The 54843-nt window shown below is 62.7% G+C and carries 64 protein-coding genes and 1 tRNA gene (1 of these 65 only partly in view); 38 read left to right on the top strand and 27 right to left on the bottom strand.

The genetic code is table 11. The features are described from left to right. From DEM26_RS18120 to DEM26_RS18090, 7 genes are all read right to left on the bottom strand, one after another. Positions 1 to 44 carry the start of a hypothetical protein gene (locus DEM26_RS18120; protein WP_109173025.1) on the bottom strand. The gene continues 667 nt to the left of window position 1, outside the view, so 44 of the gene's 711 nt are visible here — the first part of the coding sequence; its start codon is at positions 42 to 44; its stop codon lies beyond the left edge, outside the window. Further along, entirely contained in the window at positions 41 to 289 is a 249-nt protein-coding gene (locus tag DEM26_RS18115; protein ID WP_109173024.1) for a hypothetical protein, read from the bottom strand. Before DEM26_RS18115 ends, DEM26_RS18120 begins: the two co-directional genes overlap by 4 nt. Beyond that, on the bottom strand, positions 286 to 732 hold the full coding sequence (locus DEM26_RS18110) for a hypothetical protein (RefSeq protein WP_109173023.1): 447 nt from the start codon (positions 730 to 732) through the stop codon (positions 286 to 288). The genes DEM26_RS18115 and DEM26_RS18110 overlap by 4 nt, the downstream gene beginning before the upstream one ends. Continuing rightward, positions 729 to 1004: a hypothetical protein gene (locus DEM26_RS18105; RefSeq protein WP_109173022.1), complete on the bottom strand. Its 276-nt coding sequence runs from the start codon at positions 1002 to 1004 to the stop codon at positions 729 to 731. The genes DEM26_RS18110 and DEM26_RS18105 overlap by 4 nt, the downstream gene beginning before the upstream one ends. Before the next feature lie 88 nt (positions 1005 to 1092). Continuing rightward, positions 1093 to 1464, bottom strand: coding sequence for a hypothetical protein (locus DEM26_RS18100; RefSeq protein WP_109173021.1), 372 nt, complete (start codon positions 1462 to 1464; stop codon positions 1093 to 1095). Further along, positions 1461 to 1937, bottom strand: a complete 477-nt coding sequence (locus DEM26_RS18095; RefSeq protein WP_109173020.1) for a hypothetical protein — start codon at positions 1935 to 1937, stop codon at positions 1461 to 1463. The genes DEM26_RS18100 and DEM26_RS18095 overlap by 4 nt, the downstream gene beginning before the upstream one ends. 105 nt (positions 1938 to 2042) lie before the next feature. After that, on the bottom strand, positions 2043 to 2252 hold the full coding sequence (locus DEM26_RS18090) for a helix-turn-helix transcriptional regulator (protein WP_109173019.1): 210 nt from the start codon (positions 2250 to 2252) through the stop codon (positions 2043 to 2045). Positions 2253 to 2292: 40 nt separating this feature from the next. Here DEM26_RS18090 and DEM26_RS18085 point away from each other — a divergent pair, with 40 nt between their 5' ends. From DEM26_RS18085 to DEM26_RS18000, 21 genes are all read left to right on the top strand, one after another. Continuing rightward, a complete protein-coding gene (locus tag DEM26_RS18085; protein WP_109173018.1) occupies positions 2293 to 2952 on the top strand; it encodes an XRE family transcriptional regulator in 660 nt (219 codons plus the stop codon). Between the two features lie 26 nt (positions 2953 to 2978). Continuing rightward, on the top strand, positions 2979 to 3671 hold the full coding sequence (locus tag DEM26_RS18080) for a type VI secretion system-associated protein TagO (protein WP_158275158.1): 693 nt from the start codon (positions 2979 to 2981) through the stop codon (positions 3669 to 3671). Between the two features lie 27 nt (positions 3672 to 3698). After that, the gene (locus DEM26_RS18075) at positions 3699 to 3881 is read left to right on the top strand and encodes a hypothetical protein (RefSeq protein ID WP_109173016.1); all 183 of its coding nucleotides are present in this window, start codon (positions 3699 to 3701) and stop codon (positions 3879 to 3881) included. Continuing rightward, positions 3874 to 4113 carry a hypothetical protein gene (locus DEM26_RS18070; protein ID WP_146194484.1) on the top strand — a complete coding sequence of 80 codons (240 nt, stop codon included), beginning with the start codon at positions 3874 to 3876 and terminating at the stop codon, positions 4111 to 4113. Before DEM26_RS18075 ends, DEM26_RS18070 begins: the two co-directional genes overlap by 8 nt. A 226-nt stretch (positions 4114 to 4339) precedes the next feature. After that, entirely contained in the window at positions 4340 to 4606 is a 267-nt protein-coding gene (locus tag DEM26_RS18065) for a hypothetical protein (RefSeq protein ID WP_109173014.1), read from the top strand. Between the two features lie 14 nt (positions 4607 to 4620). After that, positions 4621 to 4992, top strand: a complete 372-nt coding sequence (locus DEM26_RS18060) for a hypothetical protein (protein ID WP_109173013.1) — start codon at positions 4621 to 4623, stop codon at positions 4990 to 4992. 121 nt (positions 4993 to 5113) lie between these two features. Continuing rightward, entirely contained in the window at positions 5114 to 5392 is a 279-nt protein-coding gene (locus DEM26_RS18055; protein ID WP_109173012.1) for a hypothetical protein, read from the top strand. Further along, positions 5389 to 5628 carry a hypothetical protein gene (locus DEM26_RS18050; protein WP_109173011.1) on the top strand — a complete coding sequence of 80 codons (240 nt, stop codon included), beginning with the start codon at positions 5389 to 5391 and terminating at the stop codon, positions 5626 to 5628. The genes DEM26_RS18055 and DEM26_RS18050 overlap by 4 nt, the downstream gene beginning before the upstream one ends. Continuing rightward, positions 5625 to 5783, top strand: a complete 159-nt coding sequence (locus DEM26_RS20445; RefSeq protein WP_158275157.1) for a hypothetical protein — start codon at positions 5625 to 5627, stop codon at positions 5781 to 5783. The genes DEM26_RS18050 and DEM26_RS20445 overlap by 4 nt, the downstream gene beginning before the upstream one ends. Next, positions 5780 to 6349 carry an HNH endonuclease gene (locus DEM26_RS18045; protein WP_109173010.1) on the top strand — a complete coding sequence of 190 codons (570 nt, stop codon included), beginning with the start codon at positions 5780 to 5782 and terminating at the stop codon, positions 6347 to 6349. The genes DEM26_RS20445 and DEM26_RS18045 overlap by 4 nt, the downstream gene beginning before the upstream one ends. Next, the gene (locus tag DEM26_RS18040; protein WP_109173009.1) at positions 6346 to 7050 is read left to right on the top strand and encodes a YqaJ viral recombinase family protein; all 705 of its coding nucleotides are present in this window, start codon (positions 6346 to 6348) and stop codon (positions 7048 to 7050) included. The genes DEM26_RS18045 and DEM26_RS18040 overlap by 4 nt, the downstream gene beginning before the upstream one ends. Continuing rightward, positions 7047 to 7742 (top strand): hypothetical protein, encoded by a 696-nt coding sequence (locus tag DEM26_RS18035; protein WP_109173008.1) that lies wholly within the window; start codon positions 7047 to 7049, stop codon positions 7740 to 7742. The genes DEM26_RS18040 and DEM26_RS18035 overlap by 4 nt, the downstream gene beginning before the upstream one ends. Next, a complete protein-coding gene (locus DEM26_RS18030; RefSeq protein WP_109173007.1) occupies positions 7742 to 8158 on the top strand; it encodes a hypothetical protein in 417 nt (138 codons plus the stop codon). The genes DEM26_RS18035 and DEM26_RS18030 overlap by 1 nt, the downstream gene beginning before the upstream one ends. After that, positions 8158 to 8409, top strand: coding sequence for a DUF2312 domain-containing protein (locus DEM26_RS18025; protein ID WP_109173006.1), 252 nt, complete (start codon positions 8158 to 8160; stop codon positions 8407 to 8409). Before DEM26_RS18030 ends, DEM26_RS18025 begins: the two co-directional genes overlap by 1 nt. Further along, a complete protein-coding gene (locus DEM26_RS18020; protein WP_109173005.1) occupies positions 8409 to 8945 on the top strand; it encodes a hypothetical protein in 537 nt (178 codons plus the stop codon). Before DEM26_RS18025 ends, DEM26_RS18020 begins: the two co-directional genes overlap by 1 nt. A 148-nt stretch (positions 8946 to 9093) precedes the next feature. Further along, a complete protein-coding gene (locus tag DEM26_RS18015; protein ID WP_109173004.1) occupies positions 9094 to 9786 on the top strand; it encodes a hypothetical protein in 693 nt (230 codons plus the stop codon). Further along, the gene (locus DEM26_RS18010) at positions 9771 to 10013 is read left to right on the top strand and encodes a hypothetical protein (protein WP_146194483.1); all 243 of its coding nucleotides are present in this window, start codon (positions 9771 to 9773) and stop codon (positions 10011 to 10013) included. The genes DEM26_RS18015 and DEM26_RS18010 overlap by 16 nt, the downstream gene beginning before the upstream one ends. Continuing rightward, positions 10010 to 10207: a hypothetical protein gene (locus tag DEM26_RS20255; protein WP_146194482.1), complete on the top strand. Its 198-nt coding sequence runs from the start codon at positions 10010 to 10012 to the stop codon at positions 10205 to 10207. The genes DEM26_RS18010 and DEM26_RS20255 overlap by 4 nt, the downstream gene beginning before the upstream one ends. Then, positions 10207 to 10686, top strand: coding sequence for a hypothetical protein (locus DEM26_RS18005; protein WP_109173002.1), 480 nt, complete (start codon positions 10207 to 10209; stop codon positions 10684 to 10686). The genes DEM26_RS20255 and DEM26_RS18005 overlap by 1 nt, the downstream gene beginning before the upstream one ends. Then, a complete protein-coding gene (locus tag DEM26_RS20735; RefSeq protein WP_233243192.1) occupies positions 10679 to 11020 on the top strand; it encodes a helix-turn-helix domain-containing protein in 342 nt (113 codons plus the stop codon). Before DEM26_RS18005 ends, DEM26_RS20735 begins: the two co-directional genes overlap by 8 nt. Before the next feature lie 47 nt (positions 11021 to 11067). Continuing rightward, positions 11068 to 11922 (top strand): tyrosine-type recombinase/integrase, encoded by an 855-nt coding sequence (locus DEM26_RS18000; protein WP_233243190.1) that lies wholly within the window; start codon positions 11068 to 11070, stop codon positions 11920 to 11922. Positions 11923 to 11976: 54 nt separating this feature from the next. Here DEM26_RS18000 and DEM26_RS17995 read toward each other — a convergent pair. The 3 genes from DEM26_RS17995 to DEM26_RS20730 form a co-directional block, all read right to left on the bottom strand. Continuing rightward, a tRNA-Arg gene (locus DEM26_RS17995) sits at positions 11977 to 12053 on the bottom strand. Between the two features lie 51 nt (positions 12054 to 12104). Next, positions 12105 to 13211, bottom strand: a complete 1107-nt coding sequence (aroB, locus tag DEM26_RS17990; RefSeq protein ID WP_088726569.1) for a 3-dehydroquinate synthase — start codon at positions 13209 to 13211, stop codon at positions 12105 to 12107. Further along, positions 13204 to 13719, bottom strand: coding sequence for a shikimate kinase (locus DEM26_RS20730; RefSeq protein WP_233243200.1), 516 nt, complete (start codon positions 13717 to 13719; stop codon positions 13204 to 13206). The genes aroB and DEM26_RS20730 overlap by 8 nt, the downstream gene beginning before the upstream one ends. A 289-nt stretch (positions 13720 to 14008) precedes the next feature. On the opposite strand from DEM26_RS20730, the gene DEM26_RS20250 reads away from it, so the two are divergent. From DEM26_RS20250 to DEM26_RS17960, 6 genes are all read left to right on the top strand, one after another. Then, positions 14009 to 14233, top strand: a complete 225-nt coding sequence (locus DEM26_RS20250) for a hypothetical protein (RefSeq protein ID WP_075776469.1) — start codon at positions 14009 to 14011, stop codon at positions 14231 to 14233. Continuing rightward, positions 14223 to 15827 carry a hypothetical protein gene (locus DEM26_RS17980; RefSeq protein WP_109173000.1) on the top strand — a complete coding sequence of 535 codons (1605 nt, stop codon included), beginning with the start codon at positions 14223 to 14225 and terminating at the stop codon, positions 15825 to 15827. Before DEM26_RS20250 ends, DEM26_RS17980 begins: the two co-directional genes overlap by 11 nt. After that, positions 15824 to 16801, top strand: a complete 978-nt coding sequence (locus DEM26_RS17975; protein ID WP_088718642.1) for a site-specific tyrosine recombinase XerD — start codon at positions 15824 to 15826, stop codon at positions 16799 to 16801. Before DEM26_RS17980 ends, DEM26_RS17975 begins: the two co-directional genes overlap by 4 nt. 33 nt (positions 16802 to 16834) lie before the next feature. After that, positions 16835 to 18157: an HlyC/CorC family transporter gene (locus DEM26_RS17970; protein WP_075776471.1), complete on the top strand. Its 1323-nt coding sequence runs from the start codon at positions 16835 to 16837 to the stop codon at positions 18155 to 18157. Positions 18158 to 18250: 93 nt separating this feature from the next. Beyond that, on the top strand, positions 18251 to 19813 hold the full coding sequence (guaA, locus tag DEM26_RS17965) for a glutamine-hydrolyzing GMP synthase (protein ID WP_109172999.1): 1563 nt from the start codon (positions 18251 to 18253) through the stop codon (positions 19811 to 19813). A gap of 134 nt (positions 19814 to 19947) precedes the next feature. Beyond that, positions 19948 to 20223: a putative quinol monooxygenase gene (locus DEM26_RS17960; protein ID WP_109172998.1), complete on the top strand. Its 276-nt coding sequence runs from the start codon at positions 19948 to 19950 to the stop codon at positions 20221 to 20223. A gap of 4 nt (positions 20224 to 20227) precedes the next feature. On the opposite strand, the gene DEM26_RS17955 is transcribed toward DEM26_RS17960, so the two are convergent. From DEM26_RS17955 to DEM26_RS17930, 6 genes are all read right to left on the bottom strand, one after another. Beyond that, positions 20228 to 21784, bottom strand: a complete 1557-nt coding sequence (locus DEM26_RS17955; protein ID WP_075776474.1) for a trimethylamine methyltransferase family protein — start codon at positions 21782 to 21784, stop codon at positions 20228 to 20230. Positions 21785 to 21855: 71 nt separating this feature from the next. Beyond that, positions 21856 to 22941: an ABC transporter ATP-binding protein gene (locus DEM26_RS17950; protein ID WP_088722750.1), complete on the bottom strand. Its 1086-nt coding sequence runs from the start codon at positions 22939 to 22941 to the stop codon at positions 21856 to 21858. A 10-nt stretch (positions 22942 to 22951) separates the two neighbouring features. Continuing rightward, positions 22952 to 24592, bottom strand: coding sequence for an alpha-glucosidase (locus tag DEM26_RS17945; protein ID WP_075776476.1), 1641 nt, complete (start codon positions 24590 to 24592; stop codon positions 22952 to 22954). After that, a complete protein-coding gene (locus DEM26_RS17940) occupies positions 24592 to 25749 on the bottom strand; it encodes a carbohydrate ABC transporter permease (RefSeq protein WP_075776477.1) in 1158 nt (385 codons plus the stop codon). Before DEM26_RS17940 ends, DEM26_RS17945 begins: the two co-directional genes overlap by 1 nt. Continuing rightward, positions 25749 to 26726: a carbohydrate ABC transporter permease gene (locus DEM26_RS17935; RefSeq protein ID WP_075776478.1), complete on the bottom strand. Its 978-nt coding sequence runs from the start codon at positions 26724 to 26726 to the stop codon at positions 25749 to 25751. The genes DEM26_RS17940 and DEM26_RS17935 overlap by 1 nt, the downstream gene beginning before the upstream one ends. A 73-nt stretch (positions 26727 to 26799) precedes the next feature. Further along, positions 26800 to 28164 carry an ABC transporter substrate-binding protein gene (locus tag DEM26_RS17930; RefSeq protein WP_088718646.1) on the bottom strand — a complete coding sequence of 455 codons (1365 nt, stop codon included), beginning with the start codon at positions 28162 to 28164 and terminating at the stop codon, positions 26800 to 26802. A 268-nt stretch (positions 28165 to 28432) separates the two neighbouring features. On the opposite strand from DEM26_RS17930, the gene DEM26_RS17925 reads away from it, so the two are divergent. From DEM26_RS17925 to DEM26_RS17880, 10 genes are all read left to right on the top strand, one after another. Next, positions 28433 to 29464, top strand: a complete 1032-nt coding sequence (locus DEM26_RS17925; protein ID WP_075776480.1) for a LacI family DNA-binding transcriptional regulator — start codon at positions 28433 to 28435, stop codon at positions 29462 to 29464. A 46-nt stretch (positions 29465 to 29510) separates the two neighbouring features. Then, positions 29511 to 30839, top strand: a complete 1329-nt coding sequence (locus tag DEM26_RS17920) for a GH1 family beta-glucosidase (RefSeq protein ID WP_109173078.1) — start codon at positions 29511 to 29513, stop codon at positions 30837 to 30839. After that, complete coding sequence (locus tag DEM26_RS17915) at positions 30836 to 31792, top strand: glucokinase (RefSeq protein WP_075776482.1); 957 nt, start codon at positions 30836 to 30838, stop codon at positions 31790 to 31792. The genes DEM26_RS17920 and DEM26_RS17915 overlap by 4 nt, the downstream gene beginning before the upstream one ends. 113 nt (positions 31793 to 31905) lie before the next feature. Then, on the top strand, positions 31906 to 32190 hold the full coding sequence (locus DEM26_RS17910) for an STAS domain-containing protein (protein WP_109172997.1): 285 nt from the start codon (positions 31906 to 31908) through the stop codon (positions 32188 to 32190). Continuing rightward, positions 32187 to 32552 (top strand): response regulator, encoded by a 366-nt coding sequence (locus tag DEM26_RS17905; RefSeq protein ID WP_075776484.1) that lies wholly within the window; start codon positions 32187 to 32189, stop codon positions 32550 to 32552. The genes DEM26_RS17910 and DEM26_RS17905 overlap by 4 nt, the downstream gene beginning before the upstream one ends. A gap of 10 nt (positions 32553 to 32562) precedes the next feature. After that, a complete protein-coding gene (locus tag DEM26_RS17900; RefSeq protein WP_109172996.1) occupies positions 32563 to 34800 on the top strand; it encodes a chemotaxis protein CheA in 2238 nt (745 codons plus the stop codon). A gap of 3 nt (positions 34801 to 34803) precedes the next feature. Next, entirely contained in the window at positions 34804 to 35274 is a 471-nt protein-coding gene (locus DEM26_RS17895; RefSeq protein WP_075776486.1) for a chemotaxis protein CheW, read from the top strand. Continuing rightward, positions 35271 to 36128: a CheR family methyltransferase gene (locus DEM26_RS17890; protein ID WP_109172995.1), complete on the top strand. Its 858-nt coding sequence runs from the start codon at positions 35271 to 35273 to the stop codon at positions 36126 to 36128. The genes DEM26_RS17895 and DEM26_RS17890 overlap by 4 nt, the downstream gene beginning before the upstream one ends. A gap of 4 nt (positions 36129 to 36132) precedes the next feature. Further along, entirely contained in the window at positions 36133 to 36519 is a 387-nt protein-coding gene (locus DEM26_RS17885) for a response regulator (protein ID WP_075776487.1), read from the top strand. Further along, positions 36519 to 36881 (top strand): hypothetical protein, encoded by a 363-nt coding sequence (locus DEM26_RS17880; RefSeq protein ID WP_088734488.1) that lies wholly within the window; start codon positions 36519 to 36521, stop codon positions 36879 to 36881. The genes DEM26_RS17885 and DEM26_RS17880 overlap by 1 nt, the downstream gene beginning before the upstream one ends. Positions 36882 to 36968: 87 nt before the next feature. Here DEM26_RS17880 and DEM26_RS17875 read toward each other — a convergent pair whose 3' ends face one another. The 9 genes from DEM26_RS17875 to recA all read right to left on the bottom strand — a co-directional run bounded on the left by DEM26_RS17875 (position 36969) and on the right by recA (position 50103). Continuing rightward, the gene (locus DEM26_RS17875; protein WP_109172994.1) at positions 36969 to 37490 is read right to left on the bottom strand and encodes a chemotaxis protein CheD; all 522 of its coding nucleotides are present in this window, start codon (positions 37488 to 37490) and stop codon (positions 36969 to 36971) included. After that, positions 37487 to 38575 carry a protein-glutamate methylesterase/protein-glutamine glutaminase gene (locus tag DEM26_RS17870; protein ID WP_233243188.1) on the bottom strand — a complete coding sequence of 363 codons (1089 nt, stop codon included), beginning with the start codon at positions 38573 to 38575 and terminating at the stop codon, positions 37487 to 37489. The genes DEM26_RS17875 and DEM26_RS17870 overlap by 4 nt, the downstream gene beginning before the upstream one ends. Next, entirely contained in the window at positions 38572 to 41622 is a 3051-nt protein-coding gene (locus tag DEM26_RS17865; protein ID WP_158275156.1) for a methyl-accepting chemotaxis protein, read from the bottom strand. Before DEM26_RS17865 ends, DEM26_RS17870 begins: the two co-directional genes overlap by 4 nt. A 125-nt stretch (positions 41623 to 41747) precedes the next feature. Further along, positions 41748 to 42512 carry a squalene/phytoene synthase family protein gene (locus tag DEM26_RS17860; protein ID WP_088722741.1) on the bottom strand — a complete coding sequence of 255 codons (765 nt, stop codon included), beginning with the start codon at positions 42510 to 42512 and terminating at the stop codon, positions 41748 to 41750. Further along, positions 42509 to 44131, bottom strand: coding sequence for a citramalate synthase (gene cimA, locus DEM26_RS17855; protein WP_109172992.1), 1623 nt, complete (start codon positions 44129 to 44131; stop codon positions 42509 to 42511). Before cimA ends, DEM26_RS17860 begins: the two co-directional genes overlap by 4 nt. 130 nt (positions 44132 to 44261) lie before the next feature. Next, the gene (gene cysS, locus DEM26_RS17850) at positions 44262 to 45695 is read right to left on the bottom strand and encodes a cysteine--tRNA ligase (RefSeq protein WP_109172991.1); all 1434 of its coding nucleotides are present in this window, start codon (positions 45693 to 45695) and stop codon (positions 44262 to 44264) included. Between the two features lie 256 nt (positions 45696 to 45951). Next, complete coding sequence (locus tag DEM26_RS17845) at positions 45952 to 46257, bottom strand: DUF1330 domain-containing protein (protein ID WP_075776494.1); 306 nt, start codon at positions 46255 to 46257, stop codon at positions 45952 to 45954. Continuing rightward, positions 46257 to 48911 (bottom strand): alanine--tRNA ligase, encoded by a 2655-nt coding sequence (gene alaS / locus DEM26_RS17840; RefSeq protein WP_088734502.1) that lies wholly within the window; start codon positions 48909 to 48911, stop codon positions 46257 to 46259. The genes DEM26_RS17845 and alaS overlap by 1 nt, the downstream gene beginning before the upstream one ends. Before the next feature lie 124 nt (positions 48912 to 49035). Then, on the bottom strand, positions 49036 to 50103 hold the full coding sequence (recA, locus tag DEM26_RS17835; RefSeq protein ID WP_075776496.1) for a recombinase RecA: 1068 nt from the start codon (positions 50101 to 50103) through the stop codon (positions 49036 to 49038). A gap of 216 nt (positions 50104 to 50319) precedes the next feature. On the opposite strand from recA, the gene DEM26_RS17830 reads away from it, so the two are divergent. Continuing rightward, positions 50320 to 50922 (top strand): hypothetical protein, encoded by a 603-nt coding sequence (locus DEM26_RS17830; protein ID WP_088718658.1) that lies wholly within the window; start codon positions 50320 to 50322, stop codon positions 50920 to 50922. Here the strand turns inward: DEM26_RS17830 and DEM26_RS17825 are convergent. Beyond that, the gene (locus DEM26_RS17825) at positions 50914 to 53295 is read right to left on the bottom strand and encodes an ATP-binding protein (protein WP_109172990.1); all 2382 of its coding nucleotides are present in this window, start codon (positions 53293 to 53295) and stop codon (positions 50914 to 50916) included. The two genes, DEM26_RS17830 and DEM26_RS17825, sit on opposite strands and share 9 nt — an antisense overlap. 152 nt (positions 53296 to 53447) lie before the next feature. Further along, a complete protein-coding gene (locus DEM26_RS17820) occupies positions 53448 to 54608 on the bottom strand; it encodes an RsmB/NOP family class I SAM-dependent RNA methyltransferase (protein WP_109172989.1) in 1161 nt (386 codons plus the stop codon). Positions 54609 to 54843: the final 235 nt, after the last annotated feature.

Below are 54843 nucleotides of genomic sequence, written 5' to 3'. Positions count from 1 at the left end.
GTCCTCGTGGCACGAAACAGTGATTTCGCAGATGCCGCGCTCATCCTCGATACCCCACCAGTTCCGCGTCACTCAGCAGCCCGCCCCGATGCGCCAACCGCGCCAGATCGCGCTGGGTCATCCCCAGATCGCGGGCGCGCACGGCGACGGTGGACCGCGCGACCCGGTCGTCGCTCTGCCGGTGGATGTGGGCGAACCACGCCCCGGCCAGTTCTTCGCGCGACATCCGCAGGATCGCCTCGCGGCGGTCAGTGGCGTTGCGTTGGATCGTGGCGGCTTGAATGGTCATTCCGCGGCCTCCCGGTGCTTGGCTTCCCACTCAGCCCGGTTCTTTGCCGCGATCTCATGCATCGCGCGGACAGCATCGATCTCCCGGAACTTCGCCATACTGATCTGGCGCGGCCATGACTTGCGCGACGGCAACCCGAGGCGCTTCGCGGTCTTGCGGATTGCGGCCCGAGAGCAGCGGTAGTGCTCGGCCAAGACGGACGAGCTCACATTCGCGAGCCACATGCGCTCGAACTCCGCCTCGTCTTGGACAGCTGCGATGTGACGCTTGCATTTCCCGCGGAACGGAAGGCCGCGTGCCATAGCGCGATTGCGCACGGCTTCGCCGGAGATGCCCCCGAGACGCTGACCGATCTGATCGCGCGTGAGGCTGCGATCCGCCCAGAGGCGACGGAATTCTGCTTCCGAAACGGTAATTCCGCGATTTGCGCTGGCCCCGCTCATTGGGCGGCCTCAGAGCGCCGAAGATAGATCGGATTGATACGGCCGCTCAGGTAGGCGTCGCGGATGAAGCCCGCGTCGAGCCCAGCCATGTCGCAGACGCGGACGAAGTTGCGCGACGGTGCTGCGATCCAGTCATGCGCATCGCGCTGAACGCGCTTCAGCAGGTCCATGCGTGCCGGTGTCATCGTTCGGGTCATGACGCGCGGGTCGAGCGAGAGAGCATCGAGGACGCCCCGATAGACCACGGCTTGCCAGAGGGTGCGCTCTGTCATCACGGCACCTCCACGAAAAGCGAAGTGACGCCGACGAGCATGGCGAACGCGGTGACGTTTAGCGTGAAGCCGATGACTGCGAAGCCGATCATTCCGAGGCCTCCAGCGTTGATTTAATGCTATCGGCGTAAGTCGTCGCCGCCTCGGAAAGACCGTCGATATCAGGGTAGTTGAAAGCGAGAGACCGGAAGCGCCACATGGCTTTTTCAAGCGCCTTCTTGAGTAGCGCATTCTGTTCCATCAATCGCTGGTTCTCGCAGCTGTCCGACACTGCCTGCATGTTCAGCTTGCGGTTCTCAGCTTTGGTGACCGACAGTTCTGTGGATGCTTTCGCAAGCTCCGACGAGAGAACGTATTCCTTGGTGATTCCGGGAGCACCTGTCGTGTCCCACCAGCCATAGACCTCTGCGCCATTCGTTCCGGCCATATGCGCGTGGATGGTTTCCGGGTTGGACTTCATGACACCACCCCGCGCAGCGGAACTGTCTTTTCCAAGCGCGCGAGGATCTCGGCCCGGGCCCGGGTCTGAGCCTCGATGCTCTCGTCGATCTCACGCAGCGCCTTCCGATAGTCCTGCTGAGACGCCGAGTGGGCGGCACGGATGGCTGCTGCCTGAGCCTCTCCGCCCTCCTTCGCGATGACCGCGCAAAGCGAGCTGAGGTCTTCGCCGCCCTCTGCGATCGGGTGAAACACGCCCCCTGCGATTGCCGAGAAGTGTCTGGCAACGTGCTGGGCCGATGCGGGCGACATGCGGGCGAGCCGGTCGAGGTAGTTGACGCCGAGCCCGCCGGGGCGATCCTCGCGGACCTCAGTACCGTAGCTCAGCGTCGAAGGCAGGATGCCGAGGGCATCACTGACCTTCTTGACGCCGCCAGCCGCTTCATAGGCGCGCTGCACTGCGTCTTGGATCGATCCTGCCTCACAAAATCGCATGTGAATTCTCCGATGTCGTGTTCGCTTGGTTGTTGCCACTTCCCGTGCGACCGTCTGAGCATGGAAAGGTGTTGTTCAGTGTCAGTTCAGATCGGGCCGCGAGGCTTAGGACGCGGCCCGGTCGGTTTGCTTGACCCAAGAGGAAGCTTTTATCTCCATCTCGGTCTGGGTCTGGATGGCGAATGCGATCTCAAGCGTCGGCGTTTTCCGCCCGCCTACGATCTCGTTCAGATACGTCCGGGAAATCCCGAGCCTGTCTGCGAACTCACCTTGGGTGATGCCATTTTTGGCGAGATACTCTCGAAGCTGTGTCATGCCGCTTTGTCGCACATAGCGACAATTGAGGCAAGATGAAATGTCGCTATTAACGACACCACATCCCCGAGAAACCGTGCTTTATGGCCTCATGAAGCTGAGGATCAGAGAAATACGGAAGTCCAAGGGGCTTACGCTCGATTTGCTTGCCGAAAAGGCTGGCATTTCGCGTTCCTATCTGAACGAGCTGGAGCTTGGCGCGAAGACTATCAACGTGAACCGCTTGTCGCAGGTAGCAAAGGCCCTCGAAGTGAGCGCCGAAGACCTGATCGTCGTCGAGCGCCCGCCCATAGCCGTGCCAGGTTTCGCTGGAGCTGGCGACGAGGTCGAGCTTGTGGACGCATACGCCAAGGGCGATGGCATGTATCACGTTCCCTGCCCGCCGCAGATCAGCCCCCACGGCGTAGTGGCGCTTGAGGTGCGCGGCGACAGTATGGAGCCCTACTACCAGAACGGATCGATCATCTTCTATTCCCGTGACGTTATGGGTGTGCCGAGCGAGGCAGTTGGCCGCATATGCGTAGCTGAAGACACGGACGGGCGCGTCTGGATCAAGCATGTGAAGCCTGGCGGGGAGCCGGGACTTTACCACCTGATCTCGCTCAATCAGAACGTGGCGCCGATGTATGATCGCAGTCTGAAATGGGCAGCTCCGGTGCGCTTTCACTTGCCGCCGGACATGGTGCAGAGGGCGGCTTGATTTAAGGATTTTCTCTGGAGGTTATTTTGAAGCAGCTCATTTTCGCCCCGATCGCATTTCTATGCCTTTCCGCGTCATCGCCAGCATCTGAGCCCCTGCCTGCTCAGATTAGCAAATGCGCAGGGATCGTGGTCGACGATGAGCGGCTGAAGTGCTTCGACGAGATTGCCACCTCGCAGACGGCCGCAGCGCCCGAAGCCGACGAAGCGCCAACCAGCGAAGCCAACGGTGATCCATCGTCAGTTTTCTACACGCCGGTGAAGCCGGAACCTCGTGACAACTGGTCAGTGTACCAGAAGAAAAACCCTCTGGATGACTCGAAGGTCGTCCAGCTGACGACCCTATCATCTGAGCCGATGCACGATCGCTTCCGGGCGCGCGATCGCGCCTCGCTCGTCTTTAGATGCGAGAGCAACACGACGAACGCTTACATCGTCTTTGGCGGCCTCTTCATGTCTTCGAACTCGGGGCACGGTCGAGTGAACTATCGCGTGGATGACCGCAAGCCGGCTCGCACCAACATGGGCGAGTCGAACGACAACACCGCGCTCGGGCTGTGGAGTGGCGGTCGAGCGATACCGTTCATCAAAGGCCTCATGGGCGCGTCTAAGCTCTACGTGGAAGCGACGCCATTCAGCGAGTCTCGCGTAAGCATGACCTTCGACATCTCGGGGCTCGACGAGGCAATCAAGCCGCTGCGCGAGGCGTGCCACTGGTAAGGGGCTTAGGACCAGATAGAGGGCTCAATGGACGACACTAAGAGTGAAAAATTGCCGGATTTGATTGCATGGCGCATTGTCTCCGTCACGGCGAAGCTGACTCAGGCAATTCAGGCGCTGAACACCGGAGACCATGACGGAGCTTCGAAAGCGATCGAGGAGGCGGTCGATCTGCAGATGGCAATGGTGAAGGAGTGGAATGGTGAGTAACGTTCACGACATATCTGACCAGCTCAACGAGATCAGGCGCTCCTTGCAAAATGGTGGCGGCGGTGGCACCTTTGACCCTATGGAAGAGCGCGTCAGACAGCTGGAATCGGATATGTCCTTCATCAAGGGCAAGCTCGATGACATGCCCACCAAAGACTGGATGAATACCCGCCTCCTGGCCTACGCTGGCGTTTCCGTCGCAGTGATCGGCATCATGATCAAATTCCTCTAAGGAAGCCCCAAGACGCCTACAGTAGCCCCGCCATCGAGCGGGGCTTTTTCATGTCCGCCAGCCAAGCGCTGGCAATGGCAGGATAGCAGGGTAGCGACTCTCCAGCGACAAATTTTGTCGCTATCCGCGACATTTCCTCTTGATCTTTGTGTCGCTATTTGCGACAACATCCTCACACCGCCGCCGAAGCCACCCCAGCAGATCGCGGCAAGATGGAGGATCACAGATGGACGACTTTCGCACCCGCCTCGCTCTAAAGGCTGTCGCAGTTCCGGACTTCATTTCTGACAAGGACGCCTACCAGCCGCACCCTGAGCTTGTGGCTATCTCGAATGCCATTCTGCGCGGTTTCGACCTGGAGCAGATCGCGGACCACGCGTGGCGCTTTCAGGAGCAGCACAAGGCAGAGCTCCCGGTTCACGTCGCGGCCCGGTTCCGCACGATCTACCGCAGGATCGGTCGCCATCTGCACTTCAACAGCTTCGCGGCCTGAGGAGGGTCACAGCAATGAGCATTCACCAGCTCCCGCCAAGCTACGACACATGGCGCCTGACCCCGCCTGACGACCTGCGCCGCAAGCCGCGCTTCGCCCCGAGCGATGTCACCAACCCGCTCTTCATCGACGCCGAGGACATCCAGCTCGACTGGAAAGGCACCTACGACGCCGACACCGGCGCTCTGCTGTCGATCGAGAGTAACGGGCGCCAGATCAGCCCCGAAAATGCGATCAAAGCGCTCGCCTTGATGGGCGAAGACAGCGGCACCTGGTTCGATGACCTCCGCGAAGACCTTCTCGCTGACCTCGTGCAGCAGGCCGCTCAGGACGCCGCCGACGACTACGGCGACTACCGATACGAGCAGCGCCGCGACGACGAATAACTGCCAGCTGCGCGCCTCTGTCCCTACCAGCGCGCGGCCACCTGCCCGGGCCTCAGCCAGCGAGGCTCCTCCCCCAGACCACTGGCGAGGCTCGGGCGCTTTCTTTCGGAGATATGAACCAATGGCAAAGACCGAAGACGAGATCGCCCGCGAAAAAGAGCAGGTGCAGAAGATGATCGGCGCGAAGGGCGCAATGGAGGCCGCTATCAAGCGCATTGAGCGCCTTGAGGCAGCTATCAGCCACGCCGAATGCATCCTCTCTGATATGCGCGGCAAGGTCGGTGAAGGCCTCTATGTGAAGACCTTCTATCACCCTCGAACCCGTGGGGATGGTGAGCAGACGATCAGCCTGCGCGAGCAGATTTCGTATGCGCAAGGCGTTCTGGAGGCCGTGAAATGAGCATCCACCCCACCGATCTGCGCGAAGACCGCTCCGGCCTCGGCCGCATGGCGCCGGCCTATGAGATCCGCAACGAGCCTCTGATGCAGCAGGACATTCGCGCCGAGCAGCGCCGCCAGCGTCGGCTTCTCTTCTGCCTCGCCGTTCTCGCAGTCGTTTCTTTCTCCGCCCTCGCGTGGGCTGACCCTATAGGGCGGCTCGCAGAGTGGCAGCACCAGCAGGAGCAAAGCCAGTGACCCACCAACCCACCCGCATCATCGACGCCAACGGACGCGACATCACGGCCCGCCTCGCTGCGGATGTGTGGGGCTTCCCGGTTGGCGGTCACATCGAACTGTCGCCCGAGGCTGCTCAGCGGCTGGAGCGTGACGCGAAGGAGGAAGTGAAGTGAACATCCTTAGCGCAAGCGATCTTCGGCAGTTGCTGGACTACGACGAGGCCACTGGTCTTCTGTTCTGGAAGCCCCGGCCAGCTTCGATGTTCTCGGATGAAAGGGGCGTTCGACAGCGCGCCTGCGATGGGTGGAATACGAAGTTCGCAGGGAAAGAGGCTTTGAACGGTGCGAAGGCGAGCCATGGCTACAAGTCTGGCGCAATTTACAACCGCCAATATCTCGCGCATCGCGTGATCTTCGTGATGGTCCATGGATATTGGCCGATCGGTGTCGACCACATCAACGGTGACAAGCGCGACAATCGCATCAGCAACCTGCGTGAAGCCGATCCGCAAGCGAATGCGATGAACTGCGGATCATGCAACGCAAAGCGCGGCCTGTTCATCGGCGTCCGAAAGCACGCTGCTGGACGCTGGAGGGCTGAAATCCGTCATCACGGAAAGTCCATCCACGTTGGCATGTACGACAGCGCGATATCTGCAGCTCGTGCCCGTGATGCTGCCGCGCTCAAGCTTCGTGGCGACTTCGCCCGTCTGAATTTCCCGCAGGAGGCAAGCCTATGACCATCAAAGTTTACGACGAGCTCGAGCAAGGCAGCGACGAATGGCTGCAAGCACGTTGCGGCCTGCTCACGGCCAGCGAGGTCAAGCTTATCATCACGCCGAAGCTGGCAGTAGCGAAGAACGAGAAGACACGGGCGCACCTGTATGAGCTTCTCGGGCAGCGCATCACGCGCTACGTCGAGCCGACTTACATCAGCGACGACATGCTGCGCGGCCAGATGGACGAGATTGAGGCGCGACAGCTCTACGACGAGCAGATCGAGAAGACGCACACCGTCGGCTTCATCACGAACGACAAGTGGGGTTTCACCATCGGCTATTCGCCTGACTGGCTCGTCGGAGAGGACGGCGCCGGGGAATGCAAGTCGCGCCGCCAGAAGTACCAGGTGCAGACGATCATCGAGCATGTCCATGACGGAGACAGCACGACGATCCCCACTGACTACCTGCTTCAGTGCCAGACCGGCCTTGCCGTATCTGAGCGCAAATGGATCGACTTCGTGAGCTACCACGGCGGCCTGCCTATGGTCGTGATCCGGCAGTACCCGGACCCGGTGATCCAAGACGCAATCATCAACGCAGCGGGTGAGTTCGAAGCTGAACTGGCTGGGAAGCTCGCAGATTTCCGTGACGCCTTCGGGCGCGACAACGCGCGCATGTTCGACACCGAACGGCGCATTGAACAGGAGATGTTCGTATGAGCGACATGACCTCTGTAATCCAGCCGAAGAGCGACCAGATCAACGCCGACGACCTGATCGGGCGCGAGATCACCATCAAAATCACAGACGTGAAGATCCGCGGCGGTGAAGAGCAGCCGGTTTCGATTGCCTTCGAAGGCAGCCCGAAGGTTTTCCGCCCGTGCAAGTCGATGTCGCGGGTGATGGTGCAAGCTTGGGGCCCTGACGCCAGCAAGTACGTCGGCCGCGCGATGCGCCTTTACCGCGACCCTGATGTGAAGTGGGGCGGCATGGCTGTCGGTGGAATCCGGATCCGCGCGATGAGCCACATCGAAAAGCCGATCTCGATGCCGCTCACTGCCTCCAAGGGCTCGCGCAAGCTTTTCACCGTGCAGCCGCTCAAGATCGATGAGCCGCGGCCCGAGGTTGATGTCGACGAGGCGCAGAAGGCAGCTCGGGCAGCCGCTCGCAAGGGAACTGATGATTTCCGCGAGTGGTGGACCTCTGATGCAGGTAAGCCCTGCCAGTCGGCAGCCAAGGCCATCATGGATGAGCTGAAAGAGATCAGCACGAAAGCCGACGCGGAAATGGATGACGACCCCTTCGGCCTGCCGCCGACCGATACCGAAAACACCCCCACCGAAGACGACCTGCGCCGCGCAGAGGAAGAAGCGCGCGCGGCTGGCGGGTTCGGCAGCCAGGAGAATGACTGATGAGCGAAGAAAAATGGAAGTGGTGGGTCGGCCATGACGATGAGCGCTTCCATACCGAGTGCGATACCCGCGAAGAGGCGGTCTACATCGCCTCCGAAGAGCAAGACGGCGGCCACATCGTCGAGGCCATGAAGCCAGCGAATATCAAGATCAGCCGATACTTCGACGGCCACATGTTCGCCGAGGAAGCGGAAGATCGCGCCTATGAAGACCACGGCGACCCAGAGGGTGACACCGAGGTTTTCCCGATCACACCGGAGCAGCGCAACGACCTTCAGGAGATGGTGAGGGCGGCAATGGATGCATGGCAGGAGAAGCACGGCCTGACCTTCACCGGCTTCCAGTTCGCCGCTTCTCGGAACCACGAATACGTCCCGGCAAAGCCAGAGATCGACGATCAAGAGGAGAACGACTGATGCCCAACGACGCCGCCTACAACGCAAACGCTGAGGAGCTTCGGCAATTTCTAGAGCAGATCGAAGCCGGTGAGGCCGAGAAGAAGGACGCCGCAGAGCAGATCAAGGACATCTACTCGGAGGCAAAGGCGAGAGGCTACGATTCCGCCGTGCTGCGCAAGATCGTCGCCCTGCGCAAGCGCGACAAGGATGATGTGGCCGAGGAAGAGGCGATCCTCGAGCTTTACAAGTCCGCGCTGGGGATGGGCTGATGGCGGATATCACGCAATGCGACGGCTACAAGAGCCTGCGCGCCGCGGTCGACAAAGACTATGCGAAGGACCGGTACTATCAGAAAGGCGGGCGCCCGTTCCACGATTACCAGGCAAAGTTTGACTGGACGGTCGAGAGGGCCAAGCACTACGGCGACGCGCTTGGCATGGATCCCGCCGACGTACTGAACGCGTGGGAAAAGGGCCGCGATTACTGGTACATGAACTACTACCAAGACGCGAACCAACCAAAGATCGATGCCGACCACGTCCGGGTGTTTGATACGGTCGCCCAACTGAAGGAGTCCATCGGAAGCCCTCGTTTCCGGTGCCCGGCATGCGGCGGCATTTCGAGCGATGCCTACACCTGCGACAGCGGAATCGAGCGCGAAGGTAAACCCTGCGACTGGAAGGCTTACGGGCTCTTTGGGGCGCTCGGCAAAGGCACCTTTGTCTACGTGAAAGAGAAGCTGGCCGTACAGAGCATATTCATGCCGGTGGCATGGGAAGACGACGCCGCTGCGCAGCCCGCATGAACCACGCCGCGCACCTGATCCGAACGGGGCAGCATGGCCCAGCAGTCGCTGATGACGCGGCGGTGGTGCGCGGGAAACGCATTCGGACCGCCAATCAGCGAAACCTGCGGCCTGCCCGGTCGAGATAAGGGCGAAAGGAGAAAATGTGATGGATGGAGCACTGAACATCGAGCCGACCGGGCTGCGCATTCTGATCGGATGCGAGACGAGCGGCGTCATGCGGCGCGCCTTCTCGGCGCTCGGGCATGAGGCTTGGTCCTGTGATCTGCTCCCGGCAGACGATGGGAGCAATCACCATATCCGCGGCGACGTGCGCGATCACCTGGACAATGGTTGGGATATGCTCATCGTCGCGCACCCTCCCTGTACCCGCCTGTGCAACAGCGGCGTGCGCTGGCTTCACGTTCCGCCGCCCGGTCGCACGGTCGAGGATATGTGGCGCGAGCTTGACGAAGGAGTCGACCTGTTCGCCGCTTGTTGGAACGCGCCGATCGATCGCGTCGCCGTCGAAAACCCGGTGATGCACAAGCACGCTCGCGCGAGGCTTCCTGCCGACATCCCACGCCCTCAGATCGTGCAGCCGTGGTGGTTCGGTGAGCCGTTCTTCAAGGCGACTGGCTTCTACCTCCGCGGATTGCCTGCGCTGGAAGCGACGAACCGGCTATCTCCGCCGAAGGCAGGGACGGAAGACCACAAGCGCTGGTCAGCGGTTCACCGCGCGCCGCCCGGGCCGGATCGCTGGAAATTCCGCAGCAGAACATTCGAGGGCGTGGCCGCAGCATGCGCCGAGCAGTGGACCGCCGCAGCAATGGAAGGAGGCCAAAGATGCGTAGCCTTCTAGCCGCTGGCATCATGGCGATCGCAGGTATGGGCCACAATCTTCCGCCCGTCACCGTGCAAATGCCCTACGCCGAACGGATGCAGATCGAGCACCGCATCAAGCGCGCCGAGAACAAGAAGCTGTGGCAGAAGATCCGCCGCAAGCGGAAGTGGTCGCAGCGTACCCGCTACCACAAACTTAGCTGGTCGCAGCGCAAGGGGCGGCTTTTCAAGGGGCATAGACCATGAGTGAGCTCAAACCACCGATGCGCATTCCTGGCCTGTCTCCGTTCGTCTGCACCTATTACCGTGACGGACGGCCATTCGGCATCACCCTCTACGGCGACACGGAGGAAAGCGTGATCGAGAACAACTGCGACGTGCTGGATGGCCTACGCGTGGACGGCGTGCTTGAGGGGACGATTGAATTGGGAGGCGAGTGATGGGTGAACCAAAGCAAGATACTAAGGCATGCAACCTTTCATCTATGAGCGAAGATAAGCGAGAGGCGCTCTTCCTGGAGCACGAGATCGGCGTGAAGCTCAGCAAGCTTTTCGAGGACTTCCTTCGCTCGATTTCGGCAGTGAACTCGGAGCCGTATGCCGACCAGATTGACTCAACGCTCTGGCAGGTGATCGGCGCGATCGCTCGCCTCAACGAGATTGATGATCACAATGAAAGGTCTCGCGATTTCATCCGCACCGCCATCGAAAGAGCCCGTTCGAACTTCGTGTGTGAGAACGATGGATCATGCCGCGATTCAGAGTTCGTGAGCAGCATAGACGAATTGATTTCGTCGAGCGCCAAGGTTCTCGCCGAAAGGATATCGGGGTCGAAGACCCAGCACAGCAAAGCGCTGCAGCGTGTGCTCGAGAGGCATTCTGATGCTAGCGATGCAAAGGAAAGGTTGCTCAATGCCTAACCAGCTCATCACCATCGACGCGGCGGCCGAAGAGCTTGGCATTCCAAAAGCCAGCCTGCGCACCGCTGCCGAGGAGCACGGCTTCATCGTGCGCATGGGGCGCGCTATCAGACTCGAACGCGACAGCCTTGCGGAGTTGATCAGGAAATGCCGAGACCAGCGAAAGGCCCGCGCCTCCACAAGTTCACCCACCGCCCGCACTGGTACATCCGCGATACCGGACAGCCAGACCGGTCAACGGGCTGCACGAGCCGCGCAGACGCTGAAAAAGCGCTCGCAGCCTACATCGCCACAAAAGGGCGGTCAGGTTACGCCGCTGAACCGGGGGCAATAACGCTTTCTGAGATCCTCGCGGTCTATGCGGAGGAGTACGCGGTAACGGTGGCCGACCCGGAGCGTATCGGTTACGCGATCGAGGCCCTTCTGCCGTTCTGGGGCGCGCTCAAGGCGTCTCACGTCAAGGGAGAGACCTGCCGGCGCTATGCAAAGACCCGCCGCACGACTCGCGGCTGCCCGGAGGGCGAGAGCAGACCGGTTGCCACCTCGACTGTGCGCCGAGAGCTTGGGACGCTGCAGGCAGCTCTGAATTACTGCCACCATGAGGGCATCATCACCACAGCGCCGGTCGTCACGCTACCGGAGGCGCCAGAGCCACGGGAGCGGTATCTGACGCGCCAGGAGGCTGCCAAGCTGCTCAGAGCCGCCCATCGAGGTCACAAGGCCTCGCACATCGCGCGCTTCATCCTGATCGGGCTTTACACCGGGACGCGAAAAGACGCGATCCTGCGGATGGGATTCAAGGCAAACACGATCGGCGGGTGGTTCGACCTTGATAACGGCATCATGTATCGCAAGGGCGAAGGCGAGCGATCCACGAATAAGCGCCGCACCCCTGCCCCGATCCCGCGCAAGCTTCTCGGCCACCTGCGCCGCTGGCACGCCTCCGGCTCTGTCTGGGCCGTAGAGTACCAGGGCGCTCGCGTCGGCGACATCAAGCGTGGCTTCGCCAACGCCGTGAAGACGGCCAAGCTGGAGAAGGTCACGCCTCACACACTCAAGCATACCGCGATCACCTGGGCGCTTCAGGGCGGCGCGGACAAGTGGCAGGTCTCTGGATACTTCGCCACCAGCGTCGAGACGATCGAGAAAGTCTACGGCCACCACGCACCGGACCACATGGAATCGGCGAAAAACGCCATGGACGGCGTGTCAAGAACCGGAAACCGTTACAAGTAACAGAAACTACCCGGCAAAATGGCCCTACGAAGCTTCGAAAATGTCAGTGATTGTTGGCGCACCCAGAAGGATTCGAACCTTCGGCCTCTGCCTTCGGAGGGCAGCGCTCTATCCAGCTGAGCTATGGGTGCCTGAAGCGGCGTATAAAGAAGGAGCGCGCGGCTCGCAACTGGGAAATCGGCTTACCGCGCGGCGAGCGCGTCGTCGAGCACGCCTGCCAGCACATCGCGCGGCACATCCGACGTCACGAAAGCCTCCCCGATGCCGCGCGCGAGAATGAAGCGCAGTTTGCCATCGAGCACTTTCTTGTCCTGCGCCATCAGGTCGATCAGCGCGTCGCGCCCCGGCAAATCGCCTTCGATATCGGCCAGATCGGTCTTCATCCCCATGTCGCGCAGATGCGCACGCACGCGGCTCGGGGCCTCTTGCGAACACAGGCCGAGGCGCTGGCTGAGCTCGAACGCCATGGCGCAGCCGATCGCCACGCCCTCGCCATGCAGGAGGCGGTCGGAATAGCCTGTCGCGGCCTCCAGCGCGTGGCAGAACGTGTGGCCAAGGTTGAGGAGTGCGCGATCGCCCTCCTCCGTCTCGTCGCGCGCCACGATCTCGGCCTTCATCTCGACCGAGCGTTTCACAGCATGCAGGCGCTTTTCCATGTCGCCTTGCCCCATCGCGGGGGCGTTGGCCTCGAGCCAGTCGAAGAAATCCGCATCGCCCAGAAGGCCGTATTTCACCACCTCGCCATAGCCCGCGAGGAAATCGCGCGGCTCGAGCGTGCCGAGCACGTCGAGATCGGCCAGCACCAGCGAGGGCTGATGGAAGGCGCCGATCAGGTTCTTGCCCTGCGGCGCGTTGATCCCGGTCTTGCCGCCCACGGAACTGTCGACCTGCGCAAGAAGCGAAGTCGGGATTTGCACGAAGCGCACGCCCCGGCGCAGCACGGCGGCCGCAAACCCCACCAGATCGCCGATCACGCCGCCGCCCAAAGCGATGACGATATCCTTGCGCTCGACCTTCTGCTCCAGCAGCCATTCGACGGTGCGGGTGAATTGCGGCCAGCTCTTCGTACCCTCGCCCGGCGGCAGGGTCAGCGAGACCATCTCGATATCGCCAAGACCGCGGCGCAGGGTTGCGAGATGCAGATCGGCCACCGTCTGATCGGCGACGACGGCCACGCGCGGACGGCGCAGCAACGGTGCGATCTCGGTGCCTGCGTTTTCCAAGAGCCCGGTGCCGATGCGCACCTCGTAGGAACGCTCGCCCAGCTCGACCGGCACGATCTCACGCATCTTTCACCTCTTCGATCAATCCATCCACCTCGCGCAGATGGCTCACCACCTTGCGCGCCATCCCCAGCACCGAGAGGCCCGGTTCGGCCTCCACCACGATTTGGGCCTTCTCGTAATGCGGAAGGCGCGCCGTGAGCAGGTCGCTCAGCGTCCGTTTCGGGTCGGCTGTGCGCAGCAGGGGCCGCGTGTTCTTGTGGCGCACGCGATTCCACAGGATCTCCAGATCCGCCTTCAGCCAGACCGACACGCCCAGCCGGTTGATCAACTCGCGGTTCTTTTCCGACAGGAAAGCCCCGCCTCCGGTGGAGATGACGCCGGGCGGCCCCATCAGCAGCCGCTCCAGCACTTCCGATTCGCGGGCGCGGAAGAACGGCTCGCCATCGCGGGCGAAAATTTCGGCCACGGTCATCTGGGCGGCGCGTTCGATTTCGTGGTCGCTGTCGAGAAACGGCGAATCGAGCATCTTGGACAGCGCGGTACCAACGGCGGTCTTTCCAGACCCCATCATGCCCACGAGCACGACGGAGCGCGTCAGATGGCCCACTTTCCCGGTTTCGCCTTCCACTGCGCCCCCTGCCTCGCCTCGCCTGCGGTATTCCTGCCCTGTCAATCCCGGCGGGGCGGACAAGGCTTGCCATCGGCGGAGCCTTGCACAATCGTGACGCAGGACCCCTTGAATGGCGTGAACTTCCCTGAAATGCCATATATGATCAACGCGAAACCGCAACCAAGAACGGCCCGCCCGCCGAGAGACACGATCTGGGACGGGCCGCGACAGACGGCAGAAAAGAGAGATTATGGGGCGCATCTTCAAGCTTATCGTCATCCTTCTGGTGCTTGGCGCGATCGGCGTGATCGGCTTTGCTTACTTGGGCGACATGAGCCCCGACAGCCAGGAACAGCGTATCGAGGTCACCCTGCCCGACGGCACGGGTGCCGCGGCGGGCGCGGGTAGTTCCGATGCGAGCACCAAGACGGGTACCGATGCCGGGACCGACGGAGATACTGCGAGTGGCAACTGATCGCCGTCCGGCGATCCTCGGCCTGATCTGGCTGAGCGGTTTCGCGCTTGGCGGTCTCGTGGCGGATCCGGCCGCCGCGCAATCGACGACGCCGGTGGATGCCTCCGCGACGACCGGCCGCCCGATGTCCGCAATCGACTGGCTTTCACATTCGCTGGCCACCACGCCGCGCGGCGGCCCGACCTCTTCGCAAGCTCCGGTCACCGGCGCGGGCGGGATCGAGGATATCGCGGTGCTCTCGCTCGATGCGCCCTCCGCCGACAGCCTAGGGCTTCTGACCTCGGATCGCACCGGATTGCCGCGCGATCTCTGGGGCAAGACGCCCGAGCCGGAACTGGCGCAGGCGCTGCGGGCAATGCCGCTCGATCAGCTGCCCGCGCTGCAGGGCTTGAGCCTGACGCTTCTGCTGGCGGAACTGAATCCGCCCCAGATCGAGACGCCGGCGCAACGCAACCAGCTCTTCCTCGCCCGGATCGACCGGCTGTTGGACATGGGTGCGCTGGAACAGGCGAATGCCCTTCTGGGACAGGCAGGCACGGCGAGCCCCGAGATTTTCCGCCGCAGCTTCGACGTGGCGCTGCTTCTCGGGCAGGAAAACCGCGCCTGCAAGATCATCGAGCGCACTCCCGGCATTGCACCATCCTACGCGGCGCGGGTGTTCTGTCTGGCGCGCAACGGGCAATGGGACACGGCCGAGCTGACCTATGGCACCGGCAGTGCGCTGGGGCAGATCCCGGCAGAGGACCAGTCGCTGCTGGAGCAATTCCTCGATCCGGCGCTGGCCGAGGAGGCCGGCGATGCGCCGCCGCCCGATCACGTCACGCCCTTGGCTTTCAAGATGATGGAGGCGATCGGTCAGCCGCTGCCTACTGCGACGCTGCCGCTGGCCTTCGCACAGGCGGATCTGACCGAGAATAACGGCTGGAAGTCGCAATTGGAGGCCGCCGAGCGGCTGGCCCGCGCGGGTGTGCTCGACCCGAACCAGTTGCTGGGGCTCTATACCGAGCGCAAGGCAGCCGCGTCTGGCGCGCTCTGGGATCGCGTGTCGGCGGTGAGCGCGCTGGATGATGCGTTGGAGAGCGGCAAAGCCGATGCGATCGCGACCGCCCTGCCCGCCGCCTATGATGCGATGGCCCCGGAAGACCTGGTCCCGGTGCTGGGCACCCTGTTCGGCGACCGGCTCGCGGGCATGGACCTGCCGGGCCGCGCCGGGCGCATCGCCTATGAGCTGAGCCTGCTCACCCCGAATTACGAAGAGAACGCCCTGAAATCGGCGCCGCAGTCACCGCGGGCCAAGCTGCTCAAGGCGCTCGCTGCGGGCGATACCGGAACCGCGCCTGCGACCGGGGCCCGCGATCAGGTGCTTAAATCCGTCTTCGATGCGTCCCCCGCTGCGCCGCCTGCTCGCTACGAGAGCTTGCTGCCCGACCAGCTGGGCCTCGCCCTGATCGAAGCGATCGGCGATGTAAGCGAGGGATCGAAAGGCGATTACCCGCGGCTTCGGGAGGGTCTGAGCCTACTACGGCTCGCCGGGCTGGAAACCGTCGCCCGGCGCGCCGCGATCGAGATGATCGTACTCGGAGACACCCCGTGACCGGCCCCGGTTCAGACGCGCCGCCCGATCCGCAATGGCTGCCGATCTTCCTCGACGCTCAGGCCGCCGAAGCGGGCGCAGCGCGCAACACGATCCTGAGTTACGGGCGTGATCTCAATGACTTCGCGGGGTTTCTTCAGGCAAAAGGGCTTAGCTACGCCAGCCTCACCCGCGCCGATATCGAGACCTACCTGATCCGCTGCGAGGCAGAGGGTCTGGCGAAATCGACCCGCGCGCGCAGACTCTCCGCGATCCGGCAGCTTTACCGCTTCGCCTATGAGGAAGGCTGGCGCGCGGACAATCCGGCGATCCGCATCTCCGGCCCCGGGCGCGCGCAGCGCCTGCCCAAGACGCTGAGCCTCGAGGAGGTGGAGGCTCTGCTGGAGGCTGCCCGCGATCAGGGCCGCTCGCAAAAGGACCAGATCCGCAATCGCTGCCTGATGGAACTGCTCTACGCGACCGGGATGCGGGTGTCCGAGCTGGTCTCCCTGCCCGTTTCCTCCGCGCGCGGCGACCCCCGGATGCTACTCGTGCGCGGCAAGGGCGACAAGGAGAGGATGGTGCCGCTCTCGCCCCCCGCTCGCGAGGCGCTTGCCGACTGGCTTAGCGCACGCGACGAGGCCGAGGAACAGGCGCGCATCGAACACCGCGCGCCGCCCTCGCGCTACCTTTTCCCGTCGGGCGGCAAGGAAGGTCACCTCACGCGACAGGGCTTTCACAAGCTCTTGAAGGATATCGCGGTCAAGGCCGGGGTGAGCCCCGCCAAGGTCACGCCCCACGTCTTGCGCCACGCCTTCGCTACCCATCTTCTGCAAGGCGGTGCCGATCTGCGGGCGATTCAGATGCTTCTGGGGCACGCGGACCTGTCGACCACGGAGATCTACACCCATGTGCTCGACGAACGGCTCAAGGAGCTGGTGCTGACCCATCACCCGCTGGCGAAACCGCGCGGCAAAAGTGACGGCACCGCTTGAATGCGTCCTGCCCGCGCCCCATAACCTGACACCATGGAAAACACTCTCGATTTTGCCTTCTGGCTCACCGCCGGTTCGATCATTCTGCTGCTGGCGCTCTCGGCCTTCTTCTCGGGCTCGGAAACCGCACTGACCGCGGCCAGCCGCGCGAAGCTGCGCGCGCAGGCCGACAAGGGCGAAAGTGGCGCGCAGACCGCGCTGGAGGTCACCGAGGATAGCGAGCGTCTGATCGGCGCGATCCTGCTGGGCAACAACGTGGTCAACATCCTCTCGGCCTCGCTGGCGACCGCGCTGCTTACGCGGGTCTTCGGGCAATCGGGCGTGGCGCTTGCGACGCTGGTGATGACGGTGCTGGTGCTGGTCTTCTCGGAAGTCCTGCCCAAGACCTACGCAATCACCCTGCCGGAGAAAGTCGCCTCGAAAGTCGCGGGCCCGATCCGCGTCGTGACCCTCGTCCTCGCCCCGATCGTCGCCATCGTGCGGATGATCGTGCGCGGCATCCTCTATGCATTCGGGATGCGGACCGACAAGAACACCCATATGTTCTCGATCCACGAGGAAATCGCGGGCGCGCTGGCGCTGGGGCAATCCGAGGGCACGGTGGACAAGGAAGATCGCGACCGCTTGCTGGGCGCGCTCGACCTTGGCAATCGCACGGTCGAAGAGATCATGCTCCACCGGAGCCAGATCGAGATGATCGACATCGAGGAAGACCCCGATGCGATCCTCACGGCGGTGCTGTCTTCACCTCATACCCGGCTGCCGCTCTATCGCGGCGAGCGCGAGAACGTGGTGGGCGTGATCCACTCGAAAGACCTGCTGCGCGCGGTCGAGAAAGTCGTGCGCGGGGGCGACGGGACGCTGGAGAGCGTGGCCGATCTCGACATCTCCAAAGTGATGATGAAGCCCTATTTCGTCCCCGAGACGACGCCCCTCGACGAACAGATGCAGGAGTTCCTGAAACGTCGCACCCATTTCGCGCTGGTGGTGGACGAATATGGCGATCTGCGCGGTCTGCTGACGCTGGAGGACATCCTCGAGGAAATCGTCGGCGAGATCACCGACGAGTTCGATCCCAAGTCCGAGAAACGCCTGAAACCGACCGAGAACGGCGATTACATCGTCGACGGCGCGATGACGATCCGCGACCTGAACCGCGAGACCGACTGGACGCTGCCCGATGACGAGGCCAACACCGTCGCCGGTCTGGTGATCCACGAGGCGCAGACCATCCCGACCGAGGGTCAGGTCTTTTCCTTCCACGGCTTCCGCTTCGAGGTCGCGGGCCGCAAGGACAACCGGATCACCCGGCTGAAGATCCGGCCACTGATCCCGGGAGGCTATCCGGAGAGCTGAGCGGCGATGTCGAAGAAGCAACACGCGCGATAAACAACCGTTGCGCAAGCTGCCCTCTTGCCAAGCGCGAAAACGCGTCCTAATGCCATCGGCATGACAGACCATCAGCGCCTCCTCATCATCGACTTCGGTTCTCAAGTCACGCAGCTGATTGCGCGGCGGCTTCGCGAGCTGAATGTTTATTGCGAAATCCATCCCTATCAGAACGTCACCGACGCCTTCCTGAAAAAGTTCGCCCCGAAAGCGATCATCTTCTCGGGCGGGCCGGATTCGGTCACGCGAGAGGGCTCTCCGCGGCCGCCGAAATCGGCCTATGAGCTTGGGGTGCCGATCCTCGGCATCTGCTACGGCCAGCAGGTGATGATGCAGGATCTGGGCGGCCTGGTGGAGGCCAAGCACGGCTCCGCCGAATTCGGGCGCGCCTATGTGACGCCGACCGAGACGCGGATCGATCTGCTCACCGGCTGGTTCATGGATGGCGCGGGCCGCGAGCAGGTCTGGATGAGCCATGGCGACCATGTCAGCCGCATCGCGCCGGGCTTCGAGGTCTATGGCACTTCCCCGGGCGCACCTTACGCGATTACCGCCGATCTGAGCCGTCGGTTCTATGCGGTGCAGTTCCACCCGGAGGTGCATCACACGCCCAACGGCAAGACGCTGTATGAGAACTTCGTGCGCGACGCGGGCTTCACCGGCGACTGGACGATGGATGCCTATCGCGACGAGGCGATCAAGCAGATCCGCGAGCAGGTCGGCGACAGCCATGTGATCTGCGGCCTGTCGGGCGGCGTCGACAGCTCGGTCACCGCGATCCTGCTCCACGAGGCGATCGGCGATCAGCTGACCTGCGTCTTCGTGGATCACGGGCTGCTGCGGCATAACGAGGCCGAAGAAGTGGTCACGATGTTCCGCGACCATTACAATATCAAGCTGATCCATGCCGACGAGAGCGAGCTGTTCCTCGGCGAGTTGGAAGGCGTCACCGACCCTGAAGTGAAGCGCAAGACGATCGGGCGCCTCTTCATCGACGTGTTTCAGAAATACGCGGGCGAGATCGAGAACGCGGAATTCCTCGCGCAGGGCACGCTCTATCCCGATGTCATTGAATCGGTGAGCTTCTCGGGCGGCCCTTCCGTCACGATCAAGTCGCACCACAACGTCGGCGGTCTGCCCGAGAAGATGGGCCTGAAACTGGTCGAGCCGCTGCGCGAGCTGTTCAAGGACGAGGTTCGCGCGCTCGGTCACGAGCTGGGTCTGCCGGCGTCGTTCATCGGTCGCCACCCCTTCCCCGGCCCCGGCCTCGCGATCCGCTGCCCCGGCGAGATCACCCGCGACAAGCTGGAAATCCTGCGCAAGGCCGACGCGGTCTATATCGACCAGATCCGCAAGCACGGGCTTTATGACGAGATCTGGCAGGCTTTCGTCGCGATCCTGCCGGTGCGCACCGTCGGCGTGATGGGCGACGGGCGGACCTATGATTACGCCTGCGCCCTACGCGCGGTGACGAGCGTTGATGGCATGACCGCGGATTACTACCCGTTCAGCCACGAATTCCTCGGAGAGACCGCGACGCGGATCATCAACGAGGTGAAAGGCATCAACCGGGTGACCTACGACATCACCTCGAAGCCCCCCGGCACGATCGAGTGGGAGTGAGCCGCGGCGGCCCCCTCTGGGGCCGCAAATTCCTTCCAGTGGAAGGAATTAAGCTGCGAACGCCCGAGGCCCCCGTCCGAGGGCTGATGCCCGCGTCCGAAAGGCGCGGGCCTTTTCTTTTTGGGGAGACAAAGATGGTCGTCAAACTAACCGGGCGCCTGATCTGCGCCGATGCTGCCGAGGTCGGGATCGTTCGTGCCCATCTGCCCGAGCACATCGCGCTCACCCGTGCCGAGCCGGGATGCGAGATGTTCGAAGTCAGGCAAGGAGCCGATCCGCTGGTCTTCACGGTCTCGGAACGCTTCACCGACCGGGACGCGTTCGAGGCGCATCAGGCGCGGGTGCAGGCTTCGGAATGGGGCCGCGCGACCCAGGGGATCGCGCGGGATTATCAGATCGAGGAAGACTGAGCCGTTACAGGAAAGCGTCGGGCACTTCTGCCTTCTTTCGTGCGACATAAGCCGCCAACGCCTCGGCGATGCTCGGATCCATGGCGGGCTGCTGATACTCGCTGAGCATCTTCTCGACCCGCTTCGTCGCGAGCGCCATCGTGTCGGGTGCGCCCTGCTCTTCCCAGGTCTCGAAGGGACGGTAATCGAGCAGCTGCGTGCGCCAGAACGCGTCCTTGAAATTGGCCTGCGTATGGGCGCAGCCGAGATAGTGACCGCCCGGGCCAACCTCGCGGATCGCGTCCATCGCCTGCCCGTTTTCCGAGGCGTCGACGCCCTGCGCCAGACGATGGAGGACGCCCAGTTGATCGGCATCCATCACGAATTTTTCATAGGACGACACCAACCCGCCTTCGAGCCAACCGCAGGCATGGAGCATGAAGTTCACGCCCGCATAGAGGCCGTTATTGAGCGTGTTGGCGCTCTCGTACGCGGCCTGCGCATCGGGCAGTTTCGAGCCGGTGAAGCCGCCAGCCGAGCGGTAAGGAAGGTTGAGACGGCGTGCGAGTTGGCCCGCACCAAGCGTGATCAGCGAGGCTTCCGGCGTGCCGAACGTGGGTGCGCCCGAGTTCATGTCGATCGAGGTCACGAACGCGCCGAAGATCACCGGCGCGCCGGGACGGATCAGCTGGGAATAGGCCACGCCCGCCAGCACCTCGGCCAGCACCTGCGTCAGCGTGCCCGCGACCGAGACCGGCGCCATCGCGCCGCCCACGATGAAGGGCGAGATGATGCAGGCCTGATTGTTGCGGGCGTAGATTTCCAGCGCGCCCATCATCGTGTTGTCGAAGGTCAACGGCGAGTTGATGTTGATGAGCGAGGTCATCACCGGGTTATTGTCGACGAACTCCTCGCCGAAGAGGATCTTCGACATCTCGACGCTGTCCTCGGCGCGCGAAGGTTCGGTAACAGAGCCCATATAGGGCTTGTCCGACAGCGTCATATGGGCGTGGAGCATGTCGAGGTGACGTTTGTTCACCGCCACATCGGTCGGCTCACAGACGGTGCCGCCGGAATGGTGGAGCCATTTCGACATGTATCCGAGCTTCACGAAGTTCCGGAAATCCGCGATCGTCGCGTAGCGGCGACCGCCTTGCGCGTCGCGCACGAAGGGAGGGCCATAGACCGGGGCCAGCACGAGGTTGCGGCCGCCGATCTCGACATTGCGCTCGGGGTTGCGGGCGTGCTGGGTGAATTGCGACGGCGCGGTCGCGCAGAGCTTGCGGGCCAGACCGCGCGGGATGCGCACGCGTTCGCCTTCGATCGAGGCGCCGGCCTCGCGCCAACGCTCCAGTGCTTCGGGGTTTTCGACGAAGTTCACGCCGATCTCTTCGAGCACGGTTTCCGCATTATGCTCGATGATCTCGAGGGCTTCCTCGTTCAGGATTTCCATGTCGGGAATATTGCGCGTGATGAAGCGCGAGAACTCCACCTTCACGGCCGTGCGCTCGGCCCGACGGGCCGCCCCGCCACCACCGCGCGCGCGACGCCCTACACGTTCACCCAAATCCGAATCGGCCATGATTGCCTCCGCCCGTTTATCTCACCTCAAACTAACGGGCAGAGGGATACGCGATGGCCTGTTTGCGTCCGTCAGCGGTAGAGAAGCGACTGACCGTCCGCGAAGAGGTGTACCTTGGACGGATCCGCGCCGAGCTTAATCTCGCTGTGGCGACGGTCGTGATGGATGCCGGGCAGTTTCGCGATGATCGGCTCATGACTGCCCTCCGCCTCGAAGTAAAGCAGCGTCACCTCGCCCAGAGCTTCGACGATATCGACCTTTCCGGTGTAGATCCCCTCGCCCTCGACGGGCTCGAAATCCTCGGGGCGCACGCCGATATTGACCCGGCGCGACAGGTCTTCCGGACGGGTCGCGATGGTGGATCGCGCGATGCCGCCACCATCGAGTTTCACCGTGGTCATCTCACCCGTCTCGGTGATCTCGCCCGACAGCAGGTTCATCGCAGGCGAGCCGATGAATTGTGCGACGAACTCGTTTTGCGGCTTCTCGTATAGCTCCAGCGGCGTGCCGACCTGCGCGATCCCCTTGTTGGCCAGAACCACGATCCGCGTCGCGAGCGTCATCGCCTCGACCTGATCGTGGGTGACGTAAATCATCGTGCGATCGGGCATCGCCTCTTTCAGCTGGGCGATCTCGATCCGGGTCGCGACGCGCAGCGCCGCATCGAGGTTCGAGAGCGGCTCGTCGAAGAGATACACCTTCGGGTCGCGCACGATGGCGCGCCCGATGGCTACGCGCTGCCGCTGACCACCCGAGAGCGCCTTCGGCAAACGGTCGAGATAATCGGTCAGTTGCAGCATCTTCGCGGCCTTCTCGACGGCGGCGTTGATCTCTTCCTTCGACTGTTTCGCGATCTTCAGGGCGAAGGCCATGTTGTCGCGCACCGTCATGTGCGGATAGAGCGCATAGGACTGGAAGACCATCGCGATGCCGCGGTTCGAGGGCGGCACGTCGTTCATCCGTACCCCGTCGATCTCGAGCGTCCCGCCCGTGATCTTCTCCAGCCCCGCGATCATCCGCAGAAGTGTCGATTTCCCGCAGCCCGAGGGGCCCACGAAGACGATCAGCTCTCCGGCCTTGATGTCGAGGTTGATGTCCTTGAGGACCGACACCTCGCCATAGCTTTTCGCGACGTTTTCCAGTTTGAGTTCGGCCATTGTCTCCCCCTCAAGCCCCGTGTTCGTCGAGGCGCAGAATGCTCGGCTGCCACGGGCCGAGATGCAAAGTGTGATCGGGCATCGGGCGGATCGAGCCCAGCTCGCCCCCGACCGTCACCCAGTTGCCCGGCGGAACGGTGGCGTTCACCGGATGATCGGACAGGTTGAAATAGCACAGGATCGTCTCCTCCTCGTTCCTGCGCGTGAAGACCAGCAGGTCGCCGGAGCAATACATATCCTCCATCGCACCGGTCCGAAGCACGTCGTGATTGCGACGGAACGCGATCGCGCGGCGGTAATGGTGCAGTAGCGAGGCCGGGTCGTGCTCGGCCACATCGGTCGCGATATTCTGGTGCGTGGTCGGCACCGGAAGCCACGGGCGCGCCTGCGAGAAGCCCGCATAGGCGGCGTCGCGCTCCCAGACCATCGGGGTCCGGCAGCCGTCGCGGCCTTTGAACTCGGGCCAGAACTCCTTGCCGTAGGGGTCTTGCAGATCTTCGAAGGACAGTTCCGCTTCGTGCAGCCCAAGTTCCTCGCCCTGATAGAGACAGAGCGATCCGCGCAGGCACATCATCAGCGTCGTATAGAGCCGTGCCGAGGCGGGCGTCAGGTTCCAGCGAGAAATATGGCGCTCCACGTCGTGGTTCGAGTAGGCCCAGCAGACCCAGCCGTCCTTGGCGACCGCATCGACCTTGTCGAACACGGATTTGATGAACTCCGCCTTGAGCGGCTCGTGCCCCGACAGAAGCTCGAACGCGTAGGACATCTGCATCTTGTCCGCGCCGGAGGTGTATTCGCCAAGGATCTCCAGCCCGCGCTGGCTGTCGCCCACTTCGCCGACGGCTGCGGCGTTGTAATTGTTCATCAGCGTCCGGAGCTTGCGCAGGAAGCGCAGGTTCTCGGGGTTGTTCTTGTCGTAGATGTGGCGCTGGTGATTATAGGGGTTCACCTTGGGCGCGGTCTGATCGTTACGCTCTTCCGGCGGCAGCGGCGGGTTATCGCGCAGCTCGTCGTCATGCATGTAGAAATTGATCGTGTCGAGGCGGAAGCCATCGACGCCGCGCTCCAGCCAGAACTGCGCCACGTTGAGCAATTCCTGCGTCACTTCCGGATTGTGGAAGTTCAGATCGGGCTGCTCCACGAGGAAGTTGTGCATGTAATACTGCTCGCGCCGGCTGTCCCAATGCCAGCCCGGCCCGCCGAAAATCGACAGCCAGTTATTGGGCGGCGTGCCATCGGGCTTGGGATCGGCCCAGACATACCAGTCGGCCTTGGGGTTATCCCGGCTCGACCGGCTTTCCTGAAACCACGGGTGCTGATCGGAGGTATGGCTCAGCACCAGATCGATCATCACCTTCAGACCCAGCGCATGGGCCGTCGCGATCACCTGGTCGAAATCGGCAAGGCTGCCGAACATCGGATCGACATCGGTGTAATCGCTGACGTCATAGCCGAAATCCTTCATCGGAGAGGTGAAGAAAGGCGAAATCCAGACCGCGTCCGCCCCGAGGCTCGCGACATGCGGCAGGCGTCTGACGATCCCGAGAAGATCGCCGATGCCGTCGCCATTGCTGTCTTGAAAGCTGCGCGGATAGATCTGGTAGATCACTGCTCCGCGCCACCAGTCTTCTTTCTTTGTAAGGGTTTTCATCAACCACCTTTAACCGAACCCGCCAGCAGACCGCGGACGAGATATTTCTGCATTGCGAAGAACACCAGGAGCGGCACGGCGATCGAGATGAAGGCGGCGGACGCCAGAATACCCCAATCGCCGCCGCGCGACCCCAGAAGGTCGTCGGCGATCTTCACGGTCATCACCTTCGACGCGTCATTGGCCGGAAGGAAGACTTTCGCGACAAGTAGGTCGTTCCAGACCCAGAGGAACTGGAAGATTGCAAAAGAAGCGAGCGCCGGGAATGACAAAGGCAGCACGATTTTCATGAAGATCTGGAAATCTGTCGCCCCGTCGACCTTCGCGCTCTCGATGATGTCACGCGGCAGACCCACCATGTAATTCCTGAGCAGGTAGATCGCGAGCGGCAAGCCGAAGCCGGTATGGGCCAGCCATATCCCGAGGAAGCTTTGCCCGATGCCGATCTCCTGATGGAGCCGCAGAAGCGGCACCAACGCGAGCTGCAGTGGCACGACCAGAAGGCCCACGACGGCCGCGATCAACAGACCGCGGCCCGGGAACTCCATCCAGGCCAGCGCATAGGCCGCGAAAGCCGCGACGAGGATCGGGATGATCGTCGCCGGGATCGTCACCGTCAGCGTGTTCATGAAGGCCTGCCCCATGCCGTCGGAGAACAGCACGTTGCGATAATTGGCCAGCGTGAAGGCGGGCGGCATCTCGGCCACGAAATAGACCCGCGGGCCCGAGCCCTCGAAGCTCGTCTTCGACGTGGCCTTGTAGGTGCCGTCCTTGGCGACGCTCAGCGTGCCGCCATCGCCGGTATCGACCGTCTCGCCCGCCTTGTAGGCGCCCGGCTTGATGCCCGAGGTGCCGAAGGCGGTGATCGTCGTGCCCGGTTTCAGGTCATTCGCGTTCTGCCCGTTATTGAGCAGATCGCCCTCGAGCACGTAGAGCCCGTCGACCTGTTTCTCACCGTCGGCCGGGATGCGGTCGCGGAAGGCTTTCTCGACCGAGAATGCCGCGTCCCACCAGCCCGACTGACTGATCTGGTCCGTCGTCCGGAAGGAGCTGACCAGGAGCCCCACCGTCGGCACGAGCCAAAGCACCACCATGAAGACGACCGAGAGTTGCACCGCCCATGTCAGGCGCGATTTCTGTCCTGCGATAGCGGCCATCAGCGCGTCTCCCTACGGGCTTGAATGATGTTCCAGATCATCACCGGCAGCACGATGATCATGATGACGAAGGCCACAGCCGTCGCGCGCCCGTCGTCGCGGAACATGTATTGCATCATGTAGCTGGGCAGGATCTGGGTGCCGAAATTCCCGCCCGTCGTTGCGTAGACGATGTCGAAGACCTTGAGCACGAGGATCGTGATCGTGGTCCAGACCACGACGATCGTCGGCATGATCTGAGGCACCTTGATCTTGAAGAACAGCTGGAACGGGTTTGCCCCGTCGAGCACCGCGGCTTCGATCGTCTCCTCGGGGATCCCGCGCAGCGCGGCCGACAGGATCACCATCGCGAAGCCGGTCTGGATCCAGATCAGGATCACCATCAGGAAGAAGTTGTTCCAGAACGGCACCTGCAACGGGTCGAGCGGCTGCATGTGGAAGGCCACGCGGATCGCGTTGATCATCCCGATATCGGGGTTCACCGCATAGACGAATTTCCAGATCAGCGAAGCACCCACGAAAGAGATCGCCATCGGCATGAAGATCAGCGATTTCGCGATGTTACCCCACTTGATGCGGTCGGTGAGCTGCGCGGCCAGCAGACCGAGGAAGGTCGCGAGCGCAGGCACGACAAGCACCCAGAGGAAGTTGTTGAACACGGCCTGACGGAAGCTCGCATCCATCGCGAGCCGCTCGTAATTGCCAAGGCCGATGAAGGTCCCGCCATCGCGGTTGAACAGCGAGCGCCAGAACGAGCCCACCACCGGATAGGCGAGATACAGACCGAGCGCGAAGATCGCCGGGAACAGGAACAGCCAGGGGCGGACCATGTTCGCGCGGTTGATGTTGCGCCCCGGATCGGCGCCTTTCGGCGGGAAGATGACTCGGTCGAGGACGATGTTGGCGGCGTAGAAATAGGCCACACAACCGCCCACCCCGAGCGCGATCGTTATCAGCCCCTGCAAGATCGGTGACATCAGGTCCCTCCCCGAACCGGCGTGTGAAGATGCAAACGCCCCCGGAAAAACGCTCCGGGGGCGCAGGCGTTGGTTACTTCTGGATGCTGTCCCAGCGCTTCTGGACCGCGTCGGCGGCCTCTTGCGCGGTCTCGTCACCGGTCGTGTAGGCGACCATCGCCTTCCAGAACGCATCGGTACCGATCTCGCCCGGCATCTGGTCCGACCCGTCGAAGCGGAAGGTCGTGGCGTCCAGCAGGATCGAGTTCATGTGACGCTGCACGTCATTGGCGAAGGCCGCCGGATTGACGTTCTTGTTCGGCGTCAGGAAGCCCGATTGCGCCATCCAGATTTCCGAGGCGATCGGCGTCTCGAGGAACTTGATGAAGGCCTCGGCAGCCTTGGAGTCCTTGGTGATGCCGAACATCGTGCCCGCGCCGAGAACCGGTTTACCCAGATCCTTGTCTGCATAGGCCGGGAAGTAGAAGAAGTTCACGTCCTGACCGACTTTGGTCCCTTCGGGGAAGAAGGTCGGGATGAAGCTCGCCTGCTTGTGCATGTAGCATTTCGGCGGGAAGTCGAAGAGACCCTTCGGGCTGTCGCGGAAGTCGGTGGTGGCCACCGCCTGCTCGCCGCCTTCGGCGAAACCGGGGGTCTTGGCGAACCAACCGTAATCCTTGATCGCCTCGACGACCTTGGGATCGTTGAACTTCAGCTTGTTGGTGACCCAATCGTCATAGGTCTCGGGCGACTGCGTGCGCAGCATGATATCCTCGACCCAGTCGGTCGCGGGCCAGCCGGTCGCCGCCCCCGAACCCAGACCGATACACCACGGCGTGCCGCCATCGGCCTTGATCTGCTCGGTCAGCGCCTTCAGATCCTCCATGGTCTCAGGCACCTTGTAGCCCGCTTCCTTGAAGTTCTCCGGCACGTACCAGACGAGCGATTTCAGGTCCGCCTTGAACGGGAAGGTGAAGGTCTGCGCCTCGCCATCCTTGTTCTTGTAGGTGGACAGATCCTCCCAGGATTTTCCGGCGGCGTAATTGTTCTTGATCCAGTCGCCCGTCCCGTCGGGCATCGGCGTCAGGTATCCCTGGCGGGCCATGTCCGATGCGAGACCCGGCTGCGGGAACACCGCGATATTCGGGGGCGTGCCGGCCTTGGCGGCGATCACGATATCCTGCTCGAAGCTCTCCGACCCCGAGTAGTTCACCTTGGCCCCGGTCGCGGCTTCGAAATAAGCCAGAACGCTCTCAAAGAGCGCCTTGTCATTGCCGGTCCACGGGCCGGTGATCGTCAGCGTCTCGCCGCTCAGATCGGTGTCGCTCTTGAATTGGTCATAGCTTTGCCAGTCGAACTTGTCGCCGTCGCTGCCCGGCGCGAATTTGAGATCCTGCGCGTTAGCGAGCCCGGCCGACAGCGCCAGCGCCGCGATCCCAAGCATCAGATGTTTGGTCATGAAATCCTCCCGGTGTGTCGCGCTTTTCGGCTTGGCGACTCGCCCTACCCAAAGCGCTTTGGACGTCTGCGACCGTTTCAGAGCCTCGCAGCGATGTCAACAAAACGCGCTCTCGTCGTGTTCAAATATACTCTATATCGTCGTTGGTTGCGCGCAGCTACACGCCGCGGCGCAGCAGGAGGAACGCCGCGCGCGCAGCATTGACGGCATGCGAGGCTAAGCCTAGTCTCGCCTCCAATCCAAAGCGGTTTGGCTTTTAGAACCCGATATGAATCTCAAGACCTTGGCACAGGAACTGGGGCTGTCCCCCACCACGGTGAGCCGCGCGCTCAATGGCTATCCGGAAGTTTCGGAAGCCACGCGCCGCCGCGTGCGCGAAGCTGCCGAGGCCGCGAACTACCACCCCAATACGCAGGCGAAACGGCTTGCGACGGGACGGACGATGGCGATCGGTCACATCATCCCGATCTCGGATCGGCACGAGATCGTGAACCCGGTCTTCGCCGATTTCATCGCTGGCGCGGGTGAAGTCTATGCGCAGCGGGGCTACGACATGGTCATGACGATCGTGCCCGACGATTCCGAGGCCCGCGCCTATGCCGAACTGCGCTCGAAAGGCAATGTCGACGGCGTGCTGATCCACGCGCCGAAAGTCGGGGATCACCGGATCGAGATGCTCGACGCGCTGGGACTGCCTTACGTTCTGCACGGGCGGGTCAGCGGATCGGATTCCGCCTTCAGCTGGGTCGACGTGAACAACAAGCGCGCCTTCGAGCGGGCCACGAATTTCCTGCTCGATCTGGGTCATCGGCGGATCGCGCTGATCAACGGCATCAAAGAGATGGATTTCGCCTGCAGGCGTCGACGCGGCTACGAGGCGGCGCTCCGGGCGCGCGGCCTTCCGGTCGATCCCGACCTGATCGTCGAGGGCGAGATGACCGAGGCACAGGGCCATGATGCGGCGCGCGAGATGTTGCAATGGCCCGACCCGCCGACCGCCTTCCTGACCGCCTCGCTGCTCTCAGCGATGGGGGCGCGACGCGGCATCGAAGAGGCCGGGCTGGTGATGGGGCGCGATGTCTCAATCGTGACCCATGACGACGAGCTGGGCTACCTGAGAAACGGCACGGCGGAAGAGCCGATCTTCACCGCGACGCGCTCGTCGGTGCGCGAGGCGGGACGACGCTGCGCGGCGCTGCTGATCGAGCAGATCGAGAGCGGCGACCGCAGACCGCGCCACGAACTGATGGAGGCGGTTCTGGTTCTCGGCCAGTCCACCGGACCCGTCCCCGCACAATGAGGCGCGCCGCGCCCGAATTGAAACCAATTTTACACACAGGATGAAGATGCTTCCGAAACGCTCTGATTTTCCTGCCGATTTCCAGTTCGGCGTTGCCACCTCCTCCTACCAGATCGAGGGCCATTCCTTCGGTGGCGCAGGCCCGACCCACTGGGACACATTCGCCGCCACACCGGGCAATGTCGTGCGCGCCGAGAATGGCGCCGTGGCCTGCGATCACTACCACCGCTGGGAAGAAGACCTCGACCTGATCGCCAATGCAGGATTCGACATCTACCGCTTCTCGACCTCCTGGGCGCGCGTGATGCCCGAAGGGCGCGGCCCGGTGAATCGCGAGGGTCTGGATTTCTACGACCGGCTGGTCGACGGGATGCTGGAGCGCGGGCTGAAACCGGCGCTCACGCTCTATCACTGGGAGCTGCCCGCGCCGCTCGCCGACAAGGGTGGTTGGCGCAACCGCGATATCGCCTCCTGGTTCGCCGACTTCACGCAGGTCATCGCGGATCGTCTGGGCGACCGGATCTGGTCCGCCGCCCCGATCAACGAGCCTTGGTGCGTCAGTTGGCTGAGCCACTTCCTCGGCCATCACGCGCCGGGCCTGCGCGACATTCGCGCGACGGCGCATGCGATGCATCACGTTCTGCTCGCCCATGGCAAGTCGACGCGTGTGATGCGCGCGCACGGGATGAAGAACCTCGGCGCGGTATGCAATCTGGAATACCCGATCCCCGCCGATGACAGCCCCGAGGCCGCCGCCGCTGCAGATCTCTATGATGCCTATTACAACCGCTTCTTCGTTGAGGGCATCTTCAAGGGCCGTTACCCCGAGCAGGTGATGGAAGCCTTCGCGCCGCACATGCCGCATAACTGGGAAGACGATTTCGCTCTGATCGGCGAGAAGCTCGACTGGCTGGGGCTCAATTACTACACCTGCAAGCGCATCGCGCCCACCGAGGGCCCGTGGCCCGCGCATCACGAGGTCGACGGCCCGCTGCCGAAAACCGCGATGGGCTGGGAGATCTATCCCGAGGGGCTCTATCAGTTCCTGACCCGTCTCTCGCGCGAATATACCGGTGACCTGCCGCTCTACGTGACCGAGAACGGCATGGCCGCGCCCGACGTGGTCGAGGATGGCAAGGTCGAGGACCCGCATCGCATCGCCTATTACAGCGAGCACCTCGCCGCCGTGCAGCGCGCGATCGCCGGGGGCACCCCCGTGAAGGGCTATATCGGCTGGTCACTGATGGACAATTACGAATGGGCCTTGGGCTACGAGAAACGCTTCGGGCTCGTCCACGTGGACTTCGACAGCTTGCAGCGCACCCCGAAAGCGTCCTATCTGGCGTGGAAAGACGCATTGGGGAGCCGCGGATGAGCGATCAAATCACCCTGCTGGCCGATATCGGCGGCACCAATACCCGGGTCGCGATGGCCCGCGACGGCAAGCTGATCCATTCAACGATCCGTCGTTATCCCAATCTGGGCCGCGGTGCGCTGGAGGAGATTCTCGCTGAATATATCCGCGACGAGGATTGCGGTCCCATTGCGGGTGCCTGCGTGGCCGCCGCCGGCCCGGTGCGCGACGACGTAGCCGAGATGACCAATCTCGCCTGGATAATCCGTGCCGACAATATCGCGCGCCTGACCGGGACGGATCAGGTCTTCGTGCTCAACGATCTGCAGGCGCAGGGTCATGCGCTGGGAAGTCTCGCCGAGGATGCCGTGCGTCCGATCCTGCCCGGGTTGCCCGCGAAGGAAGGCTCCGCGCGGCTGGTGGTCGGCATAGGCACCGGCTTCAACGCGGCTCCCGTGCACGAGGGCCCCGGCGGCCGCGTCGTCCCCCCTTCCGAGGCCGGACACACCACCTTGCCGATCGAGACCGAGGCCGATTTCGCGCTCAAGACCTATCTCGATGCGAAACATGATTTCGCCAGTGTCGAGCATGTCGTGTCGGGCCGCGGTCTGGAACGTCTCTACGCCTATCTCCGGGGAGAGGAAGACGCGACCACGTCCGGGCAGGAAATCCTCGAAGCGATCACCCGTGGCGAGGAGAAAGCCGTCGCGGCGGGGCAATTGTTCGTTCAGATGCTGGGCCGTGTCGTGGGTGATCTGGCGCTGACCCACCTGCCCTTCGGCGGCATCTACCTGATCGGTGGCGCGGCGCGCGGCGTCGTGCCGTGGCTCGAGGAATTCGGCTTCGCCGAAGCGATGCAGGCCAAGGGCCGCTTCTCGGAGTTCCTGCGCGCCTTCCCGGTCTATGTGATCGAAGACGATTACGCAGCGCTGCAGGGCTGCGCCTCCTATCTTTCTTCGCGGATGTCGCGATAGGCGCGGTTCCGTCAAGCCTATTTTAACGGCTTGGGCTTAGACCTCTTTCACGGATGTGTTTGAAAGAGGTTGCCGATGCGTACGCCCTGCCTTCGTGACTTTCCGGTGGCGCCATGACTGCGCTTACCCTGCCCGACCGGATCGATCTTGCGACCGTGCGCTCGCTGCATGAGTCGCTGACATGCGTGGCGACGCAGGACGTCGCGCTAGATGCCTCCAACGTGACCCATCTCGGGGCGCTTGGGCTACAGCTGCTGGTGTCCGCGGCGAAAACCGCACGAAGCGCGGGCCACCGCCTCGAGATCACGTCGAGCTCCGAGGCATTCGACAGCGCGCTCGCCCGGTTCGGCCTCTCGCGCGCCGATCTGCAACATCAGCCGGATGCGGAGGCCGTATGACCCTGAAAGTCCTCGCGGTCGACGACAGCCGCACCATTCGCGACATGCTCAAACTCACCCTCGAACACGCCGGGATGGAGCTTTATCTCGCCGAAGACGGCGTGCACGGGCTGGAGGTTCTCGACGGGCTGGAGCCTGACGCGATCATCTCCGACATCAACATGCCGCGCCTAGACGGGTTCGGCTTCATCGAGGCTGTGCGCGGCCAGGAACGCCACCGCGCCACCCCGATCCTCGTCCTCACCACCGAATCCGCGGCAGAACTGAAAGCCCGCGCCCGCGCCGCCGGGGCGACCGGCTGGATCGTGAAGCCTTTCGACCCGACCAAGCTGGTCAAGGCGCTCAACATGGTTGCCGGATAAGGAGCACGACATGTCCGACCCGATGGCAGAAATCAAAGCGTCCTTCTTCATCGAATGCGAAGAGCTGCTCGAAAGCCTGCAAGACGCGCTCTCCGACCTCGACGAAGGGGCCGACGATGGCGAAACGATCAACGTCGTCTTTCGGGCGGTCCATTCGATCAAGGGCGGCGCCGGCGCCTTCGGCCTCGATGCGCTGGTCGCTTTCGCCCATCGCTTCGAAACCGTGCTGGACGAACTGCGCTCCGGAAGGCTCGCCCTCACGCCCGAAGCGGTGAAACTATTCTTTCAGGCGGCCGATTTGCTCACCGACGAGATCCATGCTGCCCGCGAAGGCTCACCTGAACCCGCAACCGCCGAGGCCTGCCTGCAGTCTCTCGAAGCGCTTTTGGGCGAGAGCGGGGCAGAGCGCGTGGCGGAAGCGGAAGACGATGAGGTTTCAGATTTCCAACCGATGGGTCTTGCGCTCGATCTCGACTTCGATTTCGCGCCGGTGGAGGCACCTCCGTCGGGCTTCAACCTGGAGTTCCGCCCGGATACCGCTCTCTACGCCTCTGGCAACGAACCGCTCCAACTCCTGCGAGCCCTTTCCGATATTGCAGATATCTCCGTCGTGACCGACACGACTGCGGTCCCGTCGCTCGACGCGCTCGACGCCGAGGAGAACAATCTCGGCTGGTCGGTACAGATCACCGGGGATATCGGAGAAGACGAAATTCGCGAGGTCTTCGAATTCGTCGAAGATGTCTGTCAGCTCGATATCTCCCCGACACTAGAAACACCCGAAGTGCCCCCCGCGGGGCTCCCCGCCATCGATAGCGAACTGCGCGAATACGCCCACGAAGAGGAAGACGACGGCCAAGATCTTGAATCGGAGGCGCAGAGTTCGGAAAACGCCGCCCCTCCCCGAGCGGAAGAGGGAGCCGAGGCCGCGCCCGCAGCCCCCTCGCGCAAGGCCGATCCGTCCCCCACCGGGCATCAATCTGAGACTGCGAAGCCAACCGCTGCGCAGCCCGCAGCCGCCGCCACCCCCGCGCCGGCCGCCGAACACGGTGCCACAGTGCGCGTCGACATCGAGCGTATCGATCGTCTGGTGAACCTTGTCGGCGAATTGGTGATCAACCAAGCGATGCTCGCCCAATCCGTCGCCGAAGCCGGGCTTCCGCCCAACTCAGCCGTAAATACTGGGCTCGAAGCTTTCATGATGCTCACTCGCGACATCCAGGACAGCGTAATGATGATCCGCGCCCAGCCGGTCAAACCGCTGTTCCAGCGAATGGCCAGGATCGTTCGCGAGGCCTCCTCGGCAATCGGAAAGGATGTCCGCCTCAAGACCGAAGGGGAGACCACCGAGGTCGACAAGACCGTCATCGAACGCCTCGCCGATCCACTCACCCACATGATCCGCAACGCCGTCGATCATGGTCTCGAAGCCCCGGACACGCGCGTGGCCGCAGGCAAACCACGCGAAGGCATCGTCACCCTCTCGGCCCACCATCGCTCCGGCCGGGTCGTCATAGAAGTCAGCGATGACGGCGGCGGCATCAACCGCAAGAAAGTCTTCGGCAAAGCCGTCGAAAAAGGCCTGATCGCCGCCGATGCCCAACTCTCGGACAGCGAAATCGACAACCTGCTCTTCCTACCCGGCTTCTCCACCGCCGATCAGGTTTCGGCGCTTTCAGGTCGGGGAGTCGGCATGGACGTCGTCAAAAGCTCGATTCAATCCCTCGGCGGTCGAATCTCGATCACCTCCGCCCCCGGCAAAGGCAGCTGCTTTTCGATTTCCCTGCCGCTGACACTCGCCGTGCTCGACGGCATGGTCGTCAATGTGGCCGGAGAAACCCTCGTCGTACCTCTCTCGTCGATCCTTGAAACGGCCACGCTAACGAGTGAAGACATCCGCGCACTCGGGCCATCGACCAATGTGATCCACCTGCGCGGTGCCTTCGTGCCCCTTTTCGATCTCGGCGCGGAACTCGGATACCGAGACCCGAAGAACTCCTATAGCGGAGATGTCGTCCTGCTCACAGCGCAGGAAGACGGCGCCCGATCCGCACTTGTCGTCGATTCAATACTCGAGCAACGGCAGGTGGTGATCAAAGGCCTCCAGCAGTCCTACGGTCACATTCCGGGCGTCGCTGCGGCGACAATCCTCGGCGATGGTCAGATCGCGCTCATTCTCGACCCTGCCGATCTCGTGCAAACCGCCTCGGGCAACACCCGCGCCATCGATCTCTCACTCGCAGGATAAGCCATGACCGAAGACATTTCGTCCAAATCTGAAGCCGCCGAAGTCGAGCTCCTCTCCTTCCGTCTGGGCGAAGAGGAATACAGCGTCGACATCATGTCGGTCCGCGAGATCCGCGGTTGGACCCGCGCCACCCCACTGCCCCACGCGCCCACCTTCGTACGCGGCGTGATCAACTTGCGTGGCACGGTTCTGCCCGTTGTAGATCTTTCCGTTCGCCTGGGAATGGAACCGGTCGCAGGCGATGCTCGCAACGTGATAATCGTCGTTCAGGTCGGCGGGCAAACTGCAGGACTCCTCGTCGACGCGGTCTCCGACATCCTCGCCCTCCCCCGGTCGGAGATGCAACCTCCGCCCGATCTCAACGCCGACATCTCGCAACGCTACATTTCGGCGCTCACGATCGTCGAAGGCCGAATGATCCGGATCCTCGACCTCACGTCCGTACTCCCGCAAGAGGCGATCGAGGCCGCATGAACGCTCCGCAGTCCACATTGGGGCAAGTCGCGCCAACAGAGGCGGAGTTTAGCGCGATCGCACAGCTCCTTTCCGACACGACGGGCATTGTGCTCGCGCCCGGCAAAACCTCGATGGTCCAAAGCCGTCTTGCTAAACGGCTCAGGGCCTTGGGGCTCGCAACCTACAAGGACTATATTGCGCTCGTGAGCTCCGAGGGGGGGCGAGACGAATGCCGTCGCATGGTTTCGGCTCTCACGACGAATGTCACCCATTTCTTCCGTGAGAACCACCACTTCGAGACACTGCGCCAAGTAGTGCTCCCCCCCCTCCTGGAAGAAGCCCGCCGCGGAGGCCGCGTTCGTCTGTGGTCAGCGGGATCCTCGAACGGTCAAGAAGCCTACTCGATCGCCATGACAATCGCCGAGCTCGCTCCCGATTTCGCGACCCTGAACCTGCGTATTCTTGCAACCGACATCGATCCTCTCATGATCGAACAGGGCGCGAAGGGGAGCTATCCCGCAGCTGCGCTTGAGGCGGTGCCTGAGAAACTGCGCAAAAAATATTTTCGACAGGAAGGCGAAGATTATCAAGTTGATCCGAATCTTCGCGGTCTTGTGCAGTTCCGTGAACTCAATCTCCACGACCGCTGGCCAATGCGCGGAAAATTCGACGTGATCTTTTGTCGCAACGTCGTCATCTACTTCGCGCCGGCAGCGCAGGCCCTACTCTGGGAGCGGTTCGAAGAACAGCTGACACCAGGGGGATACCTCTTTGTTGGCCATTCTGAACGGGTAACGGACGGGAAACACTCGAATCTCCGAACCGCAGGCGTCACGACCTATCAACTGACTAATCGAACCAGCAGGATCTGACTTCATGGCATTGAGAGACCAATTGCGTATCCTCGTGGTCGACGACATGTCGACGAGTCGAGGTCTCATTATGCAAGCGCTCGACGCGATGGGTATTCGACAGGTCGGATACGCGACCGACGGTCAAAGCGCACTTCAGAGCCTCGAAGCCAAGCCCGTTCATCTTGTGATCTCTGACTACAACATGCCCGGAATGGACGGCTTGCAGTTCCTTCAGGCAATGCGAAAGAACGCACGCACGAAGGGGCTAGGATTTATCCTGATCACCGGACGAGCCGATCGCGAAATCATCGAGACTGGCCGACGTCTTGGGATGAACAACTTCATCAAGAAACCATTCACCCCGCCCGAACTGAAAGCGTGTATCGAAGCTGTCGTGGGACGTTTGTAATGCGGCAATACGCCCGCCAACTCCCAGTCAGAGACATCACCGCACGCGTCGGGCGAGAATTGGAAACGCTCGCTCGCTTGTCGGTTTCACTCCAGAAAACGCTTTCAGCAAGCGGGATTGACGGCGATCTCTCGCCGCATATCGTTCGTGAGATTCAAAGCATTGATTTCATAAGTCAATCTCTTGAAGACCTCGGGGCTTTCGTCAACAAGCTCTCTGAGCAGATATCGCCCGACCTCGCCTGCGACGCAGACACGGTTTTTGCCTCACTTCGGCTTCAAGACCTTGCAGCAGCTCTCGATCCCGAGCATTTTGCCGAGTTTCAAAAACGCGCCACTGACGGTGACGTCAGTTGGTTTTGAAGTAGCTGAGCTTCCGAATACAATTTGAGACTCGATTAAGCCATGCCCGAACTACGAAGGAAGGCAACGTGTTTTTCATCCGACGTACTAGAACAACTCGATGTCGAGAGACGGCGCTGGTGCAATCTCGCGTTCAAGAACCTCTGCATCCCCGAGCAGCTTCTGGCGCGCTCGCCCGGTGTCAGGCCAAAACACTATCCGACGCGCTTGCGAGCCCCCTAGGCTTTGGCTGACACAGGGGATACCCTCCTTGGCGAGGAACTCGATTGAAAACTTGCTGTTCTTCAATCCGATATCCGATAGTCCATTGACCATGCGCGCGCCACCGAAGAGCTTCGCGCAAAGGTCACCACGTTGCGCACCCTGCTTGATAAGTTCATTTATCAGCAGTTCCATTGCGTTCACACCAAAGCTCGCCGCTTGAAAAGTTGAGCCGGTGGTATCTGGCAAGAGAAAGTGATTCATTCCGCCAACACGCGCTTTCCCATCGTAAAGACAGCAGGCCACACAGGAACCAAGGATGGTCGTGATAGATTGCGCTCCCGCTCCTGCGACAAGAAACTCACCTTGCGAAATGTGGATTGGCCGACCTGAAGCAACGGCGCTCATGTACCACCCACCTTGCCTTCCGGCGCGGAAATCTGAGCAGATCTAGTCAGAATTTCTTGCGAAATCTCTTCCAGCGGAACCGAATAGGACGCGGCTCCAAGTTCAAGAGCAGCACGCGGCATTCCAAAAACGATCGATGTCGCTTCATCTTGGGCGAAACAATGTGCTCCAGCTCTGCGAAGTTGCAACATTCCCTCCGCCCCGTCCCTTCCCATACCGGTGAGCAAAACAGCGACCGCCTTCGCCGCTATCTCGACCGCAGATTCGAATAGCACATCCACTGACGGGCGATGCCCGTTTCGCTTCTCGCTCTCGATCAATGCGAGTTCAGGAGCTTTCGCGTTTCGAACCGTGAGATGCGTTGCGCCACCAGGCGCGAGATAAACATGACCTTGCTCAAGAGACGTCCCCGTCATGCCGAGGCGAACGTTTGGCGCTATCATGCGATCGAGTCGTTCGGCGAAGCTCGCTAGGAAGCTTTCCGGCATATGTTGCGCGATGAGGGTGGGAGGGCAATTCCCGGGAAACCCTTTCAGTATCGTCTCAAGCGCGTCGACACCACCGGTCGAGGAACCGATAAGCACGATTTGACCGTCCCACCGAAAGTTTCGCGCGGGTGTAATCGCGGCGCGATCACGCGCTCTTTGAGGTAGTCGCGCGTTCGCACTTGCGAGAAGAATTTCCGGAAGCACTTCGAAACTTCTTTCGAGATTACCGAACCGAGGCTTTCCAACGCAGTCAATCGCTCCGAGGGCGAGCGCTTCGATTGCCGCACGCGATCCTTTATGTGTTTCTGTCGACACCATGACCACGGGGATCGGCCGTAAACGCATGAGGCGTTCGAGGAAAACGAGACCGCTCATTCGCGGCATCTCGACATCGAGTGTGATCACATCGGGCAAAAGCATTTTTATTTTTTCGCGCGCCTCGAACGCGTCTGCCGCCTCGCCGACCACGACAAGCCGCCGGTCCGTCGCGAGGCGCGCCCGAATAAGCTTACGCATCGTAGCGGAGTCATCGACGATGAGAACCCGTTTGGCGGAAGCAAAATCATCCGGCATCAGTTTTCCCTCGAGCGTACTCAAAATTCTTCCCAGTCTTCGGCTGCAAAGCTGGCGGCGCGCGGCGTCGTGTCGCCGACCGCGCGCGAAAGCTCGACGTTCCCGTCTTTTTCGTTCGATGTTACTTGCGACAACTCGGAGCGCTCGCGCGCAGGCGGCGAGAGTGACTGCGTATTGACTGTAAATTGCGCTGTGATGTCGCGCAGTGAAGTCGCGTTTGTGGTCAAGGCGTGGCTCGCCGCTGTGGTTTCTTCGAACATTGCAGCGTTTTGTTGGGTCACCTGGTCGAGCTGATTGACCGCGGTATTGATCTCCTTGAGTCCTTCCGCCTGTTCACGCGCGCCGCCCGCTATTTCTGAAACGCGCGTTGAAATGTCCATCACCGCGCCGAGAATACCCTCGAGGGCGCGACCGGTTTCATGGACGAGGCCGACGCCGCGCGTAACCTGTTCGCTCGACGCGGTGATCAGGGCATCGATCTCGCGAGCGGCCTCCGAAGAGCGCTGCGCGAGGGCACGCACCTCTGAGGCGACGACGGCGAAGCCGCGCCCCGCTTCACCCGCGCGCGCAGCTTCGACGCCGGCATTAAGTGCGAGAAGGTTGGTCTGGAACGCGATTTCGTCGATCACGCCGATGATTTTGGAAATCTGAAGCGAGCTGGTTTCGATCTCGCCCATAGCTTGAATTGCCTGTTTCACCACTTCGCCCGATGTCTCGGCGCTATTACGGGCCTCGGAGACCACGCGATCCGTTTCGGCCACCCCTTGCGCCGAGGTTGTGACAGACGATGACAATTCATCGAGCGCGGCAGCCGTTTCTTCGAGCGTGGCGGCCTGTTGTTCGGTTCTGCGACTGAGATCGTCAGAAGCCGACGCGATCTCACGGGCCTCGGTATCGATCGCCGCCGCGTTGTCTATCACGGTTTCGATTGCTGCAGCGAGATTTCGCGCTGCAGCATTGAAGTCATTGCGCAGCGCCTCGTATTCCTCGGTGAACTCCATGTCGAGAGTCAGGCTCAGGTCGCCGCGCGAGAGGGCGGCAAGGCCGACCTGCAAGGACTCGACCACCGATTTCTGCGCCTCCAGCATTGCAAGGTTGCGGTTCTGCGCGGCGGTGAGAGCGGTCTCTGCCGCAGTCACGTCATTCGCCATGAGAAAAATCTTCATCAAGCGACCGGCTTTGTCCGAGATCCCATTCAGCGTGCCGTCGAGCAGGTAGGCATCTCCCTCCGGGGCGCGCATCGTGAAGCGGGCGATCACGGACTGCCCGGCAGCGACCGTGGGCCAAGGATCGCTGCCATCGATAGGGCTCAGCCATTCCTTCAGCGGCTGCCCTGTCAGGTTTTGCGCCTGCGCTCCAAGGAGCGTCTGCATATTTGCGTTCATTCGCGTCACCAAGCCCGCAGGATCCGTTTCGCAAACGAGTTGGCCACGCTCGATGGCCGAAACGAGCGCATCCTTCATGCGACGCTCGGTGACATCTTGCCATTCGACGACAAAACCGGCCTGATTGCCGTCGGCATCGACAAAATTGGTGACGTCGACTCCGAAACGGCCATCACCGACCTTGATATCGACATGAAGCGGCAATTTGCCGGGATCATCGAGCAGCGCACGCGCGTGATGCCGCTCCGCATGGAAGTCGTCCATCGACCGGCCGACGAGACCGTCGGGATCAAGGTCGGGACTGACGACGCGAAACTCCTTGATCCGGGATGCGACCAGTTCTACCAGCGCACGGTTGACATGCGTGATGCGGAAATCCTGATCGACGATCATCAGCGCGGCGGAGGCATTCGCAAAGGCTGCGCCTTGTCGGGTCGCCTCGCGCTGGATGGCTTCGGCACGATCGAGCTCATCGCGCAGGTTGCTCAGCGCCGAGGCGATCGCGCCGACCTCGTCGCCGCGACGGGTCTGCACGATCTCACCGGTGTAATCCCCTTCGCTAATCTTGCGAATGGACTTCGCGAGTCCTTTAAGGGGATTGGAGACAGATCGCGCCATCGAGGTCGACAGCGCCGCAAGCAGAAGGATGAGCCAGGACGCATTGAAAAGCATCGAGCGGGCGAGCGACGTAGCTGGCGCGAAAAGCTCTGCCCTGTCCTGTTCCACGACCGCCCAATAGGGTTCATCGAACAGGGTGAGCGCCAATGTTCGTTCGATTGCCGGGTGCCCCGAAAGCGAAGTCACTTCATCCTGCCCCTGTTTCACGGCATTCAGGGTCGGCTCGGGCAAAGCCTCCCCCGGCTTCGGTGCGGCGTCAGGAAAGCGAAGGTCGCTCATCAGCCGACCTTCCGCATCGATCAGGAACCCCTCACCGGTCTCGCCCATGCCGCGCGGGTTGGCCATGATCTGCCCAAGCTGTGTCATGGGCTTTTGCAAGACCACCGCTCCGAGGTTGAGGCCGGTGCCGCTGCGCACGGGGCGCGCTGCGAAAAACCGCCCCTCGCCGGCGTTGAAATGCGGCGGAGGCACGGCGACGGTGCTTGCCGACACCATGCGCCGCGGCGCGTTCAACCAGTCCAAAGCCTTTGTCGCGGCCTCCTTCAGGCCGGCGGGCTCGTCCCTGAGGGGGTGGCCGATCGCGGCGTGATCACGAACCGCGAAGACGATGCGACCGTCGCGATCGACCAGATAAAGATCGTCCAATCCATGCTCAGCAAAAATCTGTTCGATCACAGGGCCATAGCGGTCCTGCAGCAGGCGGTAGTCCCGCAGAGGGCCGCTCATTTCGCCCGCGGACGCGCCGGCCTCGGCCGTCCCGTTTCTCAAACTATCGATCGCCGCGGAGTCGAGGTTGTCAACGCTTCTTGTGAACTCGTAAAGCGCCCGGGCCGTGTCGGGATTGGCCGAGATCGTGCGCGTGTTGGAAGCAAGCCGCTGCGCCCAGTCTTCCACCAGCGCCGCGCGCGCCTCGAGCGTCCGCCCGAGACGCTGCCTCCCCTCGCTTTCCAGCAACCCGTGCGCGGTGCGATAGGCAGAAATTCCCATGATCGTCAGTGCGACCATTGCGATCGCCACCAGCATCAGCGGTAACTTCAATCCGAGTTTGAGATTGTCGAAAAAGCGCATCAACGTCCTCCGGCGAACTGCGGCAGCGACCCGACAGATCGGGGCAATCGCGGTCACCATCCGGCGAAGAGTTGAAGATTCCTCTAACTTCGGAAAATTTCCTGCGCTCTACGATGCAGACGCGCTCAGACACCAAGCAAGGCGGCGCGCAGAAGGCCCGAGCGACGCCGGAATTCCGACAGCACCAATGCGCCCGGCGCGAGCGGGTCATCTGAGCCGTGCGCGCGCGCGAGGACGGCTCTCGCCTGCCATCCCGGTAGAAGCGCGGCCTTGGCGGCGCCGAGCCGGAGCTTGCGCGCGGGCTCGAGGCGCGCCTGCCCCTCGGCCGCGAGCTGGCGCAAGGTCGCAGCGTCGGGCGCAGCAAGTGGCGGACGACCGCGCGCAGCTAGGTCGGGCCAAGCCTGCAGAAGCGCCGCCAGCCCGGCGCCCGCGCCGAAACTGCGCACCGCGATCTCGGCCTCATTCGGCGCGCCGAGCGCCTCGGCAGCGGCCCAGTACAGCGCTCCGGCGGTCTGGTCGAGATAGGCCCAAAGGCTTGAAACATCGCCGAAAGGTTCGGGCCAACAGTCGGCGCGTCGAGCCTCGGCGGCAGCAATCAGATGGCGGGCGGGCGCTGCGACCGACACCAGCGCGGGGCCGATCTCGTGCGGGGGCTCCCGCTCTTCGGACAGCGCCTCGAGGGCATCGACCCACCATTGCAGTCGCATCTCGGCGACCATCGGCTCTGACGAAGCCCAGGGCGCGCGCGCGATCTCGAGATTGGCGGCGTAAAGCGGCCAGAGGCGGTCGCGCAGTTCGGCGGGCGCGGCCATCGTCGCGGCGAAGCGATCGGGATCGCCCTGGCGCACGGCCTCGGCTGACGCTTGCAGGGAGGCGGCCAGATCGCTCATGCCGGATGCGCCCCGTCGCGCAGCAGTTTCCAGATCATCGCGTCGAGGAGCGCCTCGAAACTCGCGTCGACTATGTTCGGCGACACGCCCACGGTGGACCAGCGCTGGCCTGCGCCGTCTTCGCTGTCGATGATGACGCGGGTCACGGCCTCGGTGCCGCCTTGGGTGATACGGACCCGGAAATCGACCAGTTTCATGTCGTCGATGAGGTTCTGATAGGGGCCCAGATCCTTCGACAGAGCTTTCGAGAGTGCGTTCACCGGGCCGCGGTCATGGCCCTGCTCGTCCATACTTTCCGAGACCGAGAGCATCTTCTTGCCGCCGACCTTGACCACCACGACGGCTTCCGAAATCGAAACCATCTTGTCGTAGCGGTTCTTCCGACGCTCCACCGTGACCTTGTAGCGCTTCACCTCGAAGAAATTCGGCAGCTGCCCCAGTTCGGCACGCGCGAGCAGCTCGAAACTCGCCTGCGCGCCGTCATAGGCATAGCCCTGATCCTCGCGCTCCTTGATCAGATCGAGGATACGCGCGAGGCGCGGATCGTCCTTTTCGACCTCGATCCCCATCCCCTTGAGCCGCGCGCGCAGGTTCGATTGGCCCGCCTGGTTGGACATCGGGATCAGCCGTGTATTCCCCACCACAGCCGGATCGATATGCTCGTAAGTGTCTGGATTCTTGAGGATTGCCGAAGCGTGCAGACCAGCCTTGTGAGTAAAGGCCGAGGCGCCGACATAGGGCGCCGAGCGCAGCGGCACCCGGTTCAGGATATCGTCGAGCTTGCGCGAGAGCTTGGTGATCCCTCGCAGGCTCTCATGGCTGATGCCAGTGTCGAGCGTCGACGCGTAAGGCTCTTTCAAGAGCAGCGTCGGGATCAGCGTGATCAGGTTCGCGTTGCCGCAGCGCTCGCCCAGACCGTTGAGCGTGCCTTGGATCTGGCGCGCACCGGCCTCGACCGCGGCGAGGCTACCCGCCACGGCGTTGCCGGTATCGTCATGGCAATGGATGCCGAGACGGTCGCCGGGAATGCCCGCCGCGATCACCGCCTCGACGATCTTGCCGATCTCGCCCGGCAGCGTGCCGCCATTGGTGTCGCAAAGCACGATCCAGCGCGCGCCCGCCTCATGGGCCGCGCGGCAGCACTCCAGCGCATAGTCCGGGTTCGCCTTGTAGCCGTCGAAGAAATGCTCCGCATCGAACAGCGCCTCGCGGCCTTGCGCCACCATATGCGCGACCGAGGCGCGGATATTCTCTAGGTTCTCCTCCAGCGTGATCCCTAGCGCGGTGGTGACGTGGTAGTCATGCGTCTTGCCGACGAGGCAGACGGCGGGCGTATTCGCGTTCATCACGCCCGCCAGCACGTCGTCATTCGCGGCCGAGCGCCCTGCCCGCTTGGTCATCCCGAAAGCCGTGAAGGTCGCCCGCGTCTCGGGCCGCGCTTCGAAGAAATCGCTGTCGGTCGGGTTCGCCCCGGGCCAGCCGCCTTCGATATAATCGATGCCGATTGCGTCGAGCGCCTTGGCGATCTCGATCTTCTCAGGCACCGAGAACTGGACGCCCGCCGATTGCTGCCCATCGCGGAGCGTGGTGTCGTAGAGATAGAGGCGGGATTTGGTCATTGGTTGTCTCCGTTGGAGCCGAGGTTCGCCCGACGGCACGCCGGGCCGCGCCCGACCCGCCCCCCAGGGCGGGCGCGACTGCGCCCTCCTTCGGGTCCGGCGCGCCCCTTGTCACTGTAGCCGCGCGCCATCACAGGCCTTCCAACTTGGACAAATCAACCTCCAGGCCGAATTCCCACTCCGTTTTGTCTTTCGAATCTTTCAAAATAATCCCTGCCCTTGAGAGGCCATCTCGGATTTCATCCGCTCGCTTAAAATCACGATCAGCTTTTGCTTGAGTTCGAAGCAGAACGAGTTCGTCAATTCGACGTGCCGACATCTCGTTCGTTCCGACATACAATTCATCAGACTTCACGTAGCGAGGCTTTGCCCAATCGCCCATCCCATCGTCAAGCAGGCCGAGCATCGCAGCGGAAGCCTTCAGAACTGCTGGATCATCGATTTGATGCAGCGCCGCGATGGCACCCGCCGTGTTAAGATCGTCGGCGAGCGCAGCGATCACCTCCGGCGCCGCCTCGGGTGAAGGTGTGACCCCATCAACAGCTGTCCGCCACTTGCGCAGGGTCGCAGCCGCCGCCCGCGCCTTCTCCGCCGTCCAGTCCATCGGCTTCGTATAATGCGTCTGCAGGAACACAAACCGGATCACCTCGCCGGGAATGCCCTTCTCGCCGTCATGGCCGTCGAGCAGATCCCGCACGGTGAAGAAATTGCCCAAGCTCTTGGACATCTTCTTGCCCTCGACCTGTAGCATCTCGTTATGCAGCCAGTAATTCGCGAAAGAGCCCTCGGGATGCGCGCAGCAGCTTTGCGCGATCTCGTTCTCATGGTGCGGGAATTGCAGGTCGATGCCGCCGCCATGGATGTCGAACGACGCACCCAGCAGCTCGTAAGACATGGCCGAGCATTCGATATGCCAGCCCGGACGGCCTCGGCCCCACGGGCTATCCCAGCCCGGCAGCCCCTCGTCGGAGGGCTTCCAGAGCACGAAATCCATCGGGTCTTCCTTGAACGGCGCAACCTCGACCCGAGCCCCCGCCATCATGTCATCGACAGTCCGACCCGACAGCGCGCCATAGTCCTTGTAGCTGCGCACCCGGAACAGCACATGGCCCTCGGCGGCATAGGCGTGACCGTCTTCGATCAGCGTCTCGATCATCGCGATCATCGCGCCAATGTAGTCGGTCGCGCGCGGCTCCCGATCCGGACGCAACGCGCCGAGCGCATCCATGTCGGCATGATACCAGCCGATGGTCTCCTCGGTCCGCGCGCGGATCAGTTCTTCCAGCGACCCTTCGGCCCCGGCCTCCTTGCGCGCCAGCGCCGTCGCGTTGATCTTGTCATCCACATCCGTGAAATTGCGCACATAGGTGACGTGCTCCGGCCCGTAGACGTGGCGCAGCAGTCGGTAGAGCACGTCGAACACCACGACGGGCCGCGCATTGCCGAGATGGGCGCGGTCGTAAACGGTCGGCCCGCAGAGATACATCCGCACGTTCTTCGCATCGATGGGATGGAAATCCTCGACCTTCCGGGTCAGGGAATTGCGCAAACGGATCTGGGTCATAAGTCCTCGCAAAGGGTCGGCGGCACCTGCCGGCGGGCTTACAAGGTCATGTCGTTTTTGGAAAGAGAAGACCGGCCCGCGTGACGATGTCAGCGGATAATGCAGCAGATGATGATGGTCTTCGTGATCATGGCGAGAAGATAAGCCGTCGCCCGCCCAAAGGTCCAGAGCAAAATTGGGCGCGCCCAAAAAGCGAAAAGGGGCAGCCGCAGCCGCTCCTTTTCGGACTTCCGATCAGCGATTTACGCGACGATCTTCACTTGAACTCGACGTCGTCCATCGCCTCGACGATCACCAGATCGCGTTCGGCTGCGCCTTCGGCATGGGCCAGCGCCGCCTGATAGTCGTCGGAGCGGTAGCAGGTTTCGGCCGCCTCCAGCGAGGGGAACCAGGCAACCACGTTGCGCGCCCGGTCATTGCCTTCGAGCTGCACGTAGCGCGCACCGCGAGCGAGGAAGCGCCCGCCATGCTTCGCGATCGCGGGCCCCGCGCCTTCGGCATATTTGCCATACGCCTCGGCGTCTTTCACGGTTACATGGGCGATCCAGAATGCGCCTGCCATCAAAGTTCCTCCAACAAAGTTTTCACGGCCGCAACGGCCTCCTCGGCTTTCGATGGATCGGCCCCGCCGGCTTGCGCCATATCGGGACGGCCACCGCCGCCTTTCCCACCAAGAGCCTGCGCCGCGGCCTTCACCAGATCGACCGCGCTCACACGCTCGGTCAGGTCCTTCGTCACGCCAGCCGCCACGGCCGCCTTGCCGCCCGCATCCGCGACGACGAGGATCACGCCGGAACCGACCTTGTCCTTCAACTCGTCCACGATGCCGGGAAGGTCCTTGCCGGTCACGCCGGACACCACTTGAGGCACGAACTTCAAGCCATTGATTTCACTTACGTCCGGGCCGCCGGAAGCACCACCGCCCATCGCAAGTTCGCGACGCAGCTGCGCGATCTCGTTGGCCTGCGCCTTGCGCTCGTCGAGGATCGCCTGCAGACGCCCGAGCACATCCTGCTCGGAGGTCTTGATCAGCCCTTCGATCTCGGTGAGCAGCTTGTCGCGGCGGCGCAGTTCGGCCATCGCGATATCGCCGGTCAGCGCCTCGATCCGGCGCACGCCAGACGACGACGCGCCTTCGCTCGTCAGCACGAAAGTACCGATATCCCCGGTGCGCTTCACATGGGTGCCGCCGCACAGCTCGAGCGAATAGATATTGCCGGTCGTACCTTTGCCGGAATTGGCCAGTTCGCCCATCGAGACGACGCGCACCTCGTCGCCGTATTTCTCGCCAAACAGCGCCTGCGCGCCCAGGTCGCGAGCATCATCCGGCGTCATGATCCGGGTGTCGACCGGCGTATTTTGGCGAATGAATTCATTCACTTCGCGCTCGATCTTCGCGATTTCCTCCGGGCTGAGCGCCTTGTTGTGCGAGAAGTCGAAGCGCAGACGATCCTCGGCATTGAGCGAGCCGCGTTGGGCCACGTGATCGCCCAGCGTGCGGCGCAGCGCCTCGTGCAGCAGGTGCGTGGCCGAGTGGTTCGCCCGGATCGCGCTGCGGCGGGCGTGGTCGACTTCCAGCTTCGCGCCCTGCCCCTTGGCAATCTCGCCTTCGGTCACACGCGCGAAATGGATGAAGACGCCTGCGACTTTCTTGGTGTCGGTAACCTCGGCTTTACCTGTGTCGGTCACGATCCAGCCACGATCGCCGATCTGGCCGCCGCTTTCAGCGTAGAACGGGGTCTGGTTGACCACGACCTGAACCTCGCCGGTCGCTGTGTCGATCTCGGCACCGTCGGTTACCAACGCGGTGATCTGCCCCTCGGCAGTCTCGGTGTCATAGCCGAGGAATTCGGTCGCGCCGAGTTTCTCGGACAAATCGAACCAGATCGCGGCATTGGTGGCTTCACCCGTGCCGGACCAGCTGGCGCGCGCCTTCGCCTTCTGCTCTTCCATCGCGGAGTCGAACCCTTCGGTGTCGACCTCGCGATCCCGCTCGCGCAGAGCGTCCTGCGTCAGATCGAGCGGGAAGCCGAACGTGTCATAGAGTTTGAACGCGGTCTCGCCCGGCAGTTTCTGCCCCTCGGGGAGGTCCAGAAGCGCCTCGTCGAGCAGCTTGAGCCCGCGATCGAGCGTGGTCTTGAAGCGGGTTTCCTCGCCCAGAAGGGTCTCTTCGATCAGTGCCTGCGCCCGGCCAAGCTCGGGGTAAGCCGCGCCCATCTCCCGGATCAGCGAGGGGACAAGACGGTGCATCACCGGATCCTTCGCGCCCAGCAGGTGCGCGTGACGCATCGCGCGGCGCATGATCCGGCGCAGGACGTAACCACGCCCGTCCGCCGAGGGCATCACGCCATCCGCGATCAGGAACGAGGTCGAACGCAGGTGATCCGCGATCACGCGGTGATGCACGTTGCCCGGCCCGTCCGGCGCGCCATCCGTCGCGTTGGCCGAGGCCTCGATCAGGTGGCGCATCAAGTCAGTGTCGTAATTGTCGTGTTTGCCCTGCAGCAGCGCGCCGATCCGCTCGAGCCCCATGCCGGTGTCGATCGACTGCATGTCGAGCGCGCGCATCGAGCCGTCCTCGAACTGCTCGTTCTGCATGAAAACGAGGTTCCAGATCTCGATGAAGCGGTCGCCATCTTCCTCGGGCGAGCCGGGCGGGCCGCCCCAGATGTGATCGCCGTGATCGAAGAAAATCTCGGTGCAGGGACCGCACGGTCCGGTCGGGCCCATCTGCCAGAAATTGTCCGAGGTCGGAATGCGGATGATCCGCTCGTCCGGCAGACCCGCGACTTTCTTCCACATCTCCGCCGCCTCGTCATCGGTATGGTAAACCGTGACCAGCAGCTTTTCTTTCGGAATATCGAAATCCTTGGTCAGCAGCTCCCAGGCGAAGGGGATCGCGCCTTCCTTGAAATAGTCGCCGAAGGAAAAATTCCCCAGCATTTCGAAGAAGGTATGGTGGCGCGCAGTGTAGCCGACATTGTCGAGGTCGTTATGCTTGCCCCCGGCGCGCACACATTTCTGCGCAGTCGTCGCCCGGTTGTAGTCACGCTTCTCCACCCCGGTGAAGCAGTTCTTGAACTGCACCATGCCGGAATTGGTGAACATCAGCGTCGGGTCGTTGCGCGGAACGAGGGGCGAGCTGTCAACGACCCGGTGGCCGTTGCGCTCGAAGTAATTGAGGAAAGTGGAGCGGATTTCGTTAAGGCTGGGCATAGTGTCCTGTCTCGCCTGATCGGGCTTGTTCGCTCCCGTTTAACGCCCGCCCTTCCCCCTGTCCAGCAATCGGAAAAGGCCGGGAGTTTGCGCTCCCGGCCTTTGCAAGAATTCGCGGTGAAGATCAGTCTTCGGTCAGCGCGTCGTCTTCGGACAGATTGTCGAATTCGAGCCCGTGGCTGGCGCGGATTTTATCCTCGATCTCGTAGGCGACATCGGGATGTTCGCGCAGGAAGGTTTTCGCGTTTTCACGGCCCTGCCCGATCCGCTCGTCCCCGTAGGAATACCAGGCGCCGGCCTTGTCGACGACCCCCGCCTTGACGCCCAGATCGACCAGTTCGCCCATCTTCGAGATACCCTCGCCATACATGATGTCGAACTCGACCTGCTTGAACGGCGGGGCGACCTTGTTCTTGACCACTTTCACGCGGGTCTGGTTGCCCACCACCTCGTCGCGATCCTTGATCGAGCCGATGCGGCGGATGTCGAGGCGCACGGAGGCGTAGAATTTCAGCGCGTTGCCGCCCGAGGTCGTTTCCGGCGAGCCGAACATCACGCCGATCTTCATCCGGATCTGGTTGATGAAGATCACCATGCAATTCGAGCGCCCGATCGACGCGGTCAGCTTACGCATCGCCTGGCTCATCAGGCGGGCCTGCGCGCCCACGGTGTGGTCGCCCATATCGCCTTCGATCTCGGCCTTCGGCGTGAGCGCCGCGACCGAGTCGACCACCACGAGGCTGACCGCGCCGGAGCGTACCAGCGTATCGACGATTTCCAGCGCCTGTTCGCCCGTGTCGGGCTGCGAGATCAGCAGCTCGTCGAGATCGACTCCGAGCTTGCGTGCATAATGCGGGTCGAGCGCGTGTTCGGCGTCGACGAAAGCGCAGACGCCGCCCTTCTTCTGCTCTTCCGCGATCGCGTGGAGCGTCAGCGTCGTCTTGCCCGAGCTTTCAGGCCCATAAATTTCGACGATCCGGCCTTTCGGAAGACCGCCGATCCCGAGCGCGATATCCAGACCGAGCGAGCCGGTCGACGTCGCTTCGATTTCCCGAGCGGGCGTCTCGCCGCCGAGCTTCATGATCGAGCCTTTGCCGAACTGCCGCTCGATCTGCGCCAGCGCCGAGTCGAGCGCCTTCTGCTTGTCTGCCTTGGGAGATTTATCCATGTCGAAAAGCTTCGCTACTGCCATTTGTCCGCTTCCTTATTTCACAGCGACGGCCGGTCGGCAATGCGACGCCCTCGCGCGGATGTTCACCTCATGTTCTGTTTGCACTATGCGCACGAAACATGAACATTACAATAAAATTCTGATAGCCCTACTGAACCGCATTTACCCTTAAGAAACGGTTTACCGACGCGAACCGAATGATTATCACCGGCGGAGTTAGGAGCTAGACCCGCCAAGATGCTGATTTTCTGGACACAAAAACTCGTCTTTCTGGCCACGCCGAAAGCGGGCTCCTCGGCGGTCGAAACCGCTCTGGAGTCCCTCGCCGATGTCGCGCTGACACGTCCGGCGGTTCTCAAACACGCCTCCGCCCGCAATTTCCGGGACCATCTCGAGCCGCTTCTTGCCGCGAAAACCGATGCGAGCTTTACCACGGTCGCGCTGATGCGCGAGCCGCTCGACTGGCTGCGTTCGCTCTATCGCTTTCGGCTGCGCGACTTGATCGAGGAGAGCGACATCTCCGCCGGCTATTCCTTCGACCAGTTCGCGCGCGATTATATCGACGATCCGCGCGCCGGGTTCAGCGACGTGCCCAGTCAGTCCGCTTTCCTGTGCGACGACGATGGCAACACGCTGGTCGACCGGATTTTTCCCTATGAGCGGATCGAGGATTTCGTCCATTTCCTCGAAGATCGGCTCGGTTTCGCGATAACCCTGCCGCGGGTGAACGTGCCGCCAGCAGTCGAGACCGGGCTCGCCCCCGAGACCGAGGAGGCGCTGCGGACCGCGATGCAGGAAGATCTCGCGCTCTACGATCGGGTCACCCGCGCCTTAGCGTGAGAGGAGCTCCTGCACAGTCGCGGTCAATTCGCCAAGCGAGAAAGGTTTCGGCAGGAAGACCGAGTCGGGCACCGGCGAGCTGCCGTTCTGGAACACCTCCTCGGCATAGCCCGACATGAAGACCGTGCGCGTGCCCGGCCGCGCCTCGAGCGCCTGCCTCACCCAGCTTGGCCCGTCGAGACCGGGCATGATCACATCGGTGACGAAGATATCCACCTTCAGCTCCGAGTCTTCCAGCAATTCCAACGCCTCTTCGGCGCTCTCAGCCTCGAGCACGGTGTAGCCGCGCAGCTGGAGCGCGCGCGAGGCGAAGGCGCGAACCGGCGGTTCATCCTCGACGAGAAGTACGGTCGCGTCACCGGCGATGACGTGGCTGTCAGGGACGGAGGTTTGTGCGATCTCCACCTTGGGCGCGATGGTCGATGCTGCGGCGCGTGGCGGCACCGGCGCCTTTGTCGCAGGCTCGAGCTCGGGCGCGGGTTCGGCCGATTGCGACACCTCGGCCTCCTCCGCCAAGTCATAGGCGGGCAGCAGGATCGTGAAGCTCGTCCCCGTGCCAATGACGGAATCGCAGAAAATGTAGCCCCCGGTCTGCTTCACGATGCCATAGGCGGTGGAGAGGCCGAGCCCGGTCCCCTCGCCCGTGCGTTTCGTGGTGAAGAAAGGTTCGAAAATCTTGCCTAGCTTGTCGGCGGGGATCCCGGAGCCGGTATCGGTGACCTTGATCGCAACATAATCGCCCTTGGGCACCGTGACGCGGTCCCGCGGGCGGTTCTCGGCCAGGTGGAACGCTTCGGTCTCGATCCGGATTTCGCCGCCGCCGGGCATCGCGTCGCGCGCATTCACCACGAGATTCATGATGACCTGTTCGAGCTGCCGCTTATCCGCACGCACCCGTCCGGCATCACATTCGTGCCTGACGCTCAGCGCGACCTTCTCGCCGACCAACCGGTTGAGCAGATGGGTCAGGTCTGACAGCGTGTCGCGCAGATCGAGGGTTTCGGGTTTCAGCGTCTGCTTTCGGGAGAAGGCGAGTAGCTGGCCGACGAGCGCCGCGGCGCGATTGGCGTTCTGACTGATCTGGTCAAGATCGGCGTAATCGCCATCTCCCTTGTCATGGCGCAGCATCAGCAAGTCGCAATGCCCCGAGATCGCCGTGAGCAGGTTGTTGAAATCATGCGCCACCCCGCCCGCGAGCTGGCCGATCGCCTGCATCTTCTGGCTTTGCACGAATTGCGCCTCGAGCGTCTTGAGCTGCGTCGCGTCGGACAGCACCGCCAGCAGCCCCGCGCGTCCGTTTTCCACGATCCGCGACAGGGTGACCTGCAGGAAGACCTCCTTGTCGCCGCGTCGGGCGCGCAGCACTTCGGGACGGCCATCGGCACGACCGGCGAGGGCATCGTTCACCCAATCCGAGACCGGACGGCCGAGCCCTTCGAGCAAGTCCGACAGACGGGACTGCGGCTCGATCCGGCCCAACAGGCCGCGCGCCGCGCGATTGGCCGCGCGCACCCGGCCATGTGCGGAAAGACGCAGCATCGCGACGGGCAGCGCCTCGAAATTCGCGCCCTCCTCTGCCGAGCGCGGTCCGGGGATCGGGAGCAGATAGACCTCGGATCGTCCTCCTGCGCCTTGAAGCTGCGCCACGACTGCCGTGACCGGGCCATCCTGCCCCTTGATCTCATGCTCCTCGCCCGAGCGCAGCGGAAGATCGGTGAAGATGCGGTCGAGAGACCGCACCCGCTCTCCGACGAGCCGCCTCAGCGCTTCGTTCATGAACAGAATCGTGCCGCCCTTGGAGACGGTGAGCATCGGCAGGCTGATCGTTTCCGCACCGCGCCCGCCAATCGCCCTCTCGGCCATGTCTTCGAGACGCCACAGAAAATCGCCAGAGCCGATGCGGTGCACCGAGAGTCGCAGATGGCCGCGCCGGGTCACCAGATCCTCACGCGCGGCCCCCTTCGCCTCCGCCTTGCTCTGCAATCGACGCAGCACCGCGCCCGGATCGGCGAAAAGTTCCGCAAGGGTTCGGGCCAGCCCCTGCCCGCCGCGAGAGCCGAACCGGTCCAGCGCGGCGCGGTTTTGATAGCCGATCTCGCCCTCCGGGTCCGTGGTGAAGCTGGGCGCGGCGTCATGGGCGACGAAATTCGCGATCGTTTCCTGCTGCCGCGCCCGTCGCCTTCGCTCCTGCGCCAAGGCGAGCCGCAACCAGCCCGCCGTGATCACGAGCGTGCCGGCGACGGAAAACATGGCCCAGGTCACAACCTCGTCGGGCATCACGAAGGCAACCGCAGCCGCGATCCCTGCAGCAAGCAGCAGATAAACCGCACCTGGCGCCAGCGCGGCCATCGTCTTCGAGAGTGGCTGCAGCATCAATTCGTTCCGCCCCACACTCTCCTCCCTGCCTGACGTCTCGGTCCCATAGCGCGGCAAAAAACTTAAAACCCAATTAACGAGACTAGACTTTCAGCGAACGCGCGAGTCAATCACGCGACCGTGAGAAGGCGAGCGCCAGTTCGGGAAACTCAAAGCTGGAGATGGGCCACGAAAAACCCGTCGCCACCCGAGAGCGGCGTGATCTGGCGCTGCGACAGCACCTCGCAGCCGTGGCGCATGGCGAAATTGGCGATTTGCGCGCCATTCTCGACCGTAAGCAGCGAGCAGGTCATGTAGACGAGGCGGCCGCCGGGGGCGACAAAGCCGCGCGCGGCGTCGAGGATTTCGCTCTGCAAGGCGACCAGTTCCGACAGCCGCGCGGCGCTCAGACGCCATTTCGCATCCGGCGTGCGTCGCCACGTTCCCGAGCCCGAGCATGGCGCGTCGACCAGAACCAGATCGTAGCCCGTCCCCGGATCCCCCGGCGCGCGCAGGGACACCTTCGCCCCGGCCCGTTTCGCGCGCGCGGGCAAATCGCGCATTCGGCCCGCATCGATGTCATGCGCTGCGATCAGCGCCTCCGGACAGGCTGCCGCCAGCGCCAGCGACTTGCCGCCACCGCCCGCGCAATAATCGAGCACACGCTCCCCGGGCCCGAGCGGCACCGACGCGATCGCCGCTTGCGAGGCCGCGTCCTGCAACTCCACCAGACCGTCCTTGTAAGCCGCTGCCTGCTGAATGCGCCGCGCCCCCGCGCCGAGTTCCAGCGCGGTCGCGGCCAGCGGGTGCGGCGTGGCTTCGATCCCGTCCTTCGCGAGCGCCGCGATCGCACGGTCGCGGTCCGTCTTGGCAAGATTGACGCGGAGGAAAACCGGTGCGCGGGCGCGCATCGCCTCGGAGATGGCGTCAAAATCCGCACCAAGATCGGAAGCGAGCTGATCACGCAGCCAATCGGGCCAGTCCAGCTGGGCAATATCGTCGGGCAAGGCATGGGTCAGCGCGGCGCGCTCGGCTTCGGACAAGGGGTCAGGCGCAAAGCCCTCCCCGGTGAAGATCGTCGCGGGATCGACGCCTTGCAGGCGCAGCAACCCGGCGACGAGCGCGCGTCCCCCGGCCCCGCCTCCGCCAAGCGCTGCGCTTGCCTTGCAGCGCAGCACGTCGAAGACGTGATCGCGGATCGCCGCGCGATCCTTTGAACCCGCGAAACGGTGACTGCGCGCCCAGTTGGTCAGCGCGCGCTCGGCCACCTCGCCCGACTGGATGCGGTCGAGAATATCGATGGCGGCGGCATAGCGCGCGGCTGGCGTCATGGGCGGGCTCCGAGGCGGGCTGTGATCTGGCCCGGTTCTAGGCGCGCCGGCTGGGCGGCGCAATGCCACGCGACAAAGACCGCTCCCGGGTCACACGCTCGTAGAATCTTGCTGTTAAACCTTAATTTATTGATCGTAACCCACTTTTTGCCACATTTACGCCGCGACAACTCCCTTTTTCTCCCTAAGGAACATGTAAAAGGACGTTTTCATCCACGGGGTATCCCTCCTTGAA

Source organism: Thioclava sp. NG1 (assembly GCF_003122275.1).
In the GTDB taxonomy this organism is placed as follows: domain Bacteria; phylum Pseudomonadota; class Alphaproteobacteria; order Rhodobacterales; family Rhodobacteraceae; genus Thioclava; species Thioclava nitratireducens.
This window is presented reverse-complemented; position numbering and strand designations above follow the sequence as displayed.

Coding starts and splice junctions, on each gene's coding strand:
- DEM26_RS17890 (WP_109172995.1), top strand. CDS start 35,271: ATGAACGCTCCGCAGTCCACATTGGGGCAAGTCGCGCCAACAGAGGCG.
- DEM26_RS17970 (WP_075776471.1), top strand. CDS start 16,835: ATGGAAAACACTCTCGATTTTGCCTTCTGGCTCACCGCCGGTTCGATC.
- DEM26_RS18060 (WP_109173013.1), top strand. CDS start 4,621: ATGAGCATTCACCAGCTCCCGCCAAGCTACGACACATGGCGCCTGACC.
- DEM26_RS18020 (WP_109173005.1), top strand. CDS start 8,409: ATGGCGGATATCACGCAATGCGACGGCTACAAGAGCCTGCGCGCCGCG.
- DEM26_RS17910 (WP_109172997.1), top strand. CDS start 31,906: ATGACTGCGCTTACCCTGCCCGACCGGATCGATCTTGCGACCGTGCGC.
- DEM26_RS17920 (WP_109173078.1), top strand. CDS start 29,511: ATGCTTCCGAAACGCTCTGATTTTCCTGCCGATTTCCAGTTCGGCGTT.
- DEM26_RS17875 (WP_109172994.1), bottom strand. CDS start 37,490: ATGAGCGCCGTTGCTTCAGGTCGGCCAATCCACATTTCGCAAGGTGAG.
- DEM26_RS18005 (WP_109173002.1), top strand. CDS start 10,207: ATGGGTGAACCAAAGCAAGATACTAAGGCATGCAACCTTTCATCTATG.
- DEM26_RS18105 (WP_109173022.1), bottom strand. CDS start 1,004: ATGACAGAGCGCACCCTCTGGCAAGCCGTGGTCTATCGGGGCGTCCTC.
- DEM26_RS18035 (WP_109173008.1), top strand. CDS start 7,047: ATGAGCGACATGACCTCTGTAATCCAGCCGAAGAGCGACCAGATCAAC.
- DEM26_RS20730 (WP_233243200.1), bottom strand. CDS start 13,719: ATGATGGGGTCTGGAAAGACCGCCGTTGGTACCGCGCTGTCCAAGATG.
- DEM26_RS18050 (WP_109173011.1), top strand. CDS start 5,389: ATGAGCATCCACCCCACCGATCTGCGCGAAGACCGCTCCGGCCTCGGC.
- guaA (WP_109172999.1), top strand. CDS start 18,251: ATGACAGACCATCAGCGCCTCCTCATCATCGACTTCGGTTCTCAAGTC.
- DEM26_RS18030 (WP_109173007.1), top strand. CDS start 7,742: ATGAGCGAAGAAAAATGGAAGTGGTGGGTCGGCCATGACGATGAGCGC.
- DEM26_RS17880 (WP_088734488.1), top strand. CDS start 36,519: ATGCGGCAATACGCCCGCCAACTCCCAGTCAGAGACATCACCGCACGC.
- DEM26_RS18100 (WP_109173021.1), bottom strand. CDS start 1,464: ATGAAGTCCAACCCGGAAACCATCCACGCGCATATGGCCGGAACGAAT.
- DEM26_RS18075 (WP_109173016.1), top strand. CDS start 3,699: ATGGACGACACTAAGAGTGAAAAATTGCCGGATTTGATTGCATGGCGC.
- DEM26_RS17820 (WP_109172989.1), bottom strand. CDS start 54,608: ATGACGCCAGCCGCGCGCTATGCCGCCGCCATCGATATTCTCGACCGC.
- DEM26_RS20735 (WP_233243192.1), top strand. CDS start 10,679: ATGCCTAACCAGCTCATCACCATCGACGCGGCGGCCGAAGAGCTTGGC.
- DEM26_RS17935 (WP_075776478.1), bottom strand. CDS start 26,726: ATGTCACCGATCTTGCAGGGGCTGATAACGATCGCGCTCGGGGTGGGC.
- DEM26_RS17825 (WP_109172990.1), bottom strand. CDS start 53,295: ATGCTGCAGCCACTCTCGAAGACGATGGCCGCGCTGGCGCCAGGTGCG.
- cimA (WP_109172992.1), bottom strand. CDS start 44,131: ATGACCAAATCCCGCCTCTATCTCTACGACACCACGCTCCGCGATGGG.
- DEM26_RS17895 (WP_075776486.1), top strand. CDS start 34,804: ATGACCGAAGACATTTCGTCCAAATCTGAAGCCGCCGAAGTCGAGCTC.
- DEM26_RS17955 (WP_075776474.1), bottom strand. CDS start 21,784: ATGGCCGATTCGGATTTGGGTGAACGTGTAGGGCGTCGCGCGCGCGGT.
- DEM26_RS17915 (WP_075776482.1), top strand. CDS start 30,836: ATGAGCGATCAAATCACCCTGCTGGCCGATATCGGCGGCACCAATACC.
- DEM26_RS17845 (WP_075776494.1), bottom strand. CDS start 46,257: ATGGCAGGCGCATTCTGGATCGCCCATGTAACCGTGAAAGACGCCGAG.
- alaS (WP_088734502.1), bottom strand. CDS start 48,911: ATGCCCAGCCTTAACGAAATCCGCTCCACTTTCCTCAATTACTTCGAG.
- DEM26_RS20250 (WP_075776469.1), top strand. CDS start 14,009: ATGGGGCGCATCTTCAAGCTTATCGTCATCCTTCTGGTGCTTGGCGCG.
- DEM26_RS17905 (WP_075776484.1), top strand. CDS start 32,187: ATGACCCTGAAAGTCCTCGCGGTCGACGACAGCCGCACCATTCGCGAC.
- DEM26_RS17925 (WP_075776480.1), top strand. CDS start 28,433: ATGAATCTCAAGACCTTGGCACAGGAACTGGGGCTGTCCCCCACCACG.
- DEM26_RS17885 (WP_075776487.1), top strand. CDS start 36,133: ATGGCATTGAGAGACCAATTGCGTATCCTCGTGGTCGACGACATGTCG.
- recA (WP_075776496.1), bottom strand. CDS start 50,103: ATGGCAGTAGCGAAGCTTTTCGACATGGATAAATCTCCCAAGGCAGAC.
- DEM26_RS18110 (WP_109173023.1), bottom strand. CDS start 732: ATGAGCGGGGCCAGCGCAAATCGCGGAATTACCGTTTCGGAAGCAGAA.
- DEM26_RS18095 (WP_109173020.1), bottom strand. CDS start 1,937: ATGCGATTTTGTGAGGCAGGATCGATCCAAGACGCAGTGCAGCGCGCC.
- DEM26_RS18025 (WP_109173006.1), top strand. CDS start 8,158: ATGCCCAACGACGCCGCCTACAACGCAAACGCTGAGGAGCTTCGGCAA.
- DEM26_RS18085 (WP_109173018.1), top strand. CDS start 2,293: ATGTCGCTATTAACGACACCACATCCCCGAGAAACCGTGCTTTATGGC.
- DEM26_RS18115 (WP_109173024.1), bottom strand. CDS start 289: ATGACCATTCAAGCCGCCACGATCCAACGCAACGCCACTGACCGCCGC.
- DEM26_RS17860 (WP_088722741.1), bottom strand. CDS start 42,512: ATGAGCGATCTGGCCGCCTCCCTGCAAGCGTCAGCCGAGGCCGTGCGC.
- aroB (WP_088726569.1), bottom strand. CDS start 13,211: ATGCGTGAGATCGTGCCGGTCGAGCTGGGCGAGCGTTCCTACGAGGTG.
- DEM26_RS18055 (WP_109173012.1), top strand. CDS start 5,114: ATGGCAAAGACCGAAGACGAGATCGCCCGCGAAAAAGAGCAGGTGCAG.
- DEM26_RS17830 (WP_088718658.1), top strand. CDS start 50,320: ATGCTGATTTTCTGGACACAAAAACTCGTCTTTCTGGCCACGCCGAAA.
- DEM26_RS17950 (WP_088722750.1), bottom strand. CDS start 22,941: ATGGCCGAACTCAAACTGGAAAACGTCGCGAAAAGCTATGGCGAGGTG.
- DEM26_RS17960 (WP_109172998.1), top strand. CDS start 19,948: ATGGTCGTCAAACTAACCGGGCGCCTGATCTGCGCCGATGCTGCCGAG.
- DEM26_RS17900 (WP_109172996.1), top strand. CDS start 32,563: ATGTCCGACCCGATGGCAGAAATCAAAGCGTCCTTCTTCATCGAATGC.
- cysS (WP_109172991.1), bottom strand. CDS start 45,695: ATGACCCAGATCCGTTTGCGCAATTCCCTGACCCGGAAGGTCGAGGAT.
- DEM26_RS18015 (WP_109173004.1), top strand. CDS start 9,094: ATGGATGGAGCACTGAACATCGAGCCGACCGGGCTGCGCATTCTGATC.
- DEM26_RS18010 (WP_146194483.1), top strand. CDS start 9,771: ATGCGTAGCCTTCTAGCCGCTGGCATCATGGCGATCGCAGGTATGGGC.
- DEM26_RS18065 (WP_109173014.1), top strand. CDS start 4,340: ATGGACGACTTTCGCACCCGCCTCGCTCTAAAGGCTGTCGCAGTTCCG.
- DEM26_RS17940 (WP_075776477.1), bottom strand. CDS start 25,749: ATGGCCGCTATCGCAGGACAGAAATCGCGCCTGACATGGGCGGTGCAA.
- DEM26_RS18040 (WP_109173009.1), top strand. CDS start 6,346: ATGACCATCAAAGTTTACGACGAGCTCGAGCAAGGCAGCGACGAATGG.
- DEM26_RS20255 (WP_146194482.1), top strand. CDS start 10,010: ATGAGTGAGCTCAAACCACCGATGCGCATTCCTGGCCTGTCTCCGTTC.
- DEM26_RS17930 (WP_088718646.1), bottom strand. CDS start 28,164: ATGACCAAACATCTGATGCTTGGGATCGCGGCGCTGGCGCTGTCGGCC.
- DEM26_RS18090 (WP_109173019.1), bottom strand. CDS start 2,252: ATGACACAGCTTCGAGAGTATCTCGCCAAAAATGGCATCACCCAAGGT.
- DEM26_RS17865 (WP_158275156.1), bottom strand. CDS start 41,622: ATGCGCTTTTTCGACAATCTCAAACTCGGATTGAAGTTACCGCTGATG.
- DEM26_RS17945 (WP_075776476.1), bottom strand. CDS start 24,592: ATGAAAACCCTTACAAAGAAAGAAGACTGGTGGCGCGGAGCAGTGATC.